A 56,048-nucleotide genomic window follows, 5' to 3' on the forward strand; every position below is an offset into this window, starting at 1 on the left:
CCCTGATGTTCAACACCGGCGGCGTGCTGGCCAAGCTGTTCGCCGAGGCCGTCGAGTCGATCGACAAGGGCCCCGTCGAGGGCGTGCGGGCCACCGGCGCGATCAAGCTGCAGGAAGTGGTCTGGGGGGTGATCCCGCAGGTCGCGCCGCTGTGGACCAGCTACGCGCTCTACCGCTTCGAGTCGTCCAGCCGCTCGGCGACGGTCCTGGGTCTGATCGGCGCCGGCGGCGTCGGCCAGGTGCTGCTCGATTCCATCAACGGCTTCCAGTACGACCAGACCGGCTGCATCGTGCTGGTCATCGTGGTGGCCGTTTCGCTGATCGATCTGCTGTCCCAGATCATCCGCACACGTCTGCTTTAAGGACGATTCATGTGGCCTTCGGGCCACAATTAACACCTTGAAAAGGCTTGTCATCGGTCTGTCATCAAAGGGTGGCGGAACCGTCATGGGACCCCCGTAAAGCGGCTCTACCTGATCCGGACCAACGGGCAGGGGGCAAAGCCTTAAGGGGAATTCTCACATGCGGAACAAGACCTCGCTGGTCTGCGGCGCGGCGCTGGGCGCCATGCTGGCCTGCGGCCTCGGCGTCGCGGCTCACGCGCAAGACAACACGGTCGCCTGGAAGGGCGCGCCGCAATGGACCAACGACGACGTCTACTTCAAGGTCCGCGGCCGGATCCTGATCGACGGCGTCTTCCAGGACGTCGACCGCGAAGGCACGGCGACCGACTACAAGACCAGCAACCTCCGCGGTCGCCAGGTGTTCCTCGGCATCGAAGGCAAGCTCAACAACTACATCGCCTACAAGGCCGAAGGCGGCTGGGTGAACGGCGGCACGCCGACCTGGGACGACGTGGTCATCGAGATCAAGCCGACCGAAACGACCAGCATCATGGTCGGCAACATCAAGGCCACCGGCCTGGAAAACCTGACCTCGACCCGCTTCACCACCTTCATGGACCGCGGTCCGTACGGCGACTTCGGCGTCGACAGCTATCTGCTGAGCGTCGTGGGCAAGGTGCAGGGCCCGAACTGGAGCGTCACCGGCGCCGTCCAGGGCGACAGCATCAACAACGCCGACATCAACAACACCTCGTCGGCCACCAACACCAACCAGAACTCCAACGAGCGTCTGGGCTTCACCGGCCGCGTGCACTACGCCCCGGTCGTGACCGACTTCGACAAGGTCCACCTGGCCGTGTCGGCCCGCTACCGCAACCACGGCAACGAAGGCGCCTTCAACTATCAAGGCCGCACCGACACGAACTACGGCACCAACGGCCTGTACTACAAGACCGGCGCCATCGGTGACCGCGACACCACCCTGGCCGCCGAAGGCGCCTGGATCCACAACAACTTCTCGGTCCAGGGCGAGTACTCGAACATCAAGGTCGAGCGCCTGCAGACCGCCGCGGCCGGCACGAACCCGGACGTCAAGGTGGGCTACGCCTTCGTCAGCTTCTGGCCGACGGGCGAGACCCGCAACTACGATCCGGTCGCCGGCGAGATCAAGCGTCCGAAGATCCTGAACCCGATCACCGCCGGCGGCTTCGGCGGCGTTGAACTGGCCCTGCGCTACGACTTCGCCGACCTGACCGACGCCTACAAGACGGCGTCGAGCGCGGCCAGCCGCACCGTCTCGCAGGACGCCGGCAAGTACACCGCCTGGACCCTGGGCGTGAACTACTACCCGACCGCCTATGTCCGCTTCCAGGCCAACTACACCGACGGCTCGGTCGATCCGGTCGTCGTCAACCGCGGCACGGACATCAAGCAATTCCAGCTGCGCGCCCAGTTGGACTTCTAAGACCCTCCGGGCCGGCCTCCCACGAGCGCCGGCCCGGTCCTTCTCCCAACGCTCCCAGAGACTCCAGGAGTTCTCCATGAAGAAGCTGCTTTCCTGCGCGGCCGCCGCCGTCGCCCTCTCGGGCCTCGCCGCCGCCCCCGCCCACGCCGCCCGCGACTACGTCTGGGCCGCCGGTTCGTCGACCGTGTTCCCGTTCGCCACCCGCACCGCCGAGAACTTCGCCAAGAAGACCGGCAAGAAGGCTCCGAAGGTCGAAAGCCTCGGCACCGGCGGCGGCATCAAGCTGTTCTGCTCGGGCGCCGGCGAAGGCTTCCCGGACATCGCCAACGCCTCGCGTCCCATGAAGAAGTCGGAATTCGACGCCTGCGCCGCCAAGGGCGTGAAGGACATCGTCGCCATCAAGATCGGCTTCGACGGCATCGTCGTCGCCACCGACAAGGACGGCGCCGACTACAACTTCAAGACCGAGCACCTGTTCCTGGGCCTGTCCAAGACCGTGCTGAAGGGCGGCCAGTTCGTCGCCAACCCGTACAAGACCTGGGACGAAGTCGGTTCGGGCCTGCCGGGCAACCGCATCAACGTCTACGGCCCGCCGCCCACCTCGGGCACCCGCGACGCCTTCGTGGAACTGGCCATCGAGGCCGGCGCCCGCAAGTTCCCGACCGCCGACGCCCTGCGCTCGGACAACGAGAAGAAGTTCAAGTCGCTGGTCGACCCGCTGCGTAACGACGGCTGGGTGGACGCCGGCGAGAACGACAACGCCATCGTCGGCACCCTGACCAAGACCCCCGGCTCGCTGGGCGTCTTCGGCTGGTCGTACCTCGAAGAGAACATGGACAAGATCAAGGGCGCCTCGGTCAACGGCGTTCGCCCGTCGGCCCAGACGATCTCGGACGGCTCCTATCCGCTGTCGCGCACCCTGTTCATCTACGTCAAGAAGGCCAACATCGGCGTGACGCCGGGCCTGGCCGAGTTCGTGCAGGAGTTCACCTCCGACGCCGCGACCGGTCGTGGCGGCTACCTGCAGGGCCGCGGCCTGATCCCGCTGCCCCCCGGCCAGCACGACGCCCAGAAGCAAGTCGCCGCCAACAAGACGGTGATGGCGCGTCCGGCTCAGTAAGCCGACACGCAAGCCCCATTCGGGCTTCGAACAGGACGACGCCGCGGTCCCCAGTGGGCCGCGGCGTTTTCTTTTGTATAGTGGTGGGATCGCGGTCCGCCCGGCCGCCTCACCCTCCCAGGGACCATGATCCTCCTCGCGCTCGCCGTCGTCCTGCTCCTCGTTCTCCTGAACGGGGTCTTCTCCATGTCCGAACTGGCGGTGGTCTCCGCCCGCCGCGCCCGGCTCCAGACCTTCGCCGATCGCGGCGACAAGGGGGCCAAGCTGGCCCTGGCCATGGCCGAGCACCCGACGCGGTTCCTGTCGGCCGTGCAGGTCGGCATCACCCTGATCGGCATCCTGGCCGGCGCCTACGGCCAGGCCACCATCGCCGGGGCCCTGGATGTCTGGCTGAAGGACAAGCCGGTGGTCGGCCCCCACTCGGAGGCCATCGCCACCACCATCGTCGTCATCGGCCTGACCTATGTCTCGGTGATCCTGGGCGAGCTGGTGCCCAAGCGCCTGGCCCTGCTGTTCCCGGACGTGATCGCCCGCAAGATGTCGCCGTTCCTGGCCCTGGTGGCCACGGTGCTGCGCCCGTTCGTGACCCTGCTGACCGCCTCGACCGCCGGCATCCTCAAGCTGATGGGCGTGCGCGACGAGCGGACCAACGACATCACCGCCGAAGAGGTCGAGACCGTCCTGGCCGAGGGCGCCGACGCGGGCCTGATCGAGCCCGAGGAGCGCTCGATGATCCAGGAGGTGCTGCGCCTGGGCGACCGCCCCGTGCGGGTGGCCATGACCCCGCGCCGCGACCTGTTCTGGATCTCGCTGACCGACAGCCAGGACGAGATCCTCCGCGAGATCCGCGACTGCCCCTATTCGCGCATCGTGGTGGCCAGCGAGGGCGACCTGGACGGCGACATCGGGGTGATCCTCAAGAAGGACCTGCTGGACGCCTGCCTGGGCGGCGAGACCATCGACATCAAGGCCCACGTCCAGCAGCCGGTCGCCATTCCCGAGACCATGTCGCTGCTGCGGGCCATGGCGGTGTTCAAGCAGACGCCGCTGCACATGGCCCTGGTGGTCGACGAGTTCGGCTCGATCCAGGGGGCGATCACCCCGCTGGACCTGCTGGAGATGATCGCCGGCGACTTCCCCGAGGACCACGACGAGAGCGACAGCCGCATCCTGCGCCGCGAGGACGGCACCTGGCTGGTCGACGCCCGCCTGGACATCCAGGAGCTGAACGACGCCCTGGGCGAGAACTTCGAGGCCGAGGGCGGCTACCACACCGTGGCGGGCCTGATCCTCGACCGCCTGGGCCGCATCCCCCGCGAGGGCGAGATCGTGGGGTTGGGCGGGTTCGACGCCGAGGTGGTCGACATGGACGGCTCGCGGATCGACAAGCTGATCCTGCGCTGCGTGCGTAAGGACTAGGGCGACACGCATGGGCGGATCGGCGCATGCGGGGCTGGTCGGGGCCTGGGCGGCCGGCTGGGCGCTGTCGCGCGGCGTCGCCGCGCCGATCCCGGCGGCGGGCGGCCATCGGATCGTGGTGGGCGAACCCGGACACGCCGAACGCTATGTCTTCCCGGCCCTGGACGCGCCGGCCCTGTCGGACCTGGCGGCGGGGATCATCGCGCCGGGGATCTTCCTGAAGGCCTTCTGCGCGCCCGAGGCGCTGCTGGCGGCCGTCGACGCGCGCTGGCGGCCGCAGGCGTCCGGCGACCTGATGGCCATCGACCTGGCCGCCGTTCCGCCGCCCGCCGCGCCGGCGGCGGGTTACGTCCAGGACCTCCGCGCCGAGGGGGCGGTGCTGGTCGTCGAGGTCCACGACGCGGAAGGCGGATTGGCGGCTTCGGGCCGCGCGGCCCTGACCGGAGCCTTCGCCGTGTTCGACAAGATCGTCACCGACCCGGCGCACCAGCGGCGCGGCCTAGGACGGATCGTGATGGGCGTCCTGGGCGAACGGGCCCGGGCCCTGGGCGCGGGCCAGGGCGTGCTGGTCGCCACGCCGGAGGGGCGGGCGCTGTACGAGGTGCTGGGCTGGCGCTTCGAGGGGCGGATGGAAACGGTGGTGATCCCGGACGAGGCGAACTGATCGGCGACGAAGAGTCGCCGGCCTACAGCAGGCCGTGGGCGCGCGCCTCGAACACGGCCTCGGTCTTCGAGCGGACCTCCAGCTTGGTGTAGATGCGCCGCACGAAGGTCAGGACCGTGTTGCGCGACACGCCCATCAGCTCGGCGATCTCGTCGAACGAGAAGCCGCGCGTGATCAGTTGCAGCGTCTCCTTCTCGCGCTCCGACAGGCTGGGCGTCTCGGCCCTGGCGCCGTCGTCCTCGGTCGGCGGCGGTTCGGGGCGGAAGCGCATCAGCACCTGCCGCGCGATCCGCGGGCTGATCGGGCTGCCGCCGCCGTGCAGGACCCGGATGTCCTCGGGGATGGCCGGCAGGGGGCTGTCCTTGAGCAGATAGCCGCTGGCGCCGGCCTCGATCGAGGCGATGACGTGGTTCTCGTCGGCGAAGGTGGTCGACACCATGATCGCGCAGTCGGGCCACAGGGCGTGGGCCTGGCGGATCACGTCGATGCCCGAGCCGTCGGGCAGGCCCAGGTCCACCACCAGCACGTCGGCGGCCGAGCCGTCCAGCAGGGCCCGCGCCTCGGCCACCGTGGCTGCGACGCCGGCGACGGCCAGGTCGGGCGCCTGCGCCAGGGCCGAGCGGAACGCGTCCTGGAACGCGGCGTCGTCCTCCACCAGGATCACCCGGAGCGGCGGTCGCGCGGCTTCGGCGCTCATTTCCCTCTCCCTGCTCGTCGGACGTAGGTCCAGGCCGCGTAAGGATTCGCAGAGCCTGCGCCAGATGACGTCATCATATCTAGCGACAGGGCGAACGTTGATCTGAGAACGCCGTCGCGGCAACTAGACGTTGCTCGCGCCGCGGCGTCGCGGGGCGCGCCTCAAGAAGACCAGAACCAAGCTCGCGCGGGGGGCGCAGGGCAGGGGGCGCCGAAGCGGCCGCCTCCTGCCCCCAGGGCTTCAGGTCCGCCAGCGCAGCGTCGTCTCTTCCACCGGGTTGCGGAACGGCCGGCGCTCGTGGCGGCTGGCGTTCCATTCGCGCTTGAGCTGGTGGTACCAGCGGCCCTGCTGGTCGGCGTCGCCCATCCACATCAGCGGCGGGTTGTCCCGCAGGCCCCGGGTCTGGGCCTCGACGATCCGGCCGTCCTGGCGCAGGAAGGCGCGGGCGGCCAGGCGGATCACCGGATAGAGGGCGGTGAAGGCCGGGTGGTCGGACCAGATGATCTGGTTCATCCGGGTCTTGCCGGCGTTGATCGGGGTCATGGCCGACAGGGCCAGCACCTGGCGCTCGCCGACCTTCACGTGCTCCCAGCGCAGCCCCGGCAGTCGGAAGGTGATCTCGGTCAGGGGCTCGCCGCCCAGGATGGCGTAGGCCTTGGAGTTCTTGCTGGGCTCGTGCCGCACCATGGTGAAGCCGGCCTCGGACGGGGCGAAGGCCTTCTTCTTCTCGTGCTGGCTGGCGCCGGTGCGCCACCACCACTGCTGGTGCACATAGGGGCCGTGGGCCGGGTCGATCAGGCCCAGCACCGCGTGGTCGATGTGGATGTCGTAGTCCAGGTGATCGACCAGCTTGGGCTTGCCGCCGACCACGCCCGGGATCGTCGGGGGAGGGAAGGGCGGCTGGCCCTCGAAACGCGGGTCGGCCGACATCCAGATCCACACCAGGCCCTGGGCCTCGACCAGCGGATAGGTCCGTACACGGACCTTGGTGATGTCCAGCGGGTTGTCGGCGGTCAGGGAGGGGATCTTGGCGCAGGCCCCGTCGGTGCGGAACCGCCAGCCGTGATAGGGGCATTCGACGCTTTCCCCGCCGCCATACTCGCCATTGGGTGGCTCTTCGCGGACCTTGCCGGCCGACAGCTTGGCGGCGCGGTGCGGGCAGACGTCGCGCAGGGCGTAGACGGCACCGGCCTTGGTGCGGCCGATCATGACCGGCTGCCCCAGATACTCCCGGCTTTCCATCTTGCCCGGCTTCAGGTCGGGCGACAGGGCCGCCACGTACCAGGCGTCCATGACGAAGCCCTCGCCGAATTTCACGGCCTTGGAAGCCGGCCGAGCGGCCAGCACCTGCGCGTCGTCAGCCATGTGGTACGCTTGCCCCCCGACACGCCCCCGCGCGCCGTCCCCGGGGCAGTAGGCGCCATGGCGAAGCTGGCGTCCAGCGCCCACAACCCTGCATTCCGTGAAGAGTTTGTGGCGCCTTCCCGAACCCTCGCCCGCCGGGCGAGGGTTCGGGAAGGCCGGCGCCTACTTCGCCGCCGCCGTCTCCACCAGGCGCTGGTAGAACCGCACCATGCGTTCGACATTGGCCAGCGTCATGTGCTCGTTGGTGCCGTGGATCATCTCGGTGTCCTTCACCGCCAGCTGCAGCGGCTGGAACTTGTAGATGTCGTCGGCGATCGGGCCCATGTAGCGGCTGTCGCTGGCGGCGGTCATCAGGGCGGGGGCCACGGGGGCCTTGCTCTCATCGCCGGCCAGGGCGGCCAGGGTCTTCCAGCCCTCGGAGGTGGTCGAGGCCACCTTGCTGGGCTCGTCCGGGGCCTTCACCCAGGCCAGCTTGACCGGCAGGTCGCCGACCGCGCTCTTGGCCCGGGCCATCACGTCGGCCGAGGTGTCGCCGGGCGCGATACGGTAGTTGATCCAGGCCGTGGCGTCCTGCGGCAGGACGTTCTCCTTGGGCGAACCCTTCAGCATGGTCGGGGCGATGGTCGTGTGCAGCATGGCCGCGCCCGCCGGGGTCTTGGCCGTCTGGCTGATCAGCAGCGGCGAGAACAGCCAGGTGTTGGCCGCCGCCATCTTGATGGTCGTCGAGCTGTGCGGGGCCAGGCTCTTGAGCATGTCGGCGCCGGGGCCGCTGAACTTCATCGGGAAGGCGTTGTCGTTGATGGCCAGCACGGCCTTGGCCAGGGTGGCCACCCCCGTCTGGGGAGGCGGGGCCGACGAGTGGCCGCCGACGGCCGGGGCGGTGACGGTCAGGGTGGCGTAGCCCTTCTCGGCCGTGGCGATCAGGGCCACCGGCTTCTTGGTCACCGGATGGTCCTCGACCACCACCATGCCCTCGTCCAGCACGAACTGGGCCTTGACGCCGCGCGACTTCAGCAGGGCCGCCGCCGCCCGGGCGCCGACGCCGCGCACCTCCTCGTCGTGGCCGCTGACCACGATCACCGTGCGCTTGGGGGTGAAGCCGGCCTTGGCCAGGCCGTCCAGGGCCTCGAACAGGGTGACCAGGCTGCCCTTGTCGTCGATCGAGCCGCGGCCCCACACCGCCCCGTCGGCCACCACCCCGTCGAACGGCGGATGGGTCCAGGCGCCCTCGCTGCCCGGGGTGACCGGCACCACGTCCTGGTGGGCCATCAGCACGATGGGGGCGAGGCTCCGGTCGGTCCCCTGCCAGGTGTAGACCAGGGCGTGGCCGGCCACGACCTCGCGGGCCATCACCCGGTGGGCGTCCGGATAGGTGGCCTGAAGCCACGCGTGGAGCTTGTCCCACTCGCCGGGCTGGTCCTCGGCGGCGTCCTGATGGCTGACGGTCTGGAAGCGCACGGCCTCGCCCAGGTGGCGGGCGGCCAGGGCCACGTCGACGGGCCGGGCCGAGGCCAGGTGGATGCTGGAGGTGTCGACCGCCGCCGGCGCCTTGAACGTCGCCGTCCGCACCGCCACCACGGCCCCGACCGCCAGCACCAGACCCACGGCCGTCAGCGCCGTCCTGCTCTTCCAGCCCATGTCGCGAACTCCCCGAACGCTTGTTTGGAGGGACTGTGCGATGGGTTGGGGGAACTGCCAACCCCCTTCCCCGTCATCCTCGGACTTGTTCCGAGGACCCCTGTTTCAACCGAGAAGAAGGTTGATCCGTGTAACGGGGCGCCGGCGGTCCACTTCCAAGCGGCAACTCGACGGACCTAGGGGGCCTCGGAACAAGTCCGAGGATGACGGAGGGAGGGAAAGCGCGGCCAGGCCCCCGCCCTCACTCCCCCTCGATCGACCGGATCACCCGCGCCGGATTGCCGCCGACCAGGGTGTTGGCCGGGATGTCCTTGGTCACTACCGACCCCGCCGCGACGACGGAATTCTCGCCCACCGTCACTCCGCCGATGATCGTGACCCCCGCGGCGATCCACACGCCGCGCTCGATCGTGATGGGTCTGGCCGTCACGAACGCGGTGCGCTGCGAGGGCGCGACGGGATGGCCTTCGGTGATCAGGCTGACATTGGGGCCGATCAGCACGTCGTCGCCGATCGTGACCGGCGCCAGGTCGTAGATCGTGCAGTTCTGGTTGATGAACACCCTTTGGCCGACGGCGATGTTCCTGCCGCAGGTGGTGTGGAACGGCGGCAGCAGGCGGAACTGGTCGTCCAGGTCGCGGCCCGTCAGCTCGGCGAACAGCCGCCGGATCTCGTCGGCGTCGTCCATGGTCAGGCGGTTGAGGGCCGGGGTCAGGCGCATGGCCCGCTGGACGTCGGCGACCATGGCGCGGGACTCCGGCGTCCGCCGGGCGATCCTGATCTCGTCGTCGCGCTGGGGCATGGTTGTCTTTCCGATTCGATTCGCCCAGCTTACGCGTGGCTTGGCCGAAGACGGCGGGTCGGCGAAGGGGCAATGACGGATTCATCAAGGACGGCCCCAACGCGGGGCTTCAGCCGCCGGACGTTGATCGGCCTGTTCCTCGGCGTCGCCGGCGGCCTGCCCTCGGTCGCGAACGCCATAAGCTTTCGCGCCCCTGAATTCTGGCTCCACTTTCCACCTGACTCCGCCGACCTTTCACCCACGGCGATGTCGGTTGTTCGGGACACCAAGGCGTATTTCGACGGAGCGAGAGCCGAGCCCAATTCGCGCAACATGTGGTGCCACATCATGGGTGGGGTCGATGGCGCGGAGTTTTCCAAGGGACTGCAGCGCCTCGCGCTGGAGCGGGCGACGTCGGTTGCCCGCGCCCTGGAGACTCTTGGACTCGCCCCTGGGGACTGCTTCCCGACCCGCCTCGCTGGACCCACCCCTTTTGTGCCGAGCCAGCCCGGCAAGGCCGAGGACTTCAATCGCGTCGTCGTGATCACCCTGTACCCCGGCATGGCGCCCATCGGGAACTAGTCGACGGTGAAGGCGGGCGCCTCGCGCATTTGCCTTGCGCCCCCCGCTCGCGCATAGGCTGGCGCGTGATTCCAGCGAAGGTCTCGAGAGCGGCATGAGCGTCCTGGTCCTCGGAGGGACGGGTTTCATCGGCGGGCCGACGGTCGCGCGGCTGCTGGCCGACGGGGTCGAGACCGCCGTCGCCCATCGCATGTCCCATGAGGACGCCCGCGCCGCCCCGGCCGGCGCCGCGTCCGTCGTGCTGGACCGTCGCGACCCGGCGGCGGTGCTGGCCGCCGTGCGCGACCTCAAGGTCGACACCGTGGTCGACCTGATCGCCTATACTCGGGCCGACACCCTGCCGCTGCTGGACGCCCTGGCGGGCGAGATCGGCCGCTACGTGCTGGTCAGCTCGGTCGACGTCTATCGCAACTACGAGGGCCTGCACCGCCGGGGCCGGCCGACGCCGATCTGGGACCGCCTGACCGAGGACGCCGAGCTGCGCGCCAGCCGCTTCCCCTACCGCCTGGCAAAGCCCCGAGCGGCGAGCGATCCCCAGGCCTGGATGGACGACTACGACAAGATCCCCCTTGAGGAGGCGGCGCGCGCCGCCGGCGGGTTCGAGGCGACCATCCTGCGCCTGCCGATGGTGTTCGGGCCGGGCGACCGGCAGCGGCGGTTCTCGTGGGCGATCCGGCCGATGGCCCAGGGCCGGCCGCGGATCGTGATCCCCCACCCGTGGGCCGGCTGGCGGGCGACCTTCGGCTATGTCGACGACGTGGCCGCCGGGATCGCCCTGGCGGCGGTCCACCCCCGGGCGGGCGGCGAGACCTTCAACCTGGGCCGCGCCAACACCCCGACCAACATCGCCTGGGCGGCGTCGTTCGCCGAGCACCTGAACTGGCCCGGCGAGGTCCAGCTGGCCCATCCGGACGTGGCGCGCGGGGCCCTGGCCAAGGCGGTCTCGGGCCTGGACCTGGGCTATCCGCTGTTCGTCGACAACGCCAAGATCCGCCGCCGGCTGGGCTATGCCGAGGTCACCGACTTCGACGAGGCCCTGGCGCGGACCGTGGCCGACGAGATGGCGCGGTGAGGGCGTAACCCCTCACCCTCCCACGCCTGCGACGCGGGCCCCGCCCTCTCCCTCTGGGAGAGGGAGTTCTTTGAGCGTACCCTCGCTCCGAGAGGGGCGCTCATGACTTCATCCAGAACCTGGCCCGCCTGGCTGGTCTGCCTGCTGGCGGCGATGATCGAGGGGTTCGACATCCAGTCCATGGGCGTGGCCGCGCCGCGCATGCTGCCGGCCCTGCACCTGTCGCCGGGCCAGGCCGGGTGGGCGTTCAGCGCCAGCCTGATCGGCCTGATGGTCGGGGCCAGCTTCGGCGGGGTGGTCGCCGACCGGGTCGGGCGGCGGCCGGTGCTGACCGTCTCGGTGGCGGCGTTCGGGGTGTTCTCGCTGGTCACGGCCCTGGCGAGCGGCTTCGCGCCGCTGCTGGTCGTTCGCTTCCTGACGGGCCTGGGCCTGGGCGGAGCCATGCCGATGCTGATCGCCCTGGCTTCCGAGCGCGCCAGCCCGGCCCGCAAGGCGACCATGGTGGCCCTGATCGCCGGCGGCATGCCGCTGGGCGGGGCGGTGGCGGGACTGGTGGCCCGCACGCCCGCGGCCCTGGACGACTGGCGGACCATCTTCCTGGTCGGCGGCCTGGTCCCGCTGGTGGTCGCGCCGTTGCTCTATCTCGTGCTGCCGGTCGGACGCCCCGACCGCGCCGACCATCGGCCGGGCGCCGCGGCCGGGGCGCTGTTCGGGACCGGGCGCTGGCCGGCCACCGCCTGCATCTGGGTCAGCTACGCCCTGGTCGCCCTGACCCTGCACCTGCTGCTGAACTGGCTGCCGACCCTGATGGTGGCGCGCGGCCTGCCGACCGGCTTCGCCTTCCTGGTCTCGACCCTGTTCAACCTGGGCGGGGCCAGCGGCGGGCTGGCGTTCGGGGCGGTGGTCGACCGGCTGGGCGCGCGCGGGCCGCTGTTGGCCGGGTTCGCCGGCCTGGCCGTGGCCCTGGTGCTGATGGCCGGCGCCGGCGGCCAGGCGCCGATCGCCATCCTGGCCTTCACCGCCGGCTTCCTGCTGATGGGCGGGCAATTCACCCTCTACGGCCTGACCCCGCCCTACTACCCCGCCGTCGTGCGGGCCACGGGCGTGGGGGCGGCGGTGGCGGCCGGCCGCGTGGGCTCGATCTTCGGACCCCTGGCGGCGGCCGAGCTGATCGGCGGCGGAGCCAGCGGCGCGGCGGTGGTCGGGGCGCTGGTGCCGGTGGTGGTCGTGGCGGGCGCGGTGGCGGTGGGGCTGACGTTCTTCGCGAAGCCGACCGACTAGGACCGGGGACATGCCCTTGCGGCGTGTCCCCAGCTTTCGCACCGAGCCAAGCGGTTGGGGACACGCCGCAAGGGCATGTCCCCGTCAGCAGTCACCCCAGCTCCACCACCTCCTCGAACGTCCGCAGGCCCGGGCGCTGGGCGCAGACCAGCACCGCCATGTTCCCGGGCAGGTGCTGGTTGGCCAGCATCTTCTCGTGGGCGGCGGGGATCTGGTCCCAGGGGAAGACCTCGGACAGGCAGGGGTCCACCCGGCGGTCGATGACCAGCTGGTTGGCGGCGCTGGCCTGCATCAGGTTGGCGAAGTGGCTGCCCTGGACGCGCTTCTGGCGCATCCACAGGAAGCGGGCGTCCATGGTCAGGTTGAAGCCGCTGGTGCCGGCGCAGATGGCGACCATGCCGCCGCGCTTCACCACGAACACCGAGACCGGGAAGGTCGACTCGCCCGGGTGCTCGAACACCAGGTCGACGTCCTTGTTGCCGGTGACCTGCCAGATGGCTTTGCCGAACTTGCGGCTCTCCTTCATGTAGTCGGCGAACTCGGGGCCGTTGACCTTGGGCAGCTGGCCCCAGCAGTTGAATTCCTTGCGGTTCAGCACCGCCTTGGCGCCCATGCTTTTGACGAAGTCGATCTTGTCGTCGTCGCTGACCACGCCGATGGCGTTGGCCCCGGCCACGGCGGCCAGCTGCACGGCGAAGACGCCCAGCCCGCCCGACGCGCCCCAGACCAGCACGTTCTGGCCGGGCTTCAGCTCATGCGGCTTGTGGCCGAACAGCATGCGGTAGGCGGTGGCCAGGGTCAGGGTGTAGCAGGCGGCCTCTTCCCAGGTCAGGTGGCGCGGGCGCGGCATCAGCTGGCGCGACTGCACCCGGCAGAACTGGGCGAAGCTGCCGTCCGGCGTCTCGTAGCCCCAGATGCGCTGGCTGGACGAGTACATCGGGTCGCCGCCGTTGCACTCCTCGTCGTCGCCGTCGTCCTGATTGCAGTGGATGACGACCTCGTCGCCCAGCTTCCAGCGCTTGACCTTGGCGCCCACCTTCCAGACGATGCCGGAGGCGTCCGAGCCGGCGACGTGGAAGGGCTGCTTGTGGCCGTCCAGCGGGCTGATCGGCTCGCCCAGGGCGGCCCAGACGCCGTTGTAGTTGACGCCGGCGGCCATCACGAGCACCAGCACCTCGTCCTCGCCGATCTCCCAGGTGGGCACGACCTCGACCCGCATGGCGTCGGACGGCTTGCCGTGACGCTCCTTGCGGATGGCCCAGGCGTACATGGTCTTGGGCACGTGGAAGGCCGGCGGAATCTCGCCGATCTCGTAGAGGTCCTTCGGCGCGGGCTCGGCCGTACCTTGCGTGGCGGTGCTCATCTCACTCCCCGGTCTTTTCGGCGCTGCAACACAACGCGCGATCGGCTCTCTGCGCTCCGTGGACCGTTCGGGCGGTCCATCCTTATGGGGCTCCGTCGCGGAAAGGCCGCGCCGAAGCCACCAAGCTGTGACAAGCGTTTAACTCTGGCAAGCGGAAAATTGTTGCATCGCAGCATGGTTGCGCGCGAAACCATCATTCTCTTCTGATCCGCTCATCCCGGCGAATGCCGGGACCCAGATCCCATGGCGGCGAGGCTGATTGGAAGGGCGCGACGCTCGTGGCGTCAGCCTCAAAGCCATTCCATCTGGGTCCCGGCATTCGCCGGGATGAGCGGAGAGAAAATGGCTCAGCTTTCCAAACCCGCGCGCATCGGCCACGTTCCCCCGATGAGCGCGATGATCCACGTCACCCGCCCCACCGGCTCGATCCTGCTGCTGGAGCTGGACGCCCCGCCGGCCAACGCGCTGGGGCTGGCCGTGCGGGCCCAGCTGGTGAAGATCCTCGACGAGATCACCGCCGACCGCGAGACCCGGGCGATCGTGCTGACCGGCCGGGGCGGGGTGTTCTGCGCCGGCGACGACCTGCGCGAGGCCCACGGCCGGTCGGCCCCCGACGCCCTGGCGGCGGTCGAGAACTTCAACCGGCTGATGGACTGGATCGAGGGTCTGCGCACGCCCACCATCGCGGCCATCGACGGCTGGTGCTTCGGCGGCGGGCTGGAGCTGGCCCTGGCCTGCGACATCCGCCTGGCCAGCGACCGGGCGGTGTTCGCCGCCTCGGGGGTCAATATCGGGCTGATGGCCTCGGTCACGCGCCTGCCCCGGCTGATCGGCGTGGCGCGGGCCAAGGCCCACCTCTTGACCGGCGCCCAGTTCGGACCCGAGCGGGCCATGGCCGATGGGATCGTCACCGCCGTCCATGCGCCCGAGCGCCTGCTGCCGGAAGCCTTCCACCTGGCCGAATGGATCGCCTCCCGCGCACCCCTGGCGGTGGAGGCCACCAAGCGGGTGGTGGACGGCCGCTCCTATGTCGAGGAGGAGCTGCCGGCCCTGGTGGCCAGCGCCGACCATCGCGAGGCGATCGCGGCCTTCATGGCCAAGCGGGCGGCGCTGTTCAAAAGGGGGTAGGGGCGACCATGCACAAGGTCGTCATCCCGGAAGCCTCGCAGAGGCTGTCCGGGACCCAGGGGGCTGGGCGAAGGGGGTGCGGTTCACCTGGGTCCCGGACAAGCGCTGCGCGCTTTCCGGGATGACACGAAGAGGGGACAAGGTTCGCGTTCCACGGTCCCACCGTATTTCCACCGGCCCGCCCCCCGGACGTGGTAGGGTGACCCCAAGGCGCTAGGACGCGCCGCCGGCGAGTGTCGGCCCGCTTGGCGGGTCGTCTCGACGCACCCCGGAAAGGGGTCGCATGACCGTCAGTCGCCACGACCAGCGCCCCTCACGGACCTGACATCGCCCCTCCGCCGCGCGCGTCGCGCCGGGCCGCCCGGCCCGGACGCCCGATCGCGCGCGTCCCGCCCTCCGAAAAGGAACGCCCCATGTCCAAAGGCAATCGCGAAGTCCGCAAGCCCAAGACCGCCAAGCCCAAGGTGATCGCCGCCGCCGCCCCGACCCTGCTGTCGACCCTGACCGCCAAGAAGAAGTAGCCCCATGAAGACCTATACCGGCACCCGCCCTCCGGGCCCCAAGGGCCTGAACGATCCCCGCTCGACCGGCAGCCAGCCTTCGCGGCCCCGGCCGATCGATCCCGACGCCCTGCGGGGGACCAAGACCTGATGGCCATGAACGACACCAAGGGCGCCGGCCTGGCCGACCGGCTGAAGACGGCCGCGGAGGCCAAGCAGGCCCTGCTCGCCAAGTTCAGGCCCAAGCCGGCCGTGGCCGATCCGCTGTTCGCCGAGCGCGGCGTCGAGGCGGCGGCCGAGCTGAAGGCCGTGCGCGCCGAGCGCCAGGCGGCCCGGACGGTCCGGAAGGCGGCCGCCGACGCGGTCGCCGCCGAAACCGCCGCCGCGGCCGGCCAGCGCGCCGAGCGCAAGCGCGCCAAGGCCCCGACCGAGGCCGAGGCCAAGGACAGGCGCGACGCCCGCTACGCGGCCCGCAAGTCGCGCCAGTGAAGGCCCCCTTCTGATGGCAAGCCGCGCGCCGGTCCCGGTCTCGCCGTTCGGGTCGCAGGACTACGAACTGCTGTGCGAGAACCTGGCCACCCTGCGCGAGGCCCATATCCGCTCGCGCGACGCCCGGCCGATGCGGGTGGGCGACCTGTGCACGATGGCCCAGGACGACGAGGTCTACGAGCTGGTGGTCACCGACTTCACCGATCGCGGCGCCGAGGGCTGGAGCGTCTGCTGCCGCATCATCGAGGCGCACCGTCGATGAGCGCCCGGGGCGGACGGCGACGGCGGGCGCGGGGCGAGGGTCCCCGCCGGATCGCGCCCCAGCGCCGGATCGGCGGCCTGATCCGCTGGCAAGCCTCCCCGCGCCGGGGTAGCGCGCGGCCGGGCCTGTGGATCGCCGTGGGCGTCGCCGCCGTGCTGCTGACCCTGGCCCTGATCGCCGCCCGCACGGCCGGCTGGCTGCATTGGGGAAGCCTGCTGATCATGGTCCCGGCCGGAATGCTGCTGGCGGTGTTCGGCGCCGGACTGATCGCCCTGCTGCGCCGCGCCTTGGCGTGGCTGGCGGGGTAGGGCCGGCCCTACCTTCTCCTTTCCACCGTCATCCCGGGCCTTGTGCCCGGGACCCCTGTTTCAGCTCGCACGTGAAGCGCATTGGCGCGCCGGCGCGCCACTCATCCGCACCTGCGGCGGATAGAGGGATCCCGGGCACAAGGCCCGGGATGACGGTGGAGTATAGGTGCGTACCTCATTCAAGGTACCGGTACCTTTTTCGCTGTCCCGCACGCGCAAGCTGTGTCTAGATACCGCCCTGACACCGGTGTCGCACCGGGATGAGACGGCCCTCCAACGGCTGCGGGACAAGGGGAAACGCATGAAGGCTTCAGCAATCGTTCCGTCGAGCCGCGCGCTCGTCCTGGCGGCGGGCCTGGCCCTGGCCCTGACGGCCGCAACCGCCCGCGCCCAGGCCCCGGCGGCCTTCCTCGACCCGTCCCTGAAGCCCGAGGCCCGCGCCGCCGCCCTGGTCTCGGCCATGACGCTGGAGGAGAAGGCTTCCCAGCTGAAGCACGCCGCCCCGGCCATCCCGCGCCTGGGCGTGCCGGCCTACAACTGGTGGAGCGAGGGGCTGCACGGCGTGGCCCGGGCCGGCGAGGCCACGGTCTTCCCGCAGGCCATCGGCATGGCCGCCACCTGGGACGTCCCGAGGATCCACGGCGTGGCCGACACCATCGCCACCGAGTTCCGCGCCAAGTACGTGGAGAAGCGCGCGCCCGACGGCGGCTCGGCCCAGTATCGCGGCCTGACCGTCTGGTCGCCCAACATCAACATCTTCCGCGATCCGCGCTGGGGCCGGGGCCAGGAGACCTGGGGCGAGGACCCCTATCTGACCGGCGAGCTGGGCGTGGCCTTCGCCACCGGCCTGCAGGGAGACGACCCGACCTATTACAAGACCGTCGCCACGGCCAAGCATTTCGCCGTCCACAGCGGGCCCGAGGCGGATCGCCATCGCGACGACATCCACCCCTCGGCCCACGACCTGGAAGACACCTACCTGCCGGCCTTCAAGGCCCTGGTCACCCGGGCCCGGGTGGAGTCGGTGATGTGCGCCTACAACGCCGTCGACGGCGCGCCGGCCTGCGCCAACACCCCGCTGCTGGCCGATCGCCTGCGGCGCGACTGGGGCTTTTCCGGCCACGTGGTGTCGGACTGCGCGGCCATCGCCGACGTCTTCCTGCCCACCTCGCACGGCTATGTGAAGACCGCCGAGCAGGCCGCGGCCGTCAGCATCAAGGCCGGCACCGACCTGTTCTGCGCCGAGTTCGGGCCGGACAAGAGCAGCGACATCGCCCCGATCGTCCAGGCGGTGAAGGACGGCCTCGTCACCGAGGCGCAGCTGGACCAGGCGGTCCGCCGCCTGTTCGTCGCCCGCCTGAAGCTGGGCCTGTTCGATCCGCCTGAGAAGGTGCCGTATTTCAAGATCACCGCCGCGCAGAACGACACGCCCGAGCATCGCGCCCTGTCGCTGGAGACGGCTAAGGCCTCTCTGGTGCTGCTGAAGAACGACGGCCTCTTGCCGCTGAAGACCGCCCCGGCCCGGATCGCGGTGATCGGCCCCAACGCCGACAGCATCGACGCCCTGGTGGGCAACTACAACGGCACGCCGTCCAAGCCGGTCACCGTGCTGGCGGGGCTGAAGGCGCGGTTCCCGGACGCCCGGATCGACTTCGTCGAGGGCACCGGCTGGACCGCCGCCCCGCGCGAGGCCGTGCCGGACTCGGTGCTCAAGGACCTGAAGGTCGAGACCTTCCAGGGGCTGGACCTGACCGGAACGGCCGGCGCCGCCGAGCCGGCGACCAACGCGGCGTTCAGCTGGGGCCGACCGCAGCGGCAGGCGCGGACGACCTCGATGCGCTGGACCGGCACCCTGGTCCCGACCGAGACGGGCGTCCACCGCTTCTCGGTCAGCGGCGAGGGCGGCTACCGGGTGATCGTCGACGGCAAGACCGTGGTCGACGCCTGGACCCGGGCCAAGGACTCCGCGCCCGACGGCGAGGCGGTCCTGACCGCCGGCAAGGCCAGCCGGATCGTGGTCGAGGCCAACCAGTCGGGCGACCGGGGCGAGCTGCGCCTGCAGTGGAGCCGGCCCAGCCGCGGCGCCGACGCGGCCGTGGCCGCCGCCAAGGCCGCCGACCTGGTGGTCTTCGTCGGCGGGCTGACCGCCAGGCTGGAGGGCGAGGAGATGTCGGTGCGGGCCAAGGGCTTCGTCGGCGGCGACCGCACCAGCCTGGACCTGCCCGCCCCGCAGGAGGGCCTGCTCGAGCGCCTGCACGCCACCGGCAAGCCGGTCGTCCTTGTACTGATGAACGGTTCGGCGATGAGCGTGAACTGGGCCGACGCCCACCTGCCGGCCATAATCGAGGCCTGGTATCCGGGCGGCGAGGGCGGCCAGGCCGTCGCCGGCCTGCTGGCGGGCGACTTCAGCCCGGCGGGCCGCTTGCCGGTCACCTTCTACCGCTCGGCCGACCAGCTGCCGTCGTTCAAGGACTACACGATGGCGGGCCGCACCTACCGCTACTTCGGCGGCGAGGCGCTGTACCCGTTCGGCTATGGCCTCAGCTACACGCGGTTCAGCTACGGCGCGCCGGTTCTGGCCCGGACGGCGGTCAAGGCGGGCGAGGACCAGATGGTGGCGGTCGAGGTCACCAATAGCGGCCAGCGCGACGGCGACGAGGTGGTGCAGCTCTATGTCTCGCGCGACGTGGCCGGGGCGCCGGTCCGGGCGCTGAAGGGCTTCATGCGCGTCCACCTGAAGGCGGGCGAGACCAAGCACCTGGCCTTCAAGCTGGACGCGCTGGCGATGAGCACGGTCGCGGCCGACGGCTCGCGCAGCGTCCAGCCGGGACCGGTGAAGCTGTGGATCGGCGGCGGCCAGCCGGTGACCCGGCCGGGGATCGAGCGGGCGCCGGGCGCGGACGCGACGTTCACCGTGGAGGGGACGAAGGCGCTGGCGAACTAGCGCCGACGGGGACATGCCCTTGGGCGTGTCCCCATCAGCGTCCACCGAGGCGCCGCGCTATTCCAAATGGTTGTCATCCCGGAAGCCTCGCAGAGGCTGTCCGGGACCCAGGGGACTGGGCAGATGCGGTGCGGTTCACCTGGGTCCCGGACAAGCGCTGCGCGCTTTCCGGGATGACAACCCAAGTTGGATCAGCATCCACGGCGCCAAGACTTGGGGACATGCCGCAAGGGCATGTCGCCGGCTGTCACACCACCTTCGCCAGCAACCCCAGCTCCCCCGCCTTCAGCACCGCTTCCTGCCGCTTCACCACCCCCAGGCGCTTCTTGGCCGCCTCGATGTGGTGGTGCACGGTGCGGGGCGAGAGGGTCAGGATCGCGCCGATCTCCCAGTCGGTCTTGCCCCGGCTGGCCCAGTACAGGCACTGGGCCTGGCGCTCGGAGATCACCCCGTAGTCGGGCCAAGTCTCGGAGGGCTCGTCCTGCAGCTCCCAGTGCTTGAGCATGATGGTGCCGAACACCGTGGCCAGGCTCTCGACCACGGCGCGGGCGGTGGGGTCGGTGTCGGGCGCCGCGGTGGCCATGCGGATCAGCACCTCGTGGCCGGCCGGGCCGAACACCCGGACCACGTAGCCGTCGTTCATGCCGAACTCGCTGGCCTCGCCCCACATCGCCCGGGCGCGGTTGTCGCCCAGCGGCCTGGCGTCGGTCCAGGCGAAGGCGCGGGTCGATTTCTGCAGCAGCTTGATGCATGGGTCGTGGACCACGTGCCGCTCGCCCCAGTAGCGGGCGTCCCAGGCGTCGAAGTCGCGGCGGCTCAGGGTGGGCGGCTCGCGGCCCAGTTGCTCGGCGTTGATCAGGGTGGCGCAGAAGCGGTCGTAGCCGAAGGCCGCGATCGCCCGGCCGAAATGCGCCTCGACCTCGTCGGGCCCCGCATAGTGCGGCGCCTTGCTGAGGAAGCTCCAGGCTTCCTGTTCGGCGGTGTTCAGCACGTGGAGATACTCAAGCCCCTCGATGGGGTGAGCGTAGGGGATCGCGCGGGGATCGGATAGGGGACAAAGACCCCGTCCCTCCCCACAAGGGGGAGGGAAGGATTATCGTTAAGCCGCCGGCTTGCGCCTAAGCCGCGCCAGCCGCCTGAGCCGCCGCCAGAACCGGGTCTTCTCCGGTTCGGGATAGGGCTGCAGGTTCTTGTAGAACTCCTCGGCGCAGGCGCGCCACGAGAAGCCCTCGGCGAACTTGCGGACGGCGACGTGGTCGATGTCCAGGCACGCCAGGCAGGCCTCGCGCAGGCCGTCGGTCTGGCCGGGGGCCAGGACGCCGGCGCCCGAGCCCGGGATGATGTCGATCGGCCCCGGGGCCGAGAACGCCGCCACCGGCACGCCGGCGGCCATGGCCTCCAGGATCACCAGGCCGAAGGTGTCGGTCAGGGACGGGAAGCAGAAGACGTCGGCGCAGGCGAAGTAGCGGCCCAGCTCCTCGCCGAACTTGGCGCCGGTGAAGACCACGTCCGGATATTTCTCGGCCAGCTCCTCGCGCTGGGGGCCGTCGCCGACGATCACCTTGGTGCCGGGCAGGTCCAGGCTGGCGAAGGCCTCGATGTTCTTCTCCACGGCCACGCGGCCGACATTGAGGAAGATCGGCCGGGCCAGGCCCTCGAACACGTCGGGCTCGCCCTCCTGGCGGGGGCGGAAGACGTCGGTGTCCACGCCCCGGGTCCAGGGCGAGATGTTGCGGAAGCCGTGGCGCACCAGCTCGTCGCGCATGGTGGGGGTGGCCACCATCAGGCGGCCCGACGGCTTGTGGAACCAGCGCATGTAGGTGTAGCCGGCCGACAGCGGCAGCGGCAGGCGCGCGGAGACGTATTCGGGGAACCGCGTGTGGTAGCTGGTCGTGAACGGCAGCTTCCACTCCAGGCAGATGCGGCGGGCGGCCAGGCCGATCGGACCCTCGGTGGCGATGTGGATCGCCTCGGGCTCGAACGACTTGAAGCGCTCCATCACCGGCTCGTAGGCGCCGATGGCCAGCTTGATCTCCGGATAGGTCGGCAGCGGAAAGGTGGGGAACTGGTCGGGGCTGACGACGTCGACCTCATGGCCCATCGCCTTCAGCTCGGCCATCACCTTGGTGAGGGTCCGAACCACGCCATTGACTTGGGGTTCCCAGGCATCGGTTGCGAGTAGTATCCGCATCAGGCGGCGGCAGGCTCCGGTATCGGGGGCTCGAGAGTGAGCGCCCGCGCCCGGTCGATCACCGACCAGGACCTAAGCTTTGACCATTCCAGTATTTCGAGCCGTCCGTCCAGATGCTCCACGAGCGCGGTGCAGCTTTCCACCCAATCGCCGTCGTTCACGTAGAGCACGCCGTCGATCTCGCGCATCTCGGCCTTGTGGATGTGGCCGCAGATGACGCCGTCCACGCCGCGCCGCCGGGCTTCGTCCGCCACGGCGGCCTCGAAATTCTCGATGAACTGCAGGGCGTTCTTCACCTTGACCTTCAGGAAGGCCGACAGGCTCCAGTAGCCGAAGCCCAGCCGGCGGCGGGCGCGGTTGAGCAGGGTGTTGAGCATCAGGATGGTCCGGTACGACCAGTCGCCCAGGAAGGCCAGCCACTTGGCGTGCTGCACCACCCCGTCGAACTCGTCGCCGTGCACCACCAGGTAGCGCTTGCCGTCGGCGGCCTCGTGGATCACGTCGCGGGCCACCACCACCCCGCCGAAGTGCACGCCGCAGAAGTCGCGGACCCGGTCGTCGTGGTTGCCGGGGACGTAGATCACCTCGACGCCTTTACGGGCCAGGCGCAGGATCTTCTGGACCACGTCGTTGTGGCTCTGGGGCCAGTACCAGCCGCTGCGCAGCTTCCAGCCGTCGATGATGTCGCCCACCAGGAACAGCTTGTCGCATTCGACGTGGCGGATGAAGTCCAGCAGCAGCTCGGCCTGGCAGCCGCGGGTGCCCAGGTGGATGTCGCTGATGAAGACCGAGCGGTAGCGGCGGATCTCGATGTCGGTGTCGGTGACCATGTGCCCCTCCAGCGGTTCAGGTCGGCGTTCGGCCTCCGGTCCCCCCGGACCAGCCGTGCCCCGATCGTCCTTGGGGCCATGAGCCGGCGATTAAGCTGATTGCATGTCGCTTTCGTGAAACGGCGATCAGCACACGGCGCGACGCTGCGTCGCACAAGCGCCCGAAATTTCACCATTGGATAAATCTTGTTGGACAAGGCAAAGCTTTGCCAGCCCAATGCTGTTGCAGCGCAACATCGCTTTCACTAGATCAAGGGTCATGGACGCCGCTCGCCTCGCCAAGGACACGCCCAAGTCGCTGAAGACCCGGGCGCGCATTCTCGACCAGGCGATGCGTCTGATCGCCGAGATCGGCTACCACGCCGCGACCAATCCGGTGATCGCCGACGCCGCCGGCCTGACGCGCGGGGCGATGCTCTACCACTTCCCCACCCGCGAGGCCCTGGTCGAGGCGGCCGTGGCCCACGTCCAGGCCGAGCGCTCGGCCCTGTTCCGCGCCGCCGCCGACACCCTGCCCCAGGGCGGCGACGTCACCGAGCACGCGATCGACAGCTACTGGGACCTCTTGCACACCGTGCCGTTCCTGGCCTTCGCCGAGCTGGAGGCCGCCGGCCGCACCGACCCCGCCGTCCAGGCCCTGCTGGCCCCGGCCCAGGCCGAGTTCGACCGCGCCCAGGCGGGCGACCATTTCCTGAAGATCCTCCACGCGGGGGCGGGGCCGAGGTTCCAGGCCTCGCGGGATTTGGCGCGGTTCATGCTGGAGGGCCTGGCCCGGGCGTCGCTGACCTACGACAACGACGGCCGCCGCGAGCGCCTGCTGATGCTGATCAAGCGGGCCACGCACATGCTGAACCGCAAGGGGGACGTGCAGGATCTGTGGCCGGACTGAGGGGGGTGGTGGGGTTGGCTTTCGTCCCATGGCCGACCTTCACTTTATTGGCTATGGGTTGACGACGAAGCCTCCGCGCGGCCGACCGAAAGCTGTTCCCCGATTTTGAATTTCCGCGAGAACGAGGGGTCAGTTTTTTCCGCCCCGCTTCCTTTTCTTTTTCAGATTGAACTCGAACTCGACGACCTGACCTTGCGGGTCGGTGACCGACATTCCCTGATATCGGTTGAAGTACGTCGCCATCGACTCAACGAGTGTCTTCATGCTCTCAAAGCAGGCTTGGACAAGCTCCTCGCAAATCTCGTTCATGGTGATCACGAAGCCGTCGAGCATCCCGTATTCCGCCCGAATACGCTCTTTCAACTCGATCGGAACAGATACGGTCGAAACGCCGTTCTCAACCCTCTCGACCGTCATCATCCGCTGAATCTCTTCTATCTTGGCGCGATACGCGGTCATAGTTTGAAGTACAGAGCGATACCTTCTTTCAATCATCGGAACGCGACTTATTAACTTATACCCCGCTACACGTCTCAAAGCCGCCATTTCATCTTGCGTGAATATCACTTCATCAGGAATATTGGCATAAGCTTGAACGTGAAGGGCAATGAATTCAGCGTTGGAAGCTCGCGCGCGGTCAGAGCCGTCCTTGAAGTGTTCAACGAATCCATGTGCGAATTCGTAGACAGCCGCAATTTTTGCATGAACTTCGACGCAATGGTCATCAGCCTTTTGCCGTTCTTCTCGCTCCTTTTGAGAATTTGTAAGCCACAAGGTGAGAACCACGGCGGCGAGCGTCGAAATGGCACCGATGCCGCCGGACACTAGATCGCCCGTGAAGTCGGATTTCTCTTCCGGCATCTTGGCGACGACAACGGTCAAGGGCTGCTGGGCTATGGCCGGCGTGACTCCCGTCTGCAACGGAACAGCCGGGGGCGGCGCCGTGCTCGCGGACACGGGTGCTGCGGTTACAGGTTTCGGTATGCTCATGGTAGCAAGCTAAACCATAAGCCGTGGCCCGCAACCTGCCCCCAACAAATTCGGGAAGCCAATGGGCCAGCCCGATGCAGTTCAATGTCCGCCTTGGGCGTCGCACAAACTTCCGGAACCTCCCCTCAGCAGAGATCACCGTCCCTTCATCCGCCTCGGCGGATGAGGCCTCACCTTAAACCCTTGGTGGATCGGAGCTCTGGCGTCTGGCCGTGTCAAGGACGGCGCGTCGCGCCGCCGCGACGCGGCCGCCAGGGGCGGTCCTTGACACGGCCAGACGCCAGAGCAGGCTCGCCTCCAAGGGTCTAAGGCGAGGCCTCGCCGCTGCGGGCGGGGTTTTGACGCCACCCACGCCCGTCATCCTCGGACTTGTTCCGAGGACCCCTCTGTCGGCGGGTTTGCCGGTTGAGGGGAGACCGCGGCCTCACCGCTCCACGGATCACCCTTCTTCGCGGCTGAAGCAGGGGTCCTCGGAACAAGTCCGAGGATGACGGACGTGGGGGGAGCGGGAAGAGGGCGGACGGAGCGTGAGGGGAAGCCCCCTAATCCTCGATGACCTCCTCGCCCTGCGCCTTCAGCCGCGCCAGGCCGGCCTTCATCGTCTCCAACTGCTCCGCCGAGTGCCCCGTCCAGCCCGTGACCTCGCCGAGGATCCGCAGCGGGTCGCGCGTGCGGAAGGACTGGCTCGGATTGCCGGGGAACTTCTTGTCGGTGAGGTTGGGGTCGTTCTCCAGCGGGCCGGTCGGCTCGACCACGTAGATGCGGCCCGGCGCGTCGCCCTGGGCCAGTTCCGCGCCCCAGGCGGCCGCGTCCAGGGTGGCGCTGACATAGGCGAAGGCCGCGGGCTGGCGCCGGCCGAAGTTGGAGGCGTGGCCGGGGGCGATCAGGTCGTGGCCCTTCAGGTCGGCCTTGGTGCCGTGGAAGAAAGCCTGGACGAACGGGGTGGCTGCGGTGGTCATCGATCGGGGCCCTTCTGAGATCGGGAACGGAGGTTCCCGCCAGGGCGCCACAGACTGCGCATAAATCGCCGGCCGCCAATTCTTGAACTTGGGTTTTTCAGCCCCAGATCAGTACCAGGCGAGGCGCTCACGGCCGTCCGCGCCGTCCCCCCTTCAGCTTCTCCAGCGCCCGGCGCGTATGCTCGGCTTGAGCCGCCATTGGGGCCGCCACCGGCGCCAGGGCGGCGTTCAGCGGTTCCAGCGACAGGTCGGCGGTCGCCTTCACGGCCTTGGCCGGCGTCGTTCGCGGCGTCGGTTCCAGCAGGGCCACCTTGCGGCCCATGACGGCGATCGCGCCGATGGCCTTGGCCCGGTCGAGGGCCTCGCGGATCTCGGCGGGATCGACGCTGCGTTCGATGATGGCCCAGGCGGCGTCCAGCGCGTCCATGAGCTTGGTCTGCAGGGCCTGGCGCCAGGCGATGGCCGGGGACAGGGGCGGAGCGGGGGTGTGTTGGGTCTGGTTCATGCCGATAGGATGCGCCCGCCCCGGAGGGTGAGGATCGGAAACGTGCGTTTTCGTGTAGCGCGTTGATTTCGTTGAGGGCGGGTTTGGAATTTGTGGGGATAGAGCTCGGGGACATGCACTTGTGCGTGTCCCCATCGTGGGCGCGGCGGTTCTCGTTCTGACCCTCGAGCACCCGTTGGGGACACGCGCAAGCGCATGTCCCCGGCCCGCGCGGGACTCCGCCTTCAGTCCCCGACCCCTGTGGATAACTTCCGCGCCTACGCCTTCAGCGCCTTGGGCAGCACCTGGGCGAAATAGTCCAGCTCGGCCGGGCTGGCCGTGCCCACGCGGATCCAGGTGGGGTGGCGGGGGCTGTCGAACACCCGCACCTCGACGCCCAGGCCGGCCAGGGTCTTCTGGAACGCCAGGTTCGGCCGGCCGCAGTCCACGAACACGTAGGTGCCGTGCGAGGGCAGCCAGGTCAGGCCGTTGGCGCGGCAGATCGCGTAGATCTTCTCGCGGCAGCCCTCCAGATAGGCCTTGGTCCCGGCCAGGTAGGCGGGGTCGCCGTAGCAGGCCAGGGCGGCGGCCAGGCCGGGGCGGCCCTTGTGGGTGGGGATCAGGCCTTTCAGCTGCTTGATCCGCTCCGGCTGGGCGATCACGAAGCCGACGCGCAGGCCGGCCATGCCGTAGACCTTGGAGAAGGTGCGAGCCACGACCACGTCGTGGCCGCCGCGCACCAGATCGACCATCGAGCACCGGACCGGATCGGGGCTGATCTCGATATAGGCCTCGTCGACGATCACCGGGCAGGTCCTGGCGGTCTCGACGCAGAAGGCGCGCAAGCGCTCCGGGTCCAGCAGCAGGCCGGTCGGGTTGTTGGGATTGCAGACGTAGACGGCCCCGGCCCCGGCCTTCCTCGCGCCCAGGGCGGCGAGGTCGATCTGGTTGTCGGCCGCCAGCGGGACCCAGTCCAGTTTCGCGCCCTGGCGCTCGGCGTAGAGCAGGGGCGTGGCATAGCTGGGCTGGGGCGAGACGATCGGGCCCGCCTTGGCGAACGCCGTCGACAGCAGCGACAGGGCCTCCAGCGAGCCGTTGCACAGGCCCACCTGGTCGGGCGAGACGCCTTCCCGTTTCGCGATGGCGGCGACCAGCGGCGGCTCCAGCTCCCAGGCGTAGTAGGCGGCCTCCTCGACGGCCTTAAGCGCCGCCTTCCTGGCCGCGGGGCTGGGGCCGTAGGGGTTCTCGGTGACGCCCAGATGGGCGCGGATGGCGGGCGGGGCGGTCGGATCGACCGAGGTCTCGGCGGCGGCGGCCAACAGGGGAGCCAGCGCCGTTCCGCCGGTCAGGACCGCCAATGCGCTTCGCCGCGTCGTGTCCATCTCTCGATCCCAATACTTGTTGTCATCCCGGACAAGCGCTGCGCGCTTTCCGGGATGACAAAGTTGAAGCGCGGAAGGCAATCGAGCAGCGGACCGTGACAGGATCAACCGCTCTGGATCGGCAGGGCCGTCGTGAACTTGATCTGCTCCATCGCGAAGCTGGACGAGACGTCGGTGAGCGGCGCGGTGGCGATCAGGCGGCGGTAGAAGCGGTCGTAGGCGGCGATGTCGCGGACCACGACCTTGAGCAGGTAGTCGACGTCGCCGCTCATCCGATAGAACTCCACCACCTCGGGCAGGGCCTTGGCGCCGGCGGCGAAGCTCGACAACCATTCTTCGTCGTGGCGGCCGGTCTTGACCGCGACGAACACGGTCAGGGGCAGGTCCAGGGCGTCGCGGTCGATCAGGGCGACCCGGGCGGTGATCACGCCGGAATCCTGCAGCCGCTTGACCCGTTTCCAGCACGGCGTCTGCGACAGGCCCACCCGTTCGGCCAGTTCGGCGATGGGCACGGTGGCGTCCTGCTGCAGGATGGCCAGCAGGCGGCGGTCGATCTGGTCCAGCGGGATCATTCTCTGTGCGGGCCTCGAAGGAGAATGGAATTCTCCTTGGTTACCGCGAAGCCGCAAGTTCGACCATGTCATTCTCGCGAACCAAGCCATCATGGAACGGCGTTCCCCATAGCTGCGAAAAGCGCCATGCTCGACCTCTTCACCCGCCACCCGCGTTCGGTCGACGAGACCTATGCCGAGCACATGGGCGTGGCCTGGAGCTTCGCCTTCCCGATGCTGCTGGGCGGCGCGGCCTGCTTCGTCCACGGGATCTTCCCGTTCCTGTTCGAGACCACCGGCAGCCGCTGCGTGAAGACGCTGTACACGCGCATCGCCAACCGGGGCCGCAAGTCGGCCGGAACCGAGGTCCCGAACTGGGCGGCGTTCGACGCGGTGATCTGATCTGCCCTGACGGGGACATGCCCTTGCGGCGTGTCCCCAGCTTTCGCACCGAGCCAAGCGGTTGGGGACACGCCGCAAGGGCATGTCCCCACTTGTGAGCGGTCACCACACAAGCTTGTCAGAATCCGTCGTCGGCGGAGCAAATTCTCCCCCTTGGCGGCGGCGAGCCGCTGGCCCAAGGTCCGGCCCGAGAGTCGGGAGGACTGAATGAGCTTCTGGAACCGCCGCAAGGCGATCGACACCGCCGGCGGCGACGCCGGCCACGCCCTGAAGAAGACCCTGAGCTGGTACCACCTGGTGGCCCTGGGCGTCGGGGCCGTCGTCGGCACCGGCATCTACACCCTGGTAGGCGACGGCGCCGGCATGGCCGGTCCCGGCGTGATGCTGTCGTTCCTGATCGCGGGCCTGGTCTGCGCCTGCGCGGCCCTGTGCTACGCCGAGCTGTCGACCATGATCCCGACCTCGGGCAGCGCCTACACCTACAGCTACGTGGCCATGGGCGAACCGGTCGCCTGGTTCGTGGGCTGGAGCCTGATCCTCGAATACACCCTGGTCTGCGCCGCCGTGGCGGTGGGCTGGTCCGATCACGCCGCCGGCCTGTTCCGCATGGCGGGCCTGCCGGAGTTCCTGCTGTTCGGCCCGCACCACACCTTCGCCGACGGCACCCACGGCCTGATCAACCTGCCGGCCGTGATCATCTCCATGGCCGTGGCCGGGCTGCTGTCGCTGGGCACCCGCGAGAGCGCGACCGTCAGCATGGTCCTGGTGGTGATCAAGATCTCGGCCCTGATCCTGTTCATCGCCCTGGCCCTGCCGGCCTTCAACGCCGGCCACTTCACGCCCTTCATGCCCAACGGCTTCGGCGCCCACACGCTTCCCGGCGCCGATGAGGCCAAGGTCGGGGTGATGGCCGCGGCCAGCGTGATCTTCTTCGCCTTCTACGGCTTCGACGCGGTCTCGACCGCCGCCGAGGAGACCAAGGATCCCAAGCGCGACCTGACGATCGGCATCGTCGGCTCGATGCTGGCCTGTTCGGTGATCTACATGGTGGTCGCGGCCGCCGCGATCGGCGCCTCGCCCACCGAGGTCTTCTCCAAGGTCGGCGCGCCGCTGGTCTTCATCCTGCAGAGCCTGGGTCATCCGGCCATGGCCCAGGTGGTGGCCCTGGCCGCCGTGGTCGCCCTGCCGACCGTCATCCTGGCTTTCATGTACGGTCAAAGCCGCATCTTCTTCGTGATGTCCCGCGACGGCCTGCTGCCCCCGGCCCTGTCGCGGGTGAACGCCAGGACCGGCACCCCGGTGATCATGACGCTGCTGACCGGCGTCCTGGCGGCGGGCATTTCGGGCCTGCTGTCGCTGAAGGAGATCGCCTCCCTGGCCAACGCCGGCACCCTGGCCGCCTTCATCGCCGTGGGCCTGTCGGTGATCATCCTGCGGGTGCGCGACCCGAGCCGTCCGCGGGTGTTCGCCACGCCGCTGTGGCAATTGGTGGCGCCCGGCGCCATCCTCGGCTGTCTCTACCTGTTCTACAGCCTGCCTTCGAAGACCCAGCGCTACTTCCTGTACGCCCATGTGATCGGGGCGGCCGTGTACTTCCTGTACGGGGTGCGACGCAGCGCCCTGGCGCGGGCCGAGGCCGGAAAGGTGTAGACCTCTCGCGACGGTTCCTGGGGGTGATTTTGCAGCGTTTCGTCCGGTCCATCCTGTATCGACCCAGCGTCTGGGCGCTGTTCGCTTTGGCGCCGCTGGCCGCGTGCGGCGGCGGTGGCGGCGGGGGACCCTCGCCGGGCGTGGTCACGCCGCCCCCGCCTCCGCCACCCCCGCCGCCGCCTCCGCCGCCGCCCCCGCCGACCTACCCCACCTCCGGCAGCGCCGAGTACCAGCGCGGCTGGAACCTGGCGGCGATCCACGCCGACAGCGCCTACGCCAAGGGCGCGACCGGCCAGGGGATCACCGTGGCGGTGGTCGACTCGGGCGTGGACGCCAGCCAGGCCGACCTGGCCGGGGCGGTGTCGGCCGACTCCACCGACATCATCGGTCGCGGCCAGTTGGTCGGCTCCAGCCGCCACGGCACCCGCGTGGCCGACATCATCGCCGCGCGCTTCAACGGTTCGGGCACGATCGGGGTCGCCTACGCCTCGACCATCCTGTCGGTCCGGGCCGACGACAGCAGCGTGGCCACGGTCGGCTGTCCCGAGTGTGTGTTCGATTCCGACGACCTGGCCCGGGCGATCGACTACGCGGTGGCCAAGGGCGCCAGGGTGATCAACCTGTCGCTGGGCGGCGACGGACCCGAAGGGGCCCGGTTCGAGGGCGCCCTGGCCCGGGCTGTGGCCGCCGGGGTGGTGATCGCCGCCTCGTCGGGCAACGACGGCGCGGCGGAATCGTCCTGGCCGGCCCGCTACGCGGTGGACCCGCGCTACGCCGGCTCGGTGATCGCGGTCGGCGCCCTGACCCAGGCCGGGGTGATGGCCAGCTATTCCAACAAGGCCGGCTCGGCCGCCAACGGCTATCTGTCCGCGCCCGGCGACAGCATCGCGACCGAATGCGACAGCACCGGCTGCACGGTGGTCTCGGGCACCTCGTTCGCCGCCCCGCAGGTCTCGGGCGCCCTGGCCCTGCTGATGCAGGCCTTCCCCAACCTGTCGGGCCGCGACGCGGTCGACATCCTGCTGCGCACCGCCGCCGACCTGGGGACCACCGGCACCGACTCCACCTACGGCCGGGGCGGCCTGGACCTGGCCCGGGCCTTCGCGCCGGTGGGGACCAGCAGCCTGTCCCTGCCCGACGGCGAGATCGCGCCCCTGACCGGGCCCGGCGTCGGCGGCAATGTGGGCGCGGCGTTCGGCTCGGCCCTGCGGCGCGCCGACGGCCTGACGACGGTGATCCACGACGACTACAAGCGCCTGTTCTCGGTCAACCTGGCCGACGGCGTCCCCGGTCAGCGGCGCGGCGCCCTGCTGCAGCCGCCGCCGATCCAGGCCTCCAGCCAGGTGGTGCTGGGCGGGCCGGCCCTGGGCGGGCTGAACCTGGCGGTCTCGGTGGAGGGGCCGGTGTTCGACGAGCGCGCCCACGAGCCCGAGCCGTCCCTGACCCTGGGCCCCCAGCCGATGCGCTCGATGCGGGTGCAGGCGGCCTACGGGCGCCTCAGCTTCTCCAACTGGACCGGCGAGGGCGGGGCGGCCGCCCCGGCGGGCCTGGCCGGCCGCGACGCCTTCCAGACCATCGCCCAGCCCGACCGCAGCACCCAGGCCGCCCTGCGCCTGGGCCGCTTCGCCCTGCTGGCCGAGCAGGGCTCGGCCCATCCGCGCCGGCCGCTGCAGATCGCCGAGATCGAGGGCTCGTCGTACGCCTCGGCCACCGGCATGATGCAGGTCGGCGACGCCCTGTTCAGCCTGACCGGCGGATCGCTGGACGAGCCCCTAGGCCCGCTGGGCTCGTACCTGACGCCGGGCACGACCCTGGCCCTGCCGGCCCGGACCCGGTTCGGGGCGGCGGCGGTCGACGTCTATCCGCGTCCGGGCCTTTCGCTGCACGCCGACCTGTCGATCGGCCGCACGGGCGTGGAGGGCGGCCTGCTCTCGCTGGACCGCGCGATCAGCAGCGCCTGGCGGCTGGAGGCCGGGGCCGACTGCGCGCTGATCGGCTGGTCCTGCTCGCGCCTGACCTTGGGCATCTCCCAGCCCCTGCGCATCGAGAGCGGCAAGTTCCAGGCTGTCCTGGCCGACGTGCCCCTGGCCTATGACGACCCGATCACCTTCTCGACCCGCCGGTTCAGCGCCGCCCCCGACGGCCGCGAGCTGGACCTGACGGCGGGCGTCGAACACGCCTTCGGCCCGCTGCGCTCGCTGGTCCTGCGCACCAGCCTGGCCCTGCAGCCGGGGCACCAGGCCGACGCGGCGCCGGAAGTCGGGGCGATGGCGACCTGGCGGTCGCGGTTCTAAGAGCACCCTCTCTCTTTGAGAGAGGGAGGGGCCCGCCGCGAAGCGGTGGGAGGGTGAGAGGTTTCACCGCCGGCCGGAAAATCTCGATTCCTTCCGTTGCGCGGTCTTAAAGGGCGGAGCCAAGCTGTGCCTATGGACGCGATCGCCAACGCCCGCCGCCTTCGCCAGAGCCAGACCATGGCCGAAAAGGCGCTGTGGAAGCTCGTCCGCAATCGTCGGCTGGGCGGCTTCAGGTTCCTGCGGCAGGTTCCGATAGACCGCTACTTCGCCGATTTCGTCTGCGAGGCGGGCAGGCTGATCATCGAACTGGACGGCGCCGTTCACGAGGGGCGAGAGGACTACGACGAGCGCCGCACTGAGGCTCTGGAACTGTTCGGATACTTGGTCGTGAGGTTCCCCAATGATCGAGTGTTGGCCGATCCCGGCGGCGTCGGGGACGACATCCTGGCCGTGCTCCGTTCGGACAGGGTGTGAACCTCTCACCCTCCCACCGCCTTCGGCGGCGGGCCCCTCCCTCTCTCAAAGAGAGAGGGATCCAGATGCCGCCCCTTCCTTTCCGCCGCCTCATCGCTACAGTCCGCTCAAAACAAGTGTTTGAAGCGGAAGGAACGCCATGGCCCTGGACCTCGAGACCCGCGAGCAGCTGATCGACATGGTCCGCCGTTTCGTCGCCGAGCGGCTGCGCCCGATCGAGGCCAAGGTGGCCGAGGACGACGCCGTGCCGGCCGAGGTCGTCGAGGAGATGAAGGGCCTGGGCCTGTTCGGCCTGTCGATCCCCGAAGAGTTCGGCGGCCTGGGTCTGAACATGGAGGAGGAGTGCCTGGTCGGGATCGAGCTGGGCCGCGCCTCGCCGGCCTTCCGCTCGGTCTTCGGCACCAATGTCGGCATCGGCAGCCAGGGGCTGGTGATGTTCGGCACCGACGACCAGAAGGCCAAGTGGCTGCCGGGCATCGCCTCGGGCGAGATCGTCACCAGCTTCGCCCTGACCGAGCCCGAGGCCGGCTCCGACAGCGGCGCGGTCCAGACCCGCGCGACCCGCGACGGCGACGACTATGTGCTGAACGGCGGCAAGCGGTTCATCACCAACGCCGGCAAGGCCTCGCTGTTCACGGTGATGGCCCGCACCAATCCCGACGCCAAGGGCGGCTCGGGCGTCTCGGCCTTCCTGGTGCCGCGCGACCTGCCGGGCCTGGAGGTGTCCAAGCCCGAGAAGAAGATGGGCCAGCAGGGCGCCCACATCCACGACGTCACCTTCGACAATGTCCGCGTGCCGGCCTGGAACCGCCTGGGCGAGGAGGGCGAGGGCTTCAAGGTGGCCATGCAGGTGCTGGACCGCGGGCGGCTGCACATCTCGGCGGTCTGCGTGGGCGTGGCCGAGCGGCTGATCGCCGACTGCGTGGCCTACGCCTCCGAGCGCAAGCAGTTCGGCGCGCCGCTGGCCAGCTTCCAGATGGTCCAGGCGATGATCGCCGACAGCAAGACCGAGGCCCTGGCGGCCCGGGCCCTGGTCCTGGAGACCGCCCGGCTGCGCGACACCGGCGCGGGCGTGACCCTGGAGGCGGCGGCGGCCAAGCTGTTCGCCTCGGAAATGGTGGGCCGGGTCGCCGACCGCGCGGTGCAGATCTTCGGCGGGGCCGGCTATGTGGCCGACTACGGCATCGAGCGCCTGTACCGCGACGTGCGGATTTTCCGGATCTACGAGGGCGCCAGCGAGATCCAGAAACTGGTCATCGCCCGCGAGACGCTGAAGCGGGGCGGGTAGGGAGGGCCCGCGCGGCCGTATGTCGCGCGCCCGGCCCGCGATCCTAGTCAAACTGTTAACCATGTCGGCTCGATACGGGCCCCTTAGTCTGTAAGGGAATCCGCGTCATGAGCCGTGATACGTCGCTGAACGAGCGCCTCGCCTTCATGGAGCTGGACCACGACGCGCGCGGCGCGCTGCGGTCGGTGGCGCCGGTGATCGACCGCGAGATCGGCTCGGCCCTGGACCGCTTCTACGGCAAGGTCCGCGCGACGCCGGAGACCCGCGCCTTCTTCGCCGACGCCCAGCAGATGGACCGGGCCAGCGCCCGCCAGCAGGGCTACTGGCGCTCGATCGCCCGCGCCGAGTTCGGCGACGACTACGGCAAGGCGGTCCGGACGGTCGGCGAGGTCCACGCCCGCATCGGCCTTGAGCCGCGCTGGTACATCGGCGGCTACGCCGTGATCGCCGACCAGCTGATGCGCGCGGTGGTCAAGGACCAGTGGCCCAAGGGCATGTTCGCGGGCGGCGGCGACGGCGGCGCCAAGACCGGGGCGGCGGTCTCGGCCCTGATGAAGGCCGTGATGCTGGACATGGACATCGCCATCTCGACCTATCTCGAGGCCCTGGACGCCAAGCGCCAGGCGCTGGAGGCGGAACGGGCCCGCGACGCGGCGAACCAGGGCGCGATCGTCGCGGCGCTGGGCGAGGCCTTGGCCCGCGTGGCGCGCGGCGACCTGACGGCCCGCGTCGGCGGCGAGGTGGCTCCGGAATTCCAGGCCCTGCAGTCCGACTTCAACAACGCCATGCGGATCATGGAGGAGGCGATGGGCCAGGTGGCCGGCGCCACCGAGGGCATCCGCCTGGGCGCCGACGAGATCGGCCACGCCGCCGACGACCTGTCGCGCCGCACCGAGCAGCAGGCGGCCAGCCTGGAACAGACCGCCGCGGCCCTCGACCAGATCACCGCCACGGTCCGCACCACGGCCAGCGGCGCCAAGCAGGCCTCGACCGTGATCGCCGCGGCCAAGACCGACGCCGAGCGCTCGGGCGAGGTGGTGGGCGACGCCGTCGCCGCCATGGGCCAGATCGAGACCTCGTCGCGCGAGATCGGCAAGATCCTGGGCGTGATCGACGAGATCGCCTTCCAGACCAACCTTCTGGCCTTGAACGCCGGGGTCGAGGCCGCCCGGGCCGGCGACGCCGGCCGCGGCTTCGCCGTCGTGGCCCAGGAAGTGCGGGCCCTGGCCCAGCGCTCGGCCGATGCGGCCAAGGAGATCGAGAACCTGATCTCGACCTCGACCCGCCAGGTCGAGGCCGGTGTCAGCCTGGTCGGCCAGACCGGCGAGGCCCTGCGCGGCATCGTCGGCAAGGTGGCCGAGATCGACGACCTGGTCACCGGCATCGCCTCCTCGGCCCAGGAGCAGTCCACGGGCCTGCACCAGGTCAACATCGCCGTGAACCAGATGGACCAGGTCACCCAGCAGAACGCCGCCATGGTCGAGCAGACCACGGCCGCCACCCATTCGCTGAAGGGCCAGTCGGCCGAGCTGGGCCGTCTTCTGGGCGGCTTCACCCTGTCGGGCGTCCGCCCGGCGGCGGTCCAGGCCCCGGTCGCCCGCCCCGTGTCGCCCGCGCCCGCGCCCCGCGCGGTCTCCCGCCCCGGCTCCACCGCCCCCCTGCGCCGGGCGTCCGGCGGAACCGCCGTGGCGGTGGATGAAGGGTGGCAGGAGTTCTAGGGACGCCCTCTAAATCCCTCTCTCTTAGAGAGAGGGAGGGGCCCGCCGCGAAGCGGTGGGAGGGTGAGTGGTTTCACCGTCGGCCGGAAAATCCCGATTCCTTCCGTTGCGCGGTCTCGAAGGGCGAGCTCAAGCTTGTCCCATGGATGCGACCGCCAACGCCCGCCGCCTTCGCCGGAACCAGACTCCGGCCGAGAAGGCGCTCTGGAAGCTGGTGCGCAACCGCCAGCTAGGCGGCTTCAAGTTCGTGCGGCAGTTCCCCATAGACCGCTACTTCGTCGACTTCGTCTGCGAAGCGGGCAAGCTGATCGTCGAGCTGGACGGCCCGGCTCATGACGGGCGCGAGGACTATGACCAGCGTCGCACGGAGGTGCTGGAGTTGTTCGGATACATGGTCCTGCGGTTTCCCAACGATCGGGTCCTGACCGATCCCGGCGCCGTGGGCGACGACATCCTGGCCGTGCTTCGTTCGGACAGGGTGTAACCACTCACCCTCCCACCGCCTGCGGCGGCGGGCCCCTCCCTCTCTCAAAGAGAGAGGGGAAATATGAACGCAAAACGCCCCCGCCGGCCTAGCCGGAGCGTCCCCTGTAAGGACGCTCCGACGGAGCCAGCGGAGGCGTATTAAGATCCCTGGAATAAGCCCAGGGAGCTTTTGAAAGCTTACGCGCCGCCCGGGAAGCGGAACGGAACCTTCACGGTGCCGGTCTTGGCGCCCATCGGCAGCTTTTCAGCGATGCACATGGCGGCCTTGTCGAAACCCTTGCCGGCGGCGCTGTTGTCGACGACCTTGCAGTCGGCCAGCTTACCGTCGGTGGCGGTGCATTCCAGCATCACCTGAGCGGCGTCGCGGGTGTTCGCGAATTGCTGCAGGCAACGGCCCATTTGGTCTTCGAAGCCGCCGGCCGCCGAGGCGGCTTGAGCGACGAAAAAGCTGCCAGCGATTCCCGCGGCAATAGCGATCGGATATTTCATCCCGCTGCTCCTAGTAGTGTTGTCTCGCCCTTCGGACGTCGCGTCGTCCGGACGCCTGAGCTTTTTCGCAGGTGCGAGTTAAAATATTCTGAGTCACCGAAAATTGTTTTATTTACTTATCGGTAACCACGGTTATTTGGCGAATACGTCGGTTTCACCTGAAACTAGACTCTGATTGCGGTCGCGATGACTCCGCGCCCGGACCCCGCCCGTCAGGAATGACTCACGCGCGCGCGCGGGCCTTTATCCCCGGGAGCCGGGGCGGGACGGGGAGGGCGCGGGAAATTGGGGGGTGCGACACCCCCTGCGGCAAACGCTCTTAACCAAAGTCAGGAACTATTAGGAATATACCGTGATGATCCCCCTCGACGTTGGCGATCCGTGCGCACGGTAACGCCGCAAGAGGGGACAAAACCGATGAAGCGCTTCCGGCTCGTCGATCTTCCGTTGATCATCAAAATCGGCTTCGCGCCGGCGTTCGCCCTGCTCATGCTGGCCCTCATGGCCGGCGGCTCGATCGTCGTGCAGAAGAGCCAGTCCGCAGCGCTCAAGCAGGTCGTCGAGAACGACATGCGCGAGAACATGGAGATCCAGGCGATCTCCAAGCGGATCTCGAACATCAACGGCGAGCTCTACACCGTGCTCACCCACAAGGCCGGCAACATCGAGGTCGAGAAGAACGACGCTCGCATGGCCGCGATCCTGACCGAGACCGATGCGCTCAAGAAGGACCTGACCGCTCTGAAGGGCAAGCTGCCCAAGGAAGAGCAGCCGAAGATCGCCGAGCTGATCAAGTCGCTCGACGAATGCCGCAGCGCCATCGACACGGTGAGCGGCATGATCGGCGTCGACTTCAACATGGCCGTCGGCTTCATCGCCCCGTTCGAAGAACAATACGCCAAGATGACCGGCCAGCTGGACGCGGTCGTCGCCACGGCCAACAAGCGCATCGCCACCGAGACGGCGAAGAAGCAGGCCGAGGCCACCGCGGCCATGAGCGCCACGATCGTCATGTCGCTGATCACGCTCTGCGCGGTCGCCGGCCTGGCCTTCATGACCGTCATGACCACCCGCAAGTCGATCGGCGACATCGCCGGCGCCACCGAGAAGCTGTCGAAGGGCGACAACGCCATCGACCTGGAGAAGATGACGCGCGGCGACGAGCTGGGCGCCATCGTCCGCTCGCTGAAGGTCTTCCGCGACAACCAGATCCACCTCGAGCAGATGCGCGCCGAGCAGGAGAAGTCGGCCGCCCTGACCGCCGACGAGCGTCGCGCCAAGGAAGAGGCTTCGGCCGCCGCCGCCCGCGAGAACGCCCTGGTGGTGTCGTCGCTGGCCGAGGCCCTGGAGCACCTGGCCAAGGGCGATCTGACCTTCCGCGTCAGCGCCGACTTCCCGGGCGACTACCGCAAGCTGAAGGACGACTTCAACGCCGCCATCACCCAGCTGCAGGAAACCATCAAGGTCATCGCGGCCTCGACGGACGGCCTGCGCACCGGCGCCGACGAGATCGCCCACGCCTCGGACGACCTGTCGCGCCGCACCGAGCAGCAGGCCGCCTCGCTTGAAGAGACCGCCGCCGCCCTGGACGAACTGACCGCCACCGTGCGCCGCACCGCCGGCGGCGCCAAGCAGGCCTCGGAAGTGGTCGCCAGCACCCGCGGCGAAGCCCAGCATTCGGGCCAGGTCGTGCACGAGGCCGTCTCGGCCATGGGCGCGATCGAGGACTCGTCCAAGCAGATCAACCAGATCATCGGCGTCATCGACGAGATCGCCTTCCAGACCAACCTGCTGGCCCTGAATGCCGGCGTCGAAGCCGCCCGGGCGGGTGACGCGGGCCGCGGCTTCGCGGTCGTCGCCCAGGAAGTCCGGGCCCTGGCCCAGCGCTCGGCCGAAGCCGCCAAGGAGATCAAGACCCTGATCTCGTCCTCGACCCAGCAGGTCAGCCAAGGCGTCAGCCTGGTCGGCCAGACCGGCGAGGCCCTGCAGCGGATCGTGGTCAAGGTCGGCGAGATCGACGCCCTGGTCACCGAGATCGCCGCCTCGGCCGCCGAACAGGCGACCGGCCTCAACGAAGTGAACACCGCCGTCAACCAGATGGACCAGGTGACCCAGCAGAACGCCGCCATGGTCGAGGAATCGACCGCCGCCACCCACTCGCTGAAGGGCGAGACCGGCGAGCTGGTGCGCCTGATCGGTCGCTTCCGGGTCGGCGACGGCCGCCAGCAGACGGCCGCCTACGAGCGTCCGCAGGCGGCCGACCCGGCCGTGCACACCCCCGCCGCCAATCCGGTGGCTGAACAGCGCGCCCGCCTCAACGCCTTCGCCCGTCCCGGACGCGGCGGCGCGGCGACGGCGGCCGCCCCCGCCGCCGACGGTTGGGAGGAGTTTTGATGTCGACCGCGATCGCCCTGCCCGAAACCCTTGATCTGAAGGCTTCGGGTCCGCTCAAGCAGGCGTTCGTCGAACGCCGCGGCCAGGACATCGAGATCCATGCGGACCAGGTCCGTCGCCTCGGCGGCCTGTGCCTGCAGGTCCTGCTGGCCGCCCGCAAGGCCTGGGCCGAGGACGGCAAACCCTTTTCGATCACCGCGCCTTCCGAGGCGTTCGTGGAAACCATCCGTCTGTTCGGGGCCGAAGGGGCCCTGCTGCAGACCGAACTTCAAGGAGCTGCATCGTGACGCGTACTGTCCTCACGGTCGATGACTCGCGCACGATGCGGGACATGCTGCGCATGGCCCTCGCCGGAGCCGGGTTCAACGTCGTCGAAGCCGTCGACGGCGAACACGGGCTGGAAGTGCTGTCCGCCCATCGTCCGGACGTGATCATCACCGACATCAACATGCCCAAGCTGGACGGCTTCGGCTTCATCGAGGCCGTGCGGGTCGACGACGACTACCGCGCGATCCCGATCCTGGTGCTGACCACGGAAAGCGACCCCAGCAAGAAGCAACGGGCTCGGGAAGCCGGCGCGACGGGCTGGATCGTCAAGCCGTTCAATCCTGAGAAGCTCGTTGAGGCGATCCGCCGCGTCGCGGCCTGATGAATCAAGTGCTCTAGGTACTGAAATACCTTTGTAGGAAGTCGGGGAATGGACGAGCTAGAGGCCATCAAGGTCACCTTCTTTCAGGAATGCGAGGAACTGCTCGCGGATCTTGAAGGCGGGCTCTTGGCCATGCAGGACGGGAACGACGACGGCGACACCGTCAACGCCGTGTTCCGGGCCGTGCACTCGATCAAGGGCGGCGCGGGCGCGTTCGGCTTGGAGCCGCTGGTGCGCTTCGCCCATGTGTTCGAGACGCTGCTGGACGCGCTGCGGTCGAACGAGATCCCCGGCACGCCGGACCTGACCGCCCTGCTGCTGCGCGCTTCGGACGTGCTGGCCGACCACGTCAGCGCCGCCCGCGGCCTGGGCGTCGTCGACATGGACGCCTCGGCCGCCATGGCCGCCGAGCTGAAGATCGCCACCGACCCCAACGCCGCGCCCGCCCCGGCCGCCGCCGCCCCGGCGGAGGAAGCCGCGGCTCCGGCCCCGGCCTATGTGGACGCCGCCGCCCCGATCGTCATCGGCGCCCCCCAAAGCGACATTGGGGACGGCCTGGACGACGACGACCTGGGCTTCGACTTCCAGCCCATGACCATCACCCTCGACGCCCAGGCCGCCGACGCGGCCGTGCTCGACGGCAACGTCTGGACGGTGTCGATCCGTCCGAAGTCGGACCTGTACCGCAAGGCCAACGAGACGGCCCTGCTGCTGCGCGAACTGAGCCGCCTGGGCCCGATCCAGGCGGCCCTGGACGACAGCGCCATGCCGGCCCTGGAATTCCTCGACCCCGAAGCCGCCTACGTCACCTGGAGCGTGCGGGTCGAGACCGACCAGGGCGAAGAGGCCATCCGCGAAGTCTTCGAATTCGTCGACGGCGACTGCGACCTGGAGATCGTCCGCGGCGAGGCCCCCGTGGCCGACGTGCTGGCGACCCTGCTGGATGTCGCCGCCCCGGCGCCGGAACCGGTCCTCGAAGCCGCGCCGCTCGAGATCGTCGCCGAGGCCCCCGTGGCCGAAATCGTGGTCGAAGCCCCCGTCGAAGCCCCGGCTCCGGTGGTCGAGGCCGCCGCGCCCGCCCCGGCCCCCGTCTCGGCCCCGGCTCCCGCCACCCCGCCGGTCGCGGCCAACGCCCCGGCCGCCGCCGCCAAGCCCGCCCAGATCGACGTCCCCGGTCCCGGCCAGTCGGTGATCCGCGTCGATCCCGAGCGCATCGACCGCCTGATCGACCTGGTCGGCGAGCTGGTCATCAACCAGGCCATGCTGGCGCAGCGCGTCGGCGAATACGGCATCGCCCCGTCCTCGAACCTGGCCATGGGTCTGGATGAGCTGGAACAGCTCACCCGCGAGATCCAGGACAGCGTCATGGCCATCCGCGCCCAGCCGGTGAAGTCGGTGTTCCAGCGCATGCCGCGCCTGGTCCGCGAAGTCGCCAACATGACGGGCAAGCAGGCCCGCCTGGTGATGGACGGCGAGAACACCGAGGTCGACAAGACGGTCATCGAGCGTCTGGCCGACCCGATCACCCACATGCTGCGCAACGCCATCGACCACGGGCTGGAAAGCCCCGAGGAGCGCAAGGCGGCCGGCAAGAACCCGGAAGGCGTCGTGCGCCTGGCCGCCCTGCACCGCAGCGGCCGGATCGTCATCGAGGTCCAGGACGACGGCAAGGGCATCAACCGCGAGCGGGTCCACTCGATCGCGGTCAAGAAGGGCCTGATCTCGCCGGACCTGCAGCTGACCGACGAAGAGATCGACAACCTGATCTTCCTCCCCGGCTTCTCGACCGCGGACAAGATCTCGGACGTGTCCGGCCGCGGCGTCGGCATGGACGTGGTCAAGCGCTCGGTCCAGGCCCTGGGCGGCCGGATCTCGATCGCCTCGCGTCCGGGCCAGGGCTCGACCTTCACCCTCAGCCTGCCGCTGACCCTGGCCGTCCTGGACGGCATGGTGGTCGACGTCGCCGGCGAGACCCTGGTCATCCCGCTGGCCTGCATCGTCGAGAGCCTGCGCCCGAAGGCCGAGGAAATCCGGCCCCTGGGCCCGGTCGGCTCGGTGCTGGCCGTGCGCGACAGCTTCGTGCCGTTGATCGACGTGGGCCTGACCCTGAACTACCGCGAGCATTCGCCCGCCGCGACCGAGGGCGTGGTCCTGCTGGTCGAGGGCGAGGACGGCTCGCGCGCCGCCCTGGTGGCCGACGCCATCCACGGCCAGCGCCAAGTGGTCATCAAGTCGCTCGAGCAGAACTACCAGCAGGTCGAGGGCGTCGCCGCCGCGACCATCCTGGGCGACGGCCGGGTGGCCCTGATCCTCGACGTCGACGCGGTGATCAACCTGCGCCGCCGCGAACCGCCTCGCCCCGCCGATCCCACCCTCATCGCCGCGGAATAGCCCGATGACCGAAGCCAACACCCAAGCCAGCAACGAAACCCGCGAACTGATCTCCTTCCGCGTCGGCGAGCAGGAGTACTGCGTGGACATCATGGCCGTCCGCGAGATCCGCGGCTGGAGCCCGGCCACCACCCTGCCGCAGTCGCCCGTCTACATGCGCGGCGTGATCAACCTGCGCGGCGCGGTCCTGCCGATCATGGACCTGGCGGCCCGCATCGGCATGCAGACCACCGAGCCGAACGTGCGCAGCGTGTTCATCGTGGTCCAGGCCGACAGCCGCACCGTCGGTCTGCTGGTCGACGCGGTGTCCGACATCCTGTCGATCACCGACGACATGTGCCAGCCGACCCCGGACATCGCCTGCGAGAACGTCCGTCACTTCGTGAAGGGCATCATTTCCATCGAAGGGCGGATGATCAGCGAGATCTCGCTGGACCGCCTGCTCCCCGAGCGCGAGGCCCTGGCCGCTTAGATGACCTCTTCCTCGATCTCATCCCGCGAGGCCCTGGTCGACGGCGAATTCGCCTTCACCAGCGCAGACTTCAAGCGGATCGCGGCCCTGCTGTACGATCAGGCGGGCATCAGCCTGCCCGACAGCAAGGCCACGCTCGTCTATTCGCGCCTGGCCAAGCGCCTGCGCACCCTGGGCCTGAAGACCTTCGCCGAGTACTGCACGTTCGTCGCGCAGGACGGCAATGTCGACGAGCAGCAGCACATGCTGCGGGCCCTGACGACCAACGTCACCCGGTTCTTCCGCGAGCCGCACCACTTCGACGACCTGCGCGCCAACATCCTGGAGCCCATGGCCGACAAGGTGCGGGCCGGCGGGCGCCTGCGCCTGTGGTCGGCGGCCTGCTCGTCGGGCCAGGAACCCTATTCGATGGCCTTCACGGTGCTGTCGGTGTGGCCGAACGCCGCCGATCTGGACATCCGGATCCTGGGCACGGACATCGACACCAACGTGCTGGCCACCGGCCGGACCGCCGTCTACGAGGAGGCCCTTCTCGAGGGCATCCCGGCCAACATGCGCAACCAGTATTTCGAGCGTGACGCCAGCGACCGCCGCAGCTTCCGGGTCTGCGAGGCCGCCCGCCAGATGGTGGCGTTCCGCGAGCTGAACCTGAACGGCCCCAGCTGGCCGATGAAGGGTCCGTTCGACGCGATCTTCTGCCGCAACGTGGTGATCTATTTCGACGAGCCCACCCAGGAGCGGGTCTGGCAGCGCTTCGCGCCGCTGGTGTCGCCGGGCGGCAAGCTCTATGTCGGCCACTCCGAACGCGTGGGCGCGTCGGTCACGGCGTTCGAGAGCGCCGGCCTGACCGCCTATCGCAAGGTGGGAGGTCGCTGATGGCCAGGATCCGCGTTCTCGTCGTCGACGACTCCGCCACCATGCGCGGCCTGATCACGGCCGCCCTGACCCGCGATCCCGAGATCGAGGTGGTCGGCGCCGCCGGCGACCCGTTCGAGGCCCGGGGCATGATCAAGGCCCTGAACCCCGACGTCGTCACCCTCGACATCGAGATGCCGAACATGAACGGCATCGAGTTCCTCGAGAAGATCATGCGCCTGCGGCCGATGCCGGTGGTCATGGTCTCCAGCCTGACCCAGGCCGGGGCCGAGATGACCCTGCGCGCGCTGGAGCTGGGCGCGGTGGACTGCGTGGGCAAGCCCACGACCGCCACCGGCACCGCCGAGGCCCTCCAGGAGGTGACCGAGAAGGTCAAGGCCGCCGCCCGCGCTTCGGTGCGGACCAAGGCCGACGCCGCTCCGGCCGCCGCCCGCCGCCAGAACTACCTGCCCTCGGGCGACATCGTGGCGATCGGCTCGTCGACCGGCGGGGTGGAAGCCCTGCTGACGATCCTGAGCCAGTTCCCCGAGACCGGCCCGCCGACGGTGATCACCCAGCACATGCCGGCCACCTTCACGGCCAGCTTCGCCGCCCGCCTCGACCGCGCCAGCGGCGCCAAGGTGCAGGAAGCCGTCGACGGCGCCCTGCTGGAGCCGGGCAAGGTCTATGTCGCCCCGGGCGGCGCGACCCACCTGGAAGTCGTCCGCTCGGCCGGGCTGCGCTGCCGCCTGGTGCAGGGCGACCCCGTCAGCGGACACCGTCCCTCGGTCGACGTACTCTTCAACTCGGTGGCCCAGGCCGTCGGGGACAAGGCGGTCGGCGCCATCCTGACCGGCATGGGCCGCGACGGCGCGCAGGGCCTGCTGGCCATGCGCAAGGCCGGCGCCAAGACGGTCGGCCAGGACGAGGCCAGTTGCGTCGTCTACGGCATGCCTCGTACGGCTTTTGAACTCGGCGCGGTGGAGAAGCAGGTTCCCCTGTCCTCCATGGGCCAAACCATCCTCGATCTGGCCTCCGCGAGGCGATGAACCCATGCCCCAAGCAAGCACCATTTCCGTTCTCGTCGTCGATGACCAGCTGACCATGCGGGCGTTGATCCGCAATGCGTTGCAGCAGATCGGGTTCAAGGACATCCGCGAGGCCCCGGACGGCGAAGAGGCTCTCAAGAACCTCCTGGCCAAGCCGGCCAACCTGGTCATCTCGGACTTCAACATGCCCAAGATGGACGGGCTGGCCCTGCTGCGCGCCGTGCGCTCGCACCCGCCGATCCGCCAGACCGCCTTCGTCATGCTGACGGGCCGCGCCGACCGCGAGCTGGTCCAGCGCGCCGTGCAGTTCGGCGTCAACAACTACTGCGTCAAGCCGTTCACCGTTCAGGGCCTGAAGGAAAAGATCGAACAGGTCTTTGGCCAGCTGACATGATCGGACGGGACCCTCACCCAGACGACGCCTCCGGCCCGGCGGTCAAGGTCCACGTCACGCAAGGCGAAAGCCACGTGTCGTCGGACCCGAACGTGGTCATGACCACGGTGCTCGGCTCGTGCATCGCCGCGTGCCTGCGCGATCCGACGACCGGCATCGGCGGCATGAACCACTTCCTGCTGCCCGACGCGGGCGACCGCGGCAAGGACGGCGGCGACGCCGTGCGCTACGGCGCCTTCGCCATGGAACTGCTGATCAACGGCCTGCTGAAGAAGGGCGCGCGCCGCGACCGTCTGGAAGCCAAGATCTTCGGCGGCGGCAAGCTGTTCGACGGCCTTTCGGACGTCGGCGCCAGCAACGCCGCCTTCGCCGAGCGTTTCCTGCGCGACGAAGGCATCCCGATCGTCTCGTCCAGCACGGGCGGGCTGTCGGCGCGCCGCGTCGAGTTCTGGCCGGCGTCCGGCCGGGTCCGCCAGCGCCTGGTCGCCGTCGACAACGCCCCGCAGGACGTTCGTCGTTCCACGCCCGCTCCGATGCCTGCCGTGTCCAGCGGCGATGTGGATCTGTTCTGACGCCCATGACCGCACAGCCGCTCGCCACCAACGACGCCGACGACACCCGCGGGCAGCTGCCCGTGGGCGAGCTTTCGCGTCGGCTGGCGGCGGAGCTGATGGCGGCCGCGGCGATCTGCCGGGACTGCGAGCACATCGCCGGCGACCTGGCGACGGGCGGCGCGGCGCTGGAGAACCTGTCGCGGCTGCAGGCCCTGGATGAGCTGAGCCAGCGCCTGCACGGCCTGTCGGACGTCCTGGCCCGCATCGGCCAGCACGCCTCGGGCGAGTGGAGCATGGCCGTCGAGCCCCTGCTCGAAGGCCTGGGCCTGGCCGACCTGGTGGGCCGCCTGCGCGACGCCCAGGACCACGCGGGCTGGACCGCCGAGGCCGGCGAGCTCGACTTCTTCTAGACCCAGGTTCCAGCCCATGCGCGAACCGCTCCACGCCTCGACGCGGATCAACCTCGAAAAGGTCGAGGTGCTGCTGGTCGACGACAGCGCCCCGTCGCTGAACCTGCTGTCCCAGGTGCTGCTGGGCTTCGGGGTCGGCAACCTGACGCGGGCCGACAGCGCCAAGTCCGCCCAGACCCTGCTGCGCGAACGCACCTTCGACCTGGTCATCAGCGCCACCAACATGGCCGGGGTCGACGGCTACGAGCTGGTCAAGTGGCTGCGCCGCGGCGCCCTGGAGGCCAATCGCTACCTGGCCGTGATCCTGGTCTCCGGCCACACCCCGCCGTCGCACGTGTTCAAGGCGCGCGACGCCGGCGCCAACTTCACGATCGCCAAGCCGATCACCCCCAAGATCGTGCTGGAGCGCATCCTGTGGGCGGCCAAGGAAGACCGGCAGTTCATCGAGTGCGAGACGTATCTCGGTCCCGACCGGCGGTTCAAGAACGACGGTCCCCCCAACGGCGCCAAGGGGCGTCGTCGCGAGGACCCCCCGCAAGCCTTGCGTCCGCCCGGCGCCCAATCCCTGGAGTCGTCGGACTCCGAGAAAGCCAAGTCATGACCGTCGCCCGCAAGTTCCGCGCTCCCAACCGCCTGTCGATGCTGGCCCGGGCCAACGGCGGCATGATGGCCAAGGACGCCCTGGCGGCCGCCGACGCGGCGCTGGAGCCGCTGCGCGCCGAGTCGCTGGCGGTGCTGGACGCCGCCCTGGCCGAGATCGACAGCCGGTTCGGCAAGCCGGCCGCGGCTACCCGCGGCGACGGCGCCTTCCAGGACCTCTACACCCTGGCGCTGCGCATCATCGACGTGTCGGGCTTCCTGCCGGGCTCGTGCGTGGACCAGGCGGCGATCTCGTTCTGCGCCCTGGTCGACACCTGCTCGGAGGCCGGCGCGTGGCGCTGGGAGGCCATCGACGTGCACATCAATTCGCTGCGCCTGCTGCGCACGGCCGACCTGAACCCCGACCAGCGCCGCGCGGTGATCGACGGGCTCAACAAGGTCAGCCAACGGCGCATCGAGGACCTCTGAGGGGGCAGGGGCCCTATAACAAGCTTGGCTGGGTTGTGACCGAAACGACACGATTGCGACGCCGCTACGTTTCGCCACGCTTCAGCCATCTTGTGAACGGCGGTTTCATTTGATACCGCTTGCATTGCTACCGGTGTCAGGACAACACCTCACAAAGGTGTGACACCGGTGTCAAAAATGACGGCCCTCGAGGGCGGCCGCGCGGGAAGGAAGCGCGGACGTGTTCTAGGCCGGGCGGCGCGGAAGCGCCGTTCAGAAGAATGTGGTCACGGGAGGAGGATACATTGTCCCAGGTTTCCAAGACGCGCATCCGCGCGCTCAAACTCGGCGCCTCCGGCGGCGCCATGCTGATGGCTATGGCCATGGCCGGTGCTGCCGCGGCGCAAGACGCGCCCGCCGCCGCCCCCGCCGCCCAGCCGGAAGACAACGCCGTCGAAGCGGTTGTCGTCACCGGCTTCCGCGCCTCGCTGGCCAACGCCCTGGACATCAAGCGTCGTGAAAACGACCTGGTCGATGTCATCAAGGCGCAGGACATCGCCGACTTCCCCGACCTGAACCTGGCCGAGTCGCTGCAGCGCGTGCCGGGCGTGTCGATCGACCGCGACGGCGGCGAAGGCCGCACTATCACCGTCCGCGGCCTGGGCCCCGACTTCACCGTCGTGCGCCTGAACGGCCTGGAAGCCCTGGCCACCACCGGCGGCAAGGACAGCTCGGGCGGCGCCAACCGCGGCCGCCAGTTCGACTTCTCGATCTTCGCCTCGGAACTGTTCAACAGCGTCACCGTGCGCAAGTCGACCTCGGCCTCGAACGAGGAAGGCTCGCTGGGCGCCATCATCGACCTGCAGGCCGCGCGTCCGTTCGACTTCAGCGGCCCGGCCATGAGCATGGGCGCCAAGATCGGCTGGAACGACCTGTCGCGCGAGAACGACCCGCGCTTCACCTTCCTGGCCAGCAACCGCTGGGACACCGGCATCGGTGAGATCGGCGCCCTGATCTCGGTGGCCTACGCCGAGCGCAAGACGCTGGAAGAAGGCTCGTCGACCGGCCGCTGGGAAAACCCGTCGGTCGCCTTCAACTCGTCGACCGCGTTCCCCTGCACGGGCGCGGCCTACAATCCGGTCAGCGGTCCGCCCCTGACCTGCTCGCAGATCGGCACCGTCGTCGGCGGCACCAGCCCGACCACCCCGGCCGCGACCGGCACCGCCAACAACCTGTGGCACCCGCGCATCCCGCGCTACGGCCGCCTGCAGTACGACCAGAAGCGCCTGGGCCTGACCGGTTCGCTGCAATGGCGCCCGACCGAGAACTCGACCCTGAGCCTCGACGCGCTGGTGGCCAACTTCACCAACAACCGCGACGAAACCTATCTGGAAGTCATCTCGTTCAGCCGCAGCGGCGCGGGCATGCCCCAGACCGACGTGGTCAACTTCCAGGCCGACGACAAGGGCCACCTGATCAAGGGCACGTTCGACGACGTCGACGCCCGCGTCGAGTACCGCCACGACGACCTGAAGACCGAGTTCAACCAGTTCACCCTGACCTACGACACCAAGTTCGGTGAAGCCGGTCACCTGAACGTGGTCTACGGCCAGTCGCGCTCGATCCAGGACAACCCGGTCCAGACGACCTTCTCGTTCGATCGCTACAACAGCGACAACTACAGCTACGACTATTCGGCCAACGACAAGCTGCCCAACTTCAACTACGGCTTCGACCCGACCAATCCGGCCAACTTCGTCTACAGCCCCAGCAACGCCAACGGCGACCCGTCGCTGCTGCGCATGCGTCCCAGCAAGGCGGTCAACACCTTCAAGACCTTCCGGGCCGACGTCGACTACCAGATCCTGGACGGCTTCAAGCTGCGCTACGGCGGCGACTACAAGGAATACGGCTTCTCCTCGTGGGAGCAGCGCCTGTACTCGCGCAACCTGGCCACCACCGGCACCACCTTCACCGCCGAAGCGGCCTACGGCCTGCCGGCCGGCGTCACCGTGGCCGACGTCTCGCGCCTGATCACCGGCTTCGGCCGCGGTCTGGACCTGCCGTCGGGCGTGCCGACCTCGTGGATCGCGCCCGACCTGGACAAGCTGTCGAAGGTCCTCGACTACAACTGTAACTGCATCAACCAGTACGGCGACTTCCGCCTCAGCGTCCTGAACCAGCTGGGCGCCCTGCGCGAGATCACCGAGAAGGACACCGCCTTCTACCTGCAAGGCGACTTCGACTACGACATCTTCAACATCCCGGTGCGCGGCAACTTCGGCGTGCGCCAGGTGAAGACCGAGCAGTCGGCGACCGGCCACTACAACTCCGGCAACAAGACGGTGGCGGTCACCACCCCGTTCGGCGTCATCTCCGAACAGGTGGCCACGGACGCCGTCCAGACGGTGGACCGCGAGTACACCAACACCCTGCCGTCGCTGAACATCTCGGCCCAGCCGATGGAGAACCTCTTCATCCGCTTCGCGGCCGCCAAGGTGATGACGCGTCCGCAGCTGCCGAACCTGACCCCTGGCTTCACCGCCATGAGCCAGAGCAACCAGACCCTGACGCGCGGCAATCCGGACCTCAATCCGATGCTGGCGAACAACCTGGACCTGAGCTTCGAGTGGTATCCGGACAAGGAAACCCTGTTCTCGGCCGGCTTCTTCCAGAAGGACATCAAGTCCTACATCCAGCAGACCGCCGAGGTCATGACCTGGGCCGAGACGGGCCTGCCCGACAGCCTGCTGAGCAACGGCAACACCGCGGCGACCGAGTTCACGGTGACGACGAACGTCAACAGCCCGGGCGGCAAGCTGAAAGGCTTCGAACTGAGCGCCCAGCGCCCGTTCACCTTCCTGCCGGCTCCGTTCGACAAGTTCGGCGCGATCCTGAACTACACCCACGTCAAGAGCGACATCGCCTACATCATCAAGTCGCCGACCTACACCGCTCCGGGCGTGACGCCGCGCGTGCAGACCGCTCCGGCCGTGCTGGTCACCCAGCCGCTGGTCAACCTGTCGCCGGACGCCTTCAACGCCACGCTCTACTACGAAAACGGGCCGTTCAAGGCGCGTGTCTCGGGTTCGTATCGCGACCAGTACCTGATCCAGGTGGCCCCCTCGGCCACCAACAACAACGACGTGCGGATCAAGGAAGAGACCTTCAACCTCGACGGTCAGGTCAGCTACGAGTTCAACAAGTTCACGGTCACCTTCGAGGCGATCAACCTGACCGACCAGGAAGACAGCAAGGTCGACGACTCCACCCGACTGAGCTCGGAAGAGTACGTCCACTACGGCCGTCAGTTCTATCTGGGCGTGAAGTACAAGTTCTAGGTCGCATTCCTCCCCGAAACGACCAAAGGGCGCTGGTGCAAACCAGCGCCCTTCTTTTTTGGTGGTTGTTTGAAGCCGCTCATCCCGGCGAATGCCGGGACCCAGATGGAATGGCTTTGAGGCTGACGCCACGAGCGTTGAGCTCTTCCAGTCCGCCACACCGCTATGGGATCTGGGTCCCGGCATTCGCCGGGATGAGCGGATTTATGAGCTCACAACCCCGTCGATCCACGTCCGGCGCACCTGCAGCGCGTCGTCCAGCAGCGCCAGGTCGGCGGCGGCGCCCGGGCGGATCGCGCCGCGCCGGCCCGCCAGGCCCAGGAAGGCGGCGGGCGACGCCGAGGCGATCGCCACGGCGTCCTCCAGCGACAGGCCCAGCATCGACACGGCGTTGCGGACCGCGCCGATCATGTCCAGGTCCGAGCCCGCCAGGGTGCCGTGGTCGTCGACGCAGACCCCGTCGACCACGCGGATGTGGCGGCCCTGCAGGTTGAAGTCCTTCTCGGTCATGCCGACCGTCGGCATGGCGTCGGTCACCAGCATGAAGCGGTCCAGGGGCCGCGTGCGCAGGGCGATCTTCAGGGTCACCGGATCGACGTGGCGGCCATCGACGATGATCCCGCACCAGCCGGTCTGGCTCTCCAGGGCCGCGCCCACCACGCCGGGCTCGCGGCTGGTCAGGGGCGACATGGCGTTGAACAGGTGGGTGAAGCCGGTCAGGCCGGCGTCCAGCGCCTTGCGCACCGTGCCGTAGGCGGCGTTGGTGTGGCCGGCGGCCACCGTCACCCCGGCGCTGGCCAGGCGGCGGACCATCTCGGGCGTGGTGGTCTCCGGCGCCAGGGTCACCAGGGTCTTGCCGCGCTTGAGCGAGCTGAGCAGGGCCACGGCCTCGTCGTCGAGGGTCCGGAACTTGCTGGAATCGTGAATGCCCTTGCGCTTCACATTGAGGAACGGGCCCTCGATGTGGACGCCCAGCACGCCGGGCACGCCGGCCTCGATCGCCTGCTCGGTGGCGCGCATGGCCGCGTCGACCACGGCCAGGTCGTCGCTGATCAGGGTCGGCAGGAAGCCGGTGGTGCCGTAGGGGCGGTGGGCCGCGCCGATGGCGGCGATCGCCTCGACGGTGGTGGCGTCGTTGAACAGCACCCCCCCGCCGCCGTTGACCTGGGTGTCGATGAAGCCGGGGACCAGCAGGCCGCCGTCCAGGTCGTGGCGCTGGGCGCCCGCCGGCGTGTCAGCGCTGTCGATGAGGCCCTGGATCCGGCCGTCGGCGATCGCCACGGCCTTGCCGTCGACGATCCCCTCGGGCGTCAGGATGCGGCCATTAACGAGAACAGACTGCATCAGACGGTTTCTGTGACCTTGTTGAGGTGCGGAGGGCTGTCGGGATCGTAGCCGCGCGCCACCGAAAGCGCATTGGCCATCCGGTAGAAGCTCTGGATCATCAGGATCGGCTCGATCACGGGGTGCGCGGCCAGGGCCGGGAGGACCCCGGCGCCTGTTTCTCCGGCGCCCGCCAGGAGGACATCGGCGCCGCGTTCGGCCACGCCCTTGGCCATGGCGTCGACGCTGTCGCGGCTCTCGTCGTTCTGGGCGAAGACCAGCACCGGGAAGCCTTCCTTCACCAGGGCCATGGGCCCGTGCAACACCTCGGCGGCGCTGAAGGCCTCGGCGTGCAGGCCGCAGGTCTCCTTGAACTTCAGGGCCGCCTCCTGGGCGACGCCGAAGCCGACGCCGCGGCCCAGCACATAGAGGTTGCGGGCCAGCTTCAGGCGCTCGACGGCCGGGGTCCAGTCCAGGGTCCAGGCCTCGGCCAGCAGGGCGGGCAGGGTGGACAGGGCGGCGGTCAGGTCTTCGTCCCCGGTCCAGGCGGCGACCAGCTGGGCGATGGCCGACAGGGCGGTGATGTAGGACTTGGTGGCGGCCACGCTCAGCTCGGGCCCGGCGTGCAGCGGCAGCACCTCGTCGGCCAGGGCGGCCAGGGGCGAGGCGGTGTCGTTGACCAGGGCGATGACGAAGGCGCCGGCGGCCTTGGCGGCCTGGACGGCGGCCAGCAGGTCCGGGCTCTTGCCCGACTGCGAAATGGCCAGATACAGCACGTCGCCCAGGTCCTGCTGGGCGGCGTAGACGGAGCTGACCGACAGGGCGGCCGACGAGGTCAGGACGCCGGTGCGGGTCTCGACCAGGTACTTGGCGAAGGTGGCGGCGTGGTCGCTGCTGCCGCGGGCGCAGGTGACCACGGCGCGGGGCGGCTGGGCGCGCAGGCGCTCGCCGATCTTGGCGGCGCGGGCGGCGTTGGCGGCCAGTTGGGCGGCGACGGCTTGCGAGGCCTGGCCGGCCTCGAGGAACATGCGGGTCGATTCCGCCGTCAGCCTCGCCGGTTCAGCGGGGGGTGCGGGTCGGGTCAAGACGTTGGCCTCCAAAGCAGGCGTTCCCTTTACATAAGCGTGCGGGGCGGGCCCCGCTCAGTGCGTGGCCCTCAGCTGAGGGCGTTCAGTTCGGCGACGAAGTCGTAGGCGTCGCCGCGGTAATAGGACTGGGTCACTTCGACCGCCCGGCCGTCCGGCAGGAAGCTGCGGCGCTCGATCAGCAGCCCCGCGTCCTTGACCGGCACGCCCAGCAGCTCGGCCTGCTCGGCGGTGAACAGCACCGCGCGCAGCCGCTGCAGGGCGCGGGCGGGGCGGTGGCCGGTGGCCTCCAGGGCTTCATAGAGCGAAACGCCCACCACCTCGGCCGAGGGCAGGGCGAAGCCGGCGACGGTGGAATATTCCAGCGCCATCGGCGCGCCGTCGGCGTAGCGGATGCGGGCGAAGCGGAAGACCGGCGTGCCGGGCGACAGGCCCAGGGTCAGCGACTCCTCGGGCGTGACGGCGCCCATGGCCTTGCTGATCCATTCGCTGCGCGGGACCCGCCCGCGCGAGATCATGTCCTCGGTGAACGAGGTGAGCTTGGAGAAGCTCTTCTCCACGCGCGCGGCGACGAAGGTGCCCGCGCCCTGGCGGCGCGTCAGCAGGCCTTCGCTGACCAGGCCGTCCAGCGCCTTGCGCACCGTGATACGCGAGATGTTGAACTCCTCGGCCATGTCGCGTTCAGCCGGCAGGGCGTCGTCGGGACCCAGCACCTTCTTCTGGATGGCCTCGCGCAGGGCGCGTTGCAGCTGCTTGTAGAGCGGGGCGTGGTCGTCGCCGGCCAGGCCGCCGATCCTCTCAGAAAACATCGTCAATTCCGCACCCCCGCGCAAAACCGCGCCACCCCGTGACCACCGGGATAGCATATGACCATTTTCGTACCAATAAGAACATGGTCTGCAATTGGTTCTTTTTTGGCCTTGTCATCCGATAAATTTCCGTCACAGTCGCCTTCCGAGGCCCGAGAAGTACCGCATTCTACGGATGTCCGCAGATAATTGGTATCAGATTGGGCTTGGGGTTCGGCTCCAGGCCCAAGGGTCTGGAAAAAGGGGAGAAGCCGAGTATGCGAAATTTCCACAAGACCATTCTAACTGCGTCCGCCAGCGTTCTGGCGGTCGCGTTGGCCGCGCCGGCCTTCGCGCAGGACTCTACACAAGTCGACGAGTTGGTCGTCACCGGCATCCGGGCCTCGCTGCAGGCCTCGGTCGAAGCCAAGCGTAACGCCGACGCCGTGATCGACGTGATCACCGCCGAAGACATCGGCAAGTTCCCGGACAAGAACGTCGCCGAGTCGCTGCAACGCGTCCCGGGCGTCACCATCCAGCGTGAATTCGGCGAAGGCGAGCGTATCTCGATCCGCGGCACCGCGCCGACCCTGAACCGCACCCTGCTGAACGGCCACGCCGTGGCCACCGCCGACTGGTTCATTCTCGACCAGTTCAAGGCCAGCCGCAGCTTCAACTACCTGATGCTGCCGTCGGAAATCGTCGGCAAGGTCGAGGTGTTCAAGAGCCCGATGGCCGACATCGACGAAGGCGGCGTGGGCGGCACGGTCAACGTGCACACCCGCAACCCGCTGGACCTGGACCCGCTGACGGTCTCCGGTTCGCTGCAGGCCTTCCACGACGAGAAGTCGGGCGACACCGATCCGACCGCCTCGGCCATGCTCAGCTGGCACAACGCCGACAAGACGTTCGGCGTCCTGGTCGGCGGCATCTACGACAAGCGCCGCATCCGCCGCGACGGCATCGAGGTCCTGGGCTACCAGGCCGTGACGACGGCCACCGGCAACGGGACCAACATCACCGGCATCACGCCCGGCCAGACGGTCTACGCGCCCAGCCTGATCGGCTCGTCGCTGTTCACCCAGACCCGCGAGCGCAAGGGCGCCAACTTCGCCATCCAATACGCGCCCAGCGACAAGTGGGACGTGAACCTGACCGGGTTCTACTCCCACATGGACGCCGACAACTTCAACCAGAACTACATGGCGTGGGTCAGCCAGAAGATCGGCGCCCTGGCCACGACGCCGACCGAGACCTTCAACATCACCAAGGTCAGCAACGGCACCGCCGTGGCCGGCAACTTCAACACCCCCGGCGCCAACGGCGTGGTGTTCGACGCCATCGACCGCCTGGCCCATACCAATGTCGGCTCGCTCGACCTGTCGGGCACCTGGCGTCCGGCCGACGGCTGGGAGTTCAGCGGCCGCGTCGGCTACACCAAGGCCAAGGGCGCCACCGACCTGCAGCCGTTCTGGGAAACCAACGCCGCGACCGGCCTGAGCTACGACCTGTCGGGCGGCCTGCCGAAGGTGAGCTTCACCGACATCAACCCCCAGACCGCCGACGACGAGATGTCGCTGGGCTGGGTGTCGGCCAACACCACCGTCAACGACGACGACGAGTTCTACACCTTCGTCGACGGCGAGAAGTTCCTGGACGGCGGCGTGTTCAGCTCGGTCAAGTTCGGCCTGAAGTACACCGACCACGACCGCGACGTGGTGCAGACCTACGGTCAGCGCCGCGCCCTGTTCGGCGCCAGCGCCTGCGGCGGCCACGCCTGCTCGCTGGCCGACGTCGCCGGCGGCCCGACGCCCAGCGACTACCTGGACGGCATCAAGGGTCCGGGCGTGCTCAGCTCGTACCTGACGGCCGACAAGAACAAGATCGAGGCGATCTACGCCGCGATGGGTCCGGCCACGATCTACGACCCGAACAACCCCAACACCGGCGGCTGCATCGGCCTGGCCAACTGCGACCACTTCGGTCCGCTCGAAAGCTTCGACTTCAACGAGAAGACCTTCGGCGGCTACGTGATGGGCAACCTGAAGGGCGACGGCTGGCGCGGTAACGTCGGCGTCCGCGTCGTCAACACCAAGATCGAGACCAACGCCTGGCGCGTCGGCGTCTCGGCGGGCACGCCGGGCGCGATCAACAACCCGTTCGGCCTGATGGCGCCGACCTCGGGCGAGAAGGAGTACACCGACATCCTGCCTTCGGCGAACTTCGCGTTCGACCTGAAGGACGACCTGGTGCTCCGCGTGGCCGCCGGCCGCGTCCTGGCCCGTCCGGACTACGCCCAGATGGCCGGCTTCACCTCGCTGACCGAGTCCCTGCTGACGGCCTCGGGCGGCAACCCGAACCTCGACCCGTATCGCGCCAACCAGTACGACGCGACGCTCGAGTGGTACTTCGCCCCGCAGTCGATCCTGTCGGTCGACTTCTTCTACAAGGACATCTCGACCTTCATCGTCCAGGGCGCGACGACCGAGAAGCTGCCGCTGCAGGCCGCCGCCAACGACCCGCGGGTCGTGAACCCCGCCAACCAGTGCGTGCTGCAATCGCCGGGCCTCTACAGCTGTAACTACAGCGTCGGCCGTCCGGTGAACGTGGCGGGCGGCGACACCAAGGGCTTCGAGGTCAACTTCCAGATGCCCATCTGGAACGGCTTCGGCGTCCTGGCCAACTACACCTACTCCGACGCCAGCTCGTCCACGGGCGTTCCGGTGCCGTCGAACTCGAAGAACATCTTCAACGTCAGCGGCTACTACGAGAACGACCGCTTCAGCGCCCGTCTGTC

At 69.1% G+C, this 56,048-nt stretch carries 52 protein-coding genes and 1 pseudogene (2 of these 53 only partly in view); 36 read left to right on the forward strand and 17 right to left on the reverse strand.

Annotated features, from left to right (window positions below; translation table 11 throughout):
* The 5 genes from phnE to BR39_RS0110820 form a co-directional block, all read left to right on the forward strand.
* Positions 1 to 362: the 3' end of a phosphonate ABC transporter, permease protein PhnE gene (phnE, locus tag BR39_RS0110800; protein ID WP_029911192.1), read on the forward strand. Its footprint begins 454 nt before the window's first position; only the last 362 of its 816 coding nucleotides appear in the window; the start codon falls outside the window, past its left edge; the stop codon is at positions 360 to 362.
* Between the two features lie 160 nt (positions 363 to 522).
* Positions 523 to 1,809, forward strand: a complete 1,287-nt coding sequence (locus tag BR39_RS0110805) for an OprO/OprP family phosphate-selective porin (protein ID WP_029911196.1) — start codon at positions 523 to 525, stop codon at positions 1,807 to 1,809.
* A gap of 76 nt (positions 1,810 to 1,885) precedes the next feature.
* Entirely contained in the window at positions 1,886 to 2,929 is a 1,044-nt protein-coding gene (locus BR39_RS0110810) for a substrate-binding domain-containing protein (protein ID WP_029911199.1), read from the forward strand.
* A gap of 126 nt (positions 2,930 to 3,055) precedes the next feature.
* Complete coding sequence (locus tag BR39_RS0110815) at positions 3,056 to 4,348, forward strand: hemolysin family protein (RefSeq protein WP_029911202.1); 1,293 nt, start codon at positions 3,056 to 3,058, stop codon at positions 4,346 to 4,348.
* A gap of 10 nt (positions 4,349 to 4,358) precedes the next feature.
* Positions 4,359 to 5,012, forward strand: a complete 654-nt coding sequence (locus BR39_RS0110820) for a GNAT family N-acetyltransferase (RefSeq protein WP_051695429.1) — start codon at positions 4,359 to 4,361, stop codon at positions 5,010 to 5,012.
* Between the two features lie 22 nt (positions 5,013 to 5,034).
* Here the strand turns inward: BR39_RS0110820 and BR39_RS0110825 are convergent, their stop codons facing one another.
* From BR39_RS0110825 to BR39_RS0110840, 4 genes are all read right to left on the reverse strand, one after another.
* The gene (locus BR39_RS0110825) at positions 5,035 to 5,709 is read right to left on the reverse strand and encodes a response regulator transcription factor (RefSeq protein ID WP_029911208.1); all 675 of its coding nucleotides are present in this window, start codon (positions 5,707 to 5,709) and stop codon (positions 5,035 to 5,037) included.
* Between the two features lie 240 nt (positions 5,710 to 5,949).
* The gene (locus tag BR39_RS0110830; RefSeq protein ID WP_029911211.1) at positions 5,950 to 7,074 is read right to left on the reverse strand and encodes an aromatic ring-hydroxylating dioxygenase subunit alpha; all 1,125 of its coding nucleotides are present in this window, start codon (positions 7,072 to 7,074) and stop codon (positions 5,950 to 5,952) included.
* Positions 7,075 to 7,236: 162 nt separating this feature from the next.
* Positions 7,237 to 8,712 carry a M20 family peptidase gene (locus BR39_RS0110835; protein WP_029911213.1) on the reverse strand — a complete coding sequence of 492 codons (1,476 nt, stop codon included), beginning with the start codon at positions 8,710 to 8,712 and terminating at the stop codon, positions 7,237 to 7,239.
* 241 nt (positions 8,713 to 8,953) lie between these two features.
* Entirely contained in the window at positions 8,954 to 9,514 is a 561-nt protein-coding gene (locus BR39_RS0110840; RefSeq protein ID WP_029911216.1) for a sugar O-acetyltransferase, read from the reverse strand.
* Positions 9,515 to 9,637: 123 nt separating this feature from the next.
* Between BR39_RS0110840 and BR39_RS0110845 the strand changes: the two genes are divergently transcribed.
* The 3 genes from BR39_RS0110845 (at position 9,638) to BR39_RS0110855 (ending at position 12,428) form a co-directional block, all read left to right on the forward strand.
* Positions 9,638 to 10,075, forward strand: a complete 438-nt coding sequence (locus BR39_RS0110845) for an OmpA family protein (RefSeq protein ID WP_156035694.1) — start codon at positions 9,638 to 9,640, stop codon at positions 10,073 to 10,075.
* 94 nt (positions 10,076 to 10,169) lie between these two features.
* Positions 10,170 to 11,147, forward strand: coding sequence for an NAD-dependent epimerase/dehydratase family protein (locus BR39_RS0110850; protein ID WP_029911221.1), 978 nt, complete (start codon positions 10,170 to 10,172; stop codon positions 11,145 to 11,147).
* A gap of 102 nt (positions 11,148 to 11,249) precedes the next feature.
* Positions 11,250 to 12,428 carry an MFS transporter gene (locus BR39_RS0110855; RefSeq protein ID WP_029911223.1) on the forward strand — a complete coding sequence of 393 codons (1,179 nt, stop codon included), beginning with the start codon at positions 11,250 to 11,252 and terminating at the stop codon, positions 12,426 to 12,428.
* Positions 12,429 to 12,519: 91 nt separating this feature from the next.
* On the opposite strand, the gene ccrA is transcribed toward BR39_RS0110855, so the two are convergent.
* The gene (gene ccrA, locus BR39_RS0110860) at positions 12,520 to 13,791 is read right to left on the reverse strand and encodes a crotonyl-CoA carboxylase/reductase (RefSeq protein ID WP_029911224.1); all 1,272 of its coding nucleotides are present in this window, start codon (positions 13,789 to 13,791) and stop codon (positions 12,520 to 12,522) included.
* A 396-nt stretch (positions 13,792 to 14,187) separates the two neighbouring features.
* Here ccrA and BR39_RS0110865 point away from each other — a divergent pair, with 396 nt between their 5' ends.
* The 6 genes from BR39_RS0110865 to BR39_RS0110895 all read left to right on the forward strand — a co-directional run bounded on the left by BR39_RS0110865 (position 14,188) and on the right by BR39_RS0110895 (position 19,422).
* Complete coding sequence (locus tag BR39_RS0110865) at positions 14,188 to 14,919, forward strand: enoyl-CoA hydratase/isomerase family protein (protein ID WP_029911226.1); 732 nt, start codon at positions 14,188 to 14,190, stop codon at positions 14,917 to 14,919.
* A 525-nt stretch (positions 14,920 to 15,444) separates the two neighbouring features.
* Positions 15,445 to 15,570: a hypothetical protein gene (locus BR39_RS26445; protein ID WP_156035696.1), complete on the forward strand. Its 126-nt coding sequence runs from the start codon at positions 15,445 to 15,447 to the stop codon at positions 15,568 to 15,570.
* A 5-nt stretch (positions 15,571 to 15,575) separates the two neighbouring features.
* Positions 15,576 to 15,908, forward strand: a complete 333-nt coding sequence (locus BR39_RS0110880) for a DUF6481 family protein (RefSeq protein ID WP_029911228.1) — start codon at positions 15,576 to 15,578, stop codon at positions 15,906 to 15,908.
* 13 nt (positions 15,909 to 15,921) lie between these two features.
* Positions 15,922 to 16,170 carry a hypothetical protein gene (locus BR39_RS0110885; RefSeq protein ID WP_029911230.1) on the forward strand — a complete coding sequence of 83 codons (249 nt, stop codon included), beginning with the start codon at positions 15,922 to 15,924 and terminating at the stop codon, positions 16,168 to 16,170.
* On the forward strand, positions 16,167 to 16,478 hold the full coding sequence (locus BR39_RS0110890; protein WP_029911232.1) for a hypothetical protein: 312 nt from the start codon (positions 16,167 to 16,169) through the stop codon (positions 16,476 to 16,478). The genes BR39_RS0110885 and BR39_RS0110890 overlap by 4 nt, the downstream gene beginning before the upstream one ends.
* A gap of 301 nt (positions 16,479 to 16,779) precedes the next feature.
* Positions 16,780 to 19,422, forward strand: a complete 2,643-nt coding sequence (locus BR39_RS0110895; RefSeq protein ID WP_029911235.1) for a glycoside hydrolase family 3 C-terminal domain-containing protein — start codon at positions 16,780 to 16,782, stop codon at positions 19,420 to 19,422.
* A gap of 247 nt (positions 19,423 to 19,669) precedes the next feature.
* Here the strand turns inward: BR39_RS0110895 and BR39_RS0110900 are convergent, their stop codons facing one another.
* From BR39_RS0110900 to BR39_RS0110910, 3 genes are all read right to left on the reverse strand, one after another.
* Entirely contained in the window at positions 19,670 to 20,413 is a 744-nt protein-coding gene (locus BR39_RS0110900; protein ID WP_029911238.1) for a LuxR family transcriptional regulator, read from the reverse strand.
* A 108-nt stretch (positions 20,414 to 20,521) separates the two neighbouring features.
* A complete protein-coding gene (locus BR39_RS0110905) occupies positions 20,522 to 21,613 on the reverse strand; it encodes a glycosyltransferase family 1 protein (RefSeq protein WP_029911241.1) in 1,092 nt (363 codons plus the stop codon).
* Positions 21,613 to 22,443 carry a UDP-2,3-diacylglucosamine diphosphatase gene (locus BR39_RS0110910; RefSeq protein ID WP_029911244.1) on the reverse strand — a complete coding sequence of 277 codons (831 nt, stop codon included), beginning with the start codon at positions 22,441 to 22,443 and terminating at the stop codon, positions 21,613 to 21,615. The genes BR39_RS0110905 and BR39_RS0110910 overlap by 1 nt, the downstream gene beginning before the upstream one ends.
* Positions 22,444 to 22,702: 259 nt before the next feature.
* On the opposite strand from BR39_RS0110910, the gene BR39_RS0110915 reads away from it, so the two are divergent.
* On the forward strand, positions 22,703 to 23,332 hold the full coding sequence (locus BR39_RS0110915) for a TetR/AcrR family transcriptional regulator (protein ID WP_029911246.1): 630 nt from the start codon (positions 22,703 to 22,705) through the stop codon (positions 23,330 to 23,332).
* A gap of 129 nt (positions 23,333 to 23,461) precedes the next feature.
* On the opposite strand, the gene BR39_RS26450 is transcribed toward BR39_RS0110915, so the two are convergent.
* From BR39_RS26450 to BR39_RS0110940, 5 genes are all read right to left on the reverse strand, one after another.
* Positions 23,462 to 24,322, reverse strand: a complete 861-nt coding sequence (locus BR39_RS26450; protein WP_156035698.1) for a hypothetical protein — start codon at positions 24,320 to 24,322, stop codon at positions 23,462 to 23,464.
* Positions 24,323 to 24,864: 542 nt separating this feature from the next.
* Positions 24,865 to 25,281, reverse strand: a complete 417-nt coding sequence (gene arr / locus BR39_RS0110925) for an NAD(+)--rifampin ADP-ribosyltransferase (RefSeq protein ID WP_029911251.1) — start codon at positions 25,279 to 25,281, stop codon at positions 24,865 to 24,867.
* 127 nt (positions 25,282 to 25,408) lie between these two features.
* Positions 25,409 to 25,786: a hypothetical protein gene (locus tag BR39_RS0110930; RefSeq protein ID WP_029911254.1), complete on the reverse strand. Its 378-nt coding sequence runs from the start codon at positions 25,784 to 25,786 to the stop codon at positions 25,409 to 25,411.
* 257 nt (positions 25,787 to 26,043) lie between these two features.
* Positions 26,044 to 27,147, reverse strand: a complete 1,104-nt coding sequence (locus BR39_RS0110935; protein WP_029911257.1) for a histidinol-phosphate transaminase — start codon at positions 27,145 to 27,147, stop codon at positions 26,044 to 26,046.
* A gap of 104 nt (positions 27,148 to 27,251) precedes the next feature.
* Complete coding sequence (locus tag BR39_RS0110940; RefSeq protein ID WP_029911260.1) at positions 27,252 to 27,719, reverse strand: Lrp/AsnC family transcriptional regulator; 468 nt, start codon at positions 27,717 to 27,719, stop codon at positions 27,252 to 27,254.
* Between the two features lie 126 nt (positions 27,720 to 27,845).
* Between BR39_RS0110940 and BR39_RS0110945 the strand changes: the two genes are divergently transcribed.
* The 7 genes from BR39_RS0110945 (at position 27,846) to BR39_RS0110975 (ending at position 36,008) form a co-directional block, all read left to right on the forward strand.
* Positions 27,846 to 28,100, forward strand: a complete 255-nt coding sequence (locus BR39_RS0110945) for a DUF6356 family protein (protein ID WP_029911262.1) — start codon at positions 27,846 to 27,848, stop codon at positions 28,098 to 28,100.
* Between the two features lie 207 nt (positions 28,101 to 28,307).
* Entirely contained in the window at positions 28,308 to 29,750 is a 1,443-nt protein-coding gene (locus BR39_RS0110950) for an amino acid permease (RefSeq protein ID WP_029911267.1), read from the forward strand.
* A 23-nt stretch (positions 29,751 to 29,773) separates the two neighbouring features.
* Positions 29,774 to 32,044 (forward strand): S8 family peptidase, encoded by a 2,271-nt coding sequence (locus BR39_RS0110955; protein WP_029911270.1) that lies wholly within the window; start codon positions 29,774 to 29,776, stop codon positions 32,042 to 32,044.
* Positions 32,045 to 32,176: 132 nt separating this feature from the next.
* Positions 32,177 to 32,518, forward strand: a complete 342-nt coding sequence (locus BR39_RS0110960; protein WP_029911273.1) for an endonuclease domain-containing protein — start codon at positions 32,177 to 32,179, stop codon at positions 32,516 to 32,518.
* Between the two features lie 139 nt (positions 32,519 to 32,657).
* On the forward strand, positions 32,658 to 33,806 hold the full coding sequence (locus tag BR39_RS0110965; protein ID WP_029911276.1) for an acyl-CoA dehydrogenase family protein: 1,149 nt from the start codon (positions 32,658 to 32,660) through the stop codon (positions 33,804 to 33,806).
* A gap of 107 nt (positions 33,807 to 33,913) precedes the next feature.
* Complete coding sequence (locus tag BR39_RS0110970; RefSeq protein ID WP_029911279.1) at positions 33,914 to 35,524, forward strand: globin-coupled sensor protein; 1,611 nt, start codon at positions 33,914 to 33,916, stop codon at positions 35,522 to 35,524.
* 142 nt (positions 35,525 to 35,666) lie between these two features.
* Positions 35,667 to 36,008 carry an endonuclease domain-containing protein gene (locus BR39_RS0110975; RefSeq protein WP_029911282.1) on the forward strand — a complete coding sequence of 114 codons (342 nt, stop codon included), beginning with the start codon at positions 35,667 to 35,669 and terminating at the stop codon, positions 36,006 to 36,008.
* Positions 36,009 to 36,187: 179 nt separating this feature from the next.
* Here BR39_RS0110975 and BR39_RS0110980 read toward each other — a convergent pair whose 3' ends face one another.
* Complete coding sequence (locus tag BR39_RS0110980) at positions 36,188 to 36,499, reverse strand: hypothetical protein (RefSeq protein ID WP_029911285.1); 312 nt, start codon at positions 36,497 to 36,499, stop codon at positions 36,188 to 36,190.
* 371 nt (positions 36,500 to 36,870) lie between these two features.
* Between BR39_RS0110980 and BR39_RS0110985 the strand changes: the two are divergent.
* The 13 genes and pseudogenes from BR39_RS0110985 to BR39_RS0111045 all read left to right on the forward strand — a co-directional run bounded on the left by BR39_RS0110985 (position 36,871) and on the right by BR39_RS0111045 (position 50,055).
* A pseudogene (locus BR39_RS0110985) lies at positions 36,871 to 38,893 on the forward strand (methyl-accepting chemotaxis protein).
* A complete protein-coding gene (locus tag BR39_RS0110990) occupies positions 38,893 to 39,180 on the forward strand; it encodes an STAS domain-containing protein (protein ID WP_029911291.1) in 288 nt (95 codons plus the stop codon). Before BR39_RS0110985 ends, BR39_RS0110990 begins: the two are co-directional and overlap by 1 nt.
* Complete coding sequence (locus tag BR39_RS0110995) at positions 39,177 to 39,542, forward strand: response regulator (RefSeq protein WP_028038734.1); 366 nt, start codon at positions 39,177 to 39,179, stop codon at positions 39,540 to 39,542. The genes BR39_RS0110990 and BR39_RS0110995 overlap by 4 nt, the downstream gene beginning before the upstream one ends.
* 48 nt (positions 39,543 to 39,590) lie before the next feature.
* Positions 39,591 to 41,933: a chemotaxis protein CheA gene (locus BR39_RS0111000; protein ID WP_029911294.1), complete on the forward strand. Its 2,343-nt coding sequence runs from the start codon at positions 39,591 to 39,593 to the stop codon at positions 41,931 to 41,933.
* Between the two features lie 4 nt (positions 41,934 to 41,937).
* Positions 41,938 to 42,405: a chemotaxis protein CheW gene (locus BR39_RS0111005; protein ID WP_029911297.1), complete on the forward strand. Its 468-nt coding sequence runs from the start codon at positions 41,938 to 41,940 to the stop codon at positions 42,403 to 42,405.
* Positions 42,406 to 43,281 carry a protein-glutamate O-methyltransferase CheR gene (locus tag BR39_RS0111010; RefSeq protein WP_029911300.1) on the forward strand — a complete coding sequence of 292 codons (876 nt, stop codon included), beginning with the start codon at positions 42,406 to 42,408 and terminating at the stop codon, positions 43,279 to 43,281. It abuts the gene before it with no gap.
* Entirely contained in the window at positions 43,281 to 44,309 is a 1,029-nt protein-coding gene (locus tag BR39_RS0111015; protein WP_029911301.1) for a chemotaxis response regulator protein-glutamate methylesterase, read from the forward strand. The genes BR39_RS0111010 and BR39_RS0111015 overlap by 1 nt, the downstream gene beginning before the upstream one ends.
* A gap of 4 nt (positions 44,310 to 44,313) precedes the next feature.
* Complete coding sequence (locus tag BR39_RS0111020; protein ID WP_010918325.1) at positions 44,314 to 44,703, forward strand: response regulator; 390 nt, start codon at positions 44,314 to 44,316, stop codon at positions 44,701 to 44,703.
* Positions 44,700 to 45,275, forward strand: coding sequence for a chemotaxis protein CheD (locus BR39_RS0111025; RefSeq protein ID WP_029911304.1), 576 nt, complete (start codon positions 44,700 to 44,702; stop codon positions 45,273 to 45,275). The genes BR39_RS0111020 and BR39_RS0111025 overlap by 4 nt, the downstream gene beginning before the upstream one ends.
* A gap of 5 nt (positions 45,276 to 45,280) precedes the next feature.
* On the forward strand, positions 45,281 to 45,667 hold the full coding sequence (locus tag BR39_RS0111030) for a hypothetical protein (RefSeq protein WP_029911306.1): 387 nt from the start codon (positions 45,281 to 45,283) through the stop codon (positions 45,665 to 45,667).
* Positions 45,668 to 45,683: 16 nt separating this feature from the next.
* Positions 45,684 to 46,268 (forward strand): response regulator, encoded by a 585-nt coding sequence (locus BR39_RS0111035; RefSeq protein ID WP_029911308.1) that lies wholly within the window; start codon positions 45,684 to 45,686, stop codon positions 46,266 to 46,268.
* Positions 46,265 to 46,735, forward strand: a complete 471-nt coding sequence (locus BR39_RS0111040) for a hypothetical protein (RefSeq protein ID WP_029911310.1) — start codon at positions 46,265 to 46,267, stop codon at positions 46,733 to 46,735. The genes BR39_RS0111035 and BR39_RS0111040 overlap by 4 nt, the downstream gene beginning before the upstream one ends.
* 260 nt (positions 46,736 to 46,995) lie before the next feature.
* Entirely contained in the window at positions 46,996 to 50,055 is a 3,060-nt protein-coding gene (locus BR39_RS0111045; RefSeq protein ID WP_369795639.1) for a TonB-dependent receptor, read from the forward strand.
* A gap of 204 nt (positions 50,056 to 50,259) precedes the next feature.
* Here BR39_RS0111045 and nagA read toward each other — a convergent pair whose 3' ends face one another.
* The 3 genes from nagA to BR39_RS0111060 are packed head-to-tail and all read right to left on the reverse strand — an operon-like array spanning position 50,260 to position 53,272.
* Positions 50,260 to 51,399, reverse strand: coding sequence for an N-acetylglucosamine-6-phosphate deacetylase (gene nagA, locus BR39_RS0111050; RefSeq protein WP_029911314.1), 1,140 nt, complete (start codon positions 51,397 to 51,399; stop codon positions 50,260 to 50,262).
* Positions 51,399 to 52,478 (reverse strand): SIS domain-containing protein, encoded by a 1,080-nt coding sequence (locus tag BR39_RS0111055; protein WP_029911322.1) that lies wholly within the window; start codon positions 52,476 to 52,478, stop codon positions 51,399 to 51,401. Before BR39_RS0111055 ends, nagA begins: the two co-directional genes overlap by 1 nt.
* A 56-nt stretch (positions 52,479 to 52,534) precedes the next feature.
* A complete protein-coding gene (locus BR39_RS0111060; RefSeq protein WP_029911324.1) occupies positions 52,535 to 53,272 on the reverse strand; it encodes a GntR family transcriptional regulator in 738 nt (245 codons plus the stop codon).
* A 257-nt stretch (positions 53,273 to 53,529) separates the two neighbouring features.
* On the opposite strand from BR39_RS0111060, the gene BR39_RS0111065 reads away from it, so the two are divergent.
* On the forward strand, positions 53,530 to 56,048 hold the 5' portion of the coding sequence (locus BR39_RS0111065; protein WP_029911327.1) for a TonB-dependent receptor. 253 nt of this gene lie beyond the right edge of the window; 2,519 of the gene's 2,772 nt are visible here — the first part of the coding sequence; the start codon lies at positions 53,530 to 53,532; its stop codon lies off the right edge, out of view.

Source organism: Caulobacter sp. UNC358MFTsu5.1 (genome assembly GCF_000712075.1).
Lineage (GTDB): Bacteria > Pseudomonadota > Alphaproteobacteria > Caulobacterales > Caulobacteraceae > Caulobacter.

Bases quoted from the DNA above. Each gene is read 5' to 3' on its own strand.
- BR39_RS0110805 (WP_029911196.1), top strand. From the start codon at position 523: ATGCGGAACAAGACCTCGCTGGTCTGCGGCGCGGCGCTGGGCGCCATG.
- BR39_RS0110810 (WP_029911199.1), top strand. From the start codon at position 1,886: ATGAAGAAGCTGCTTTCCTGCGCGGCCGCCGCCGTCGCCCTCTCGGGC.
- BR39_RS0110815 (WP_029911202.1), top strand. From the start codon at position 3,056: ATGATCCTCCTCGCGCTCGCCGTCGTCCTGCTCCTCGTTCTCCTGAAC.
- BR39_RS0110820 (WP_051695429.1), top strand. From the start codon at position 4,359: ATGGGCGGATCGGCGCATGCGGGGCTGGTCGGGGCCTGGGCGGCCGGC.
- BR39_RS0110825 (WP_029911208.1), bottom strand. From the start codon at position 5,709: ATGAGCGCCGAAGCCGCGCGACCGCCGCTCCGGGTGATCCTGGTGGAG.
- BR39_RS0110830 (WP_029911211.1), bottom strand. From the start codon at position 7,074: ATGGCTGACGACGCGCAGGTGCTGGCCGCTCGGCCGGCTTCCAAGGCC.
- BR39_RS0110835 (WP_029911213.1), bottom strand. From the start codon at position 8,712: ATGGGCTGGAAGAGCAGGACGGCGCTGACGGCCGTGGGTCTGGTGCTG.
- BR39_RS0110840 (WP_029911216.1), bottom strand. From the start codon at position 9,514: ATGCCCCAGCGCGACGACGAGATCAGGATCGCCCGGCGGACGCCGGAG.
- BR39_RS0110850 (WP_029911221.1), top strand. From the start codon at position 10,170: ATGAGCGTCCTGGTCCTCGGAGGGACGGGTTTCATCGGCGGGCCGACG.
- BR39_RS0110855 (WP_029911223.1), top strand. From the start codon at position 11,250: ATGACTTCATCCAGAACCTGGCCCGCCTGGCTGGTCTGCCTGCTGGCG.
- ccrA (WP_029911224.1), bottom strand. From the start codon at position 13,791: ATGAGCACCGCCACGCAAGGTACGGCCGAGCCCGCGCCGAAGGACCTC.
- BR39_RS0110865 (WP_029911226.1), top strand. From the start codon at position 14,188: ATGATCCACGTCACCCGCCCCACCGGCTCGATCCTGCTGCTGGAGCTG.
- BR39_RS26445 (WP_156035696.1), top strand. From the start codon at position 15,445: ATGAAGACCTATACCGGCACCCGCCCTCCGGGCCCCAAGGGCCTGAAC.
- BR39_RS0110880 (WP_029911228.1), top strand. From the start codon at position 15,576: ATGAACGACACCAAGGGCGCCGGCCTGGCCGACCGGCTGAAGACGGCC.
- BR39_RS0110885 (WP_029911230.1), top strand. From the start codon at position 15,922: ATGGCAAGCCGCGCGCCGGTCCCGGTCTCGCCGTTCGGGTCGCAGGAC.
- BR39_RS0110890 (WP_029911232.1), top strand. From the start codon at position 16,167: ATGAGCGCCCGGGGCGGACGGCGACGGCGGGCGCGGGGCGAGGGTCCC.
- BR39_RS0110895 (WP_029911235.1), top strand. From the start codon at position 16,780: ATGAAGGCTTCAGCAATCGTTCCGTCGAGCCGCGCGCTCGTCCTGGCG.
- BR39_RS0110905 (WP_029911241.1), bottom strand. From the start codon at position 21,613: ATGCGGATACTACTCGCAACCGATGCCTGGGAACCCCAAGTCAATGGC.
- BR39_RS0110910 (WP_029911244.1), bottom strand. From the start codon at position 22,443: ATGGTCACCGACACCGACATCGAGATCCGCCGCTACCGCTCGGTCTTC.
- BR39_RS0110915 (WP_029911246.1), top strand. From the start codon at position 22,703: ATGGACGCCGCTCGCCTCGCCAAGGACACGCCCAAGTCGCTGAAGACC.
- BR39_RS26450 (WP_156035698.1), bottom strand. From the start codon at position 24,322: ATGAGCATACCGAAACCTGTAACCGCAGCACCCGTGTCCGCGAGCACG.
- arr (WP_029911251.1), bottom strand. From the start codon at position 25,281: ATGACCACCGCAGCCACCCCGTTCGTCCAGGCTTTCTTCCACGGCACC.
- BR39_RS0110930 (WP_029911254.1), bottom strand. From the start codon at position 25,786: ATGAACCAGACCCAACACACCCCCGCTCCGCCCCTGTCCCCGGCCATC.
- BR39_RS0110935 (WP_029911257.1), bottom strand. From the start codon at position 27,147: ATGGACACGACGCGGCGAAGCGCATTGGCGGTCCTGACCGGCGGAACG.
- BR39_RS0110940 (WP_029911260.1), bottom strand. From the start codon at position 27,719: ATGATCCCGCTGGACCAGATCGACCGCCGCCTGCTGGCCATCCTGCAG.
- BR39_RS0110945 (WP_029911262.1), top strand. From the start codon at position 27,846: ATGCTCGACCTCTTCACCCGCCACCCGCGTTCGGTCGACGAGACCTAT.
- BR39_RS0110950 (WP_029911267.1), top strand. From the start codon at position 28,308: ATGAGCTTCTGGAACCGCCGCAAGGCGATCGACACCGCCGGCGGCGAC.
- BR39_RS0110960 (WP_029911273.1), top strand. From the start codon at position 32,177: ATGGACGCGATCGCCAACGCCCGCCGCCTTCGCCAGAGCCAGACCATG.
- BR39_RS0110965 (WP_029911276.1), top strand. From the start codon at position 32,658: ATGGCCCTGGACCTCGAGACCCGCGAGCAGCTGATCGACATGGTCCGC.
- BR39_RS0110970 (WP_029911279.1), top strand. From the start codon at position 33,914: ATGAGCCGTGATACGTCGCTGAACGAGCGCCTCGCCTTCATGGAGCTG.
- BR39_RS0110975 (WP_029911282.1), top strand. From the start codon at position 35,667: ATGGATGCGACCGCCAACGCCCGCCGCCTTCGCCGGAACCAGACTCCG.
- BR39_RS0110980 (WP_029911285.1), bottom strand. From the start codon at position 36,499: ATGAAATATCCGATCGCTATTGCCGCGGGAATCGCTGGCAGCTTTTTC.
- BR39_RS0110990 (WP_029911291.1), top strand. From the start codon at position 38,893: ATGTCGACCGCGATCGCCCTGCCCGAAACCCTTGATCTGAAGGCTTCG.
- BR39_RS0111000 (WP_029911294.1), top strand. From the start codon at position 39,591: ATGGACGAGCTAGAGGCCATCAAGGTCACCTTCTTTCAGGAATGCGAG.
- BR39_RS0111005 (WP_029911297.1), top strand. From the start codon at position 41,938: ATGACCGAAGCCAACACCCAAGCCAGCAACGAAACCCGCGAACTGATC.
- BR39_RS0111010 (WP_029911300.1), top strand. From the start codon at position 42,406: ATGACCTCTTCCTCGATCTCATCCCGCGAGGCCCTGGTCGACGGCGAA.
- BR39_RS0111015 (WP_029911301.1), top strand. From the start codon at position 43,281: ATGGCCAGGATCCGCGTTCTCGTCGTCGACGACTCCGCCACCATGCGC.
- BR39_RS0111020 (WP_010918325.1), top strand. From the start codon at position 44,314: ATGCCCCAAGCAAGCACCATTTCCGTTCTCGTCGTCGATGACCAGCTG.
- BR39_RS0111025 (WP_029911304.1), top strand. From the start codon at position 44,700: ATGATCGGACGGGACCCTCACCCAGACGACGCCTCCGGCCCGGCGGTC.
- BR39_RS0111030 (WP_029911306.1), top strand. From the start codon at position 45,281: ATGACCGCACAGCCGCTCGCCACCAACGACGCCGACGACACCCGCGGG.
- BR39_RS0111035 (WP_029911308.1), top strand. From the start codon at position 45,684: ATGCGCGAACCGCTCCACGCCTCGACGCGGATCAACCTCGAAAAGGTC.
- BR39_RS0111040 (WP_029911310.1), top strand. From the start codon at position 46,265: ATGACCGTCGCCCGCAAGTTCCGCGCTCCCAACCGCCTGTCGATGCTG.
- BR39_RS0111045 (WP_369795639.1), top strand. From the start codon at position 46,996: ATGTGGTCACGGGAGGAGGATACATTGTCCCAGGTTTCCAAGACGCGC.
- nagA (WP_029911314.1), bottom strand. From the start codon at position 51,399: ATGCAGTCTGTTCTCGTTAATGGCCGCATCCTGACGCCCGAGGGGATC.
- BR39_RS0111060 (WP_029911324.1), bottom strand. From the start codon at position 53,272: ATGTTTTCTGAGAGGATCGGCGGCCTGGCCGGCGACGACCACGCCCCG.